The organism is Brachybacterium sp. SYSU DS0246, from assembly GCF_059391765.1.
Map to the genome: position 1 here is coordinate 1 of NZ_JBZXYT010000020.1, position 56,660 is coordinate 56,660.

The following is a 56,660-nucleotide window of genomic DNA, read 5'->3' on the forward strand; positions in this document are numbered from 1 at the left end:
CAGGTCATCGATCGCCTCGGCCAGCTCGCGCGGCGTCATCAGGTGCGCGTCCTTGACGTTGGGCACGATGAGCCCGCGCGGGGTGGCGGCGGCGATCCCCAGGTTCACGAAGTGCTTGTAGACGATCTCCTGGTTCTTCTCGTCCCACGAGACGTTGACCTCGGGATTGCGGCGGATCGCCACAAGCAGGGCTTTCGCGAGCACGCGCCGGGGGGGGGGGGGGGGGGGGGTGGTGCGGGGGGTGCCGCGGGGGGCGGGGGTGGGGCGCGGGGTCCTGGCCGGCCGGCACCTCTGAACCGGCCCGGGTCCCTGCACCGGTCGGTGCACGTCCACCGGGGGCACCGGGCCCCGCACGCCGCCCTACGATGGGGTCCGACCGCGCGGGGAACGACCGAGGGAGCATCGCCATGGACGCCGACATCTCTGCACCGTCCGGCGCTGGAGCGTCCGCTGCTGGAGCGTCCGGCCCTGCATCATCCGGCGCAGGAGCGTCCGGCCCCGCACCGTCGCGCGCGGTCCTCGCCGGGGACATCGGGGCGACCACATCGCGTGTCGTCCTCGCTCGCCTCGATCCCTCCGCGCCGGGGCCCGACGTGCTCGCCGAGGCGGAGGGACCGGGCGCGAACCTGCGCTCGTCCGGGGCGGCAGCCCTGGACCACCTCACCGGCACGATCCGCGAGGTGCTGGAGCGCGGCCATCAGCAGCTCGGCCGCGCGCCGGAGGTCGCCGCCCTCGCGCTGGGGATCTCCGGTGCCGGACCGGCCCGGGCCGAGGACGTGCGCCGCTCCGTCGGCGAGCGCGTGGCTGCCCTCGGCATCGCCTCGGACCGGGTGCTGATCACCGATGACCTGCACACCGCCTTCCTCGCCGGGGACGTGGGCGATGACGGACTGCTCGTGCTCGCCGGCACGGGCGCGGTCGCGGTCCGCTTCCGCGATCGCGAGCCGGTGGCCCGGCGCGACGGGATGGGCTGGCTCCTCGGCGACATCGGTTCCGCCGTCTGGCTGGGCCGGCGAACCCTGCAGGCGGTCGCCGCCGATATCGACGGCCGCGGCCGTCGCACGCTGCTGACGGAGCAGGTCGGCGACATGCTCGAGCTGGATCTGCGGGACGGGCTGATCCCGCCCTCCCCCACCGGTGATCCGCGCCAGGACCTCATCCGGGCCCTGGACGAGCAGCTGCCCGCCGGGGCCCCCGCCGCCCTCGGCCGGTTCGCGCAGCTGCCGGCGACCGTCCCCGAGGACCCGGCTGCCCGCGACATCCTCGACACCGCGATCAGGCACGTCATGGACACCGTGCGCGCCCTGGACGCCGAGGCCGCCCTGCCCGTGGTGCTGGCCGGCTCGGTGCTGGCCACCCCGGGCCCGATCCACGACGAGGTCGTCACGGGCCTGCAGTCCGACGGCCGCCCCTTCTGCGCCGTCACCACGGGCCTGCCCGGGGCCCTGCTGCTGGCTCGGGAGAAAGCCGCCTCCCTCGAACCGTGAGCACGGGCCCACCGGCTCCCACCCGCTCGCTCCGCCGCGGCCGTGCCGCCCGCGGCGGACGACTAGGATGGCCAGCGTCTGCCCGCCGCTGAGACCGGTGGCCGGGTCCGTCCCGGTCGCCGCGCGCCACCCGACTCGGAAGGCTCTTCCCGATGCCCGAGCTCCACGACGAGATCCCCACCCGCGAGAAGGTGCTGGTCATCGGCGCCGGCCCGGCCGGCCTGGCGGCCGCCGCGGCGCTGAAGGCGCTGGATCTCCCCTTCGACCTGGTCGACCGCGCCAAGCACGTCGGCGGGATCTGGAACGAGGAGCGCGAGGACACCCCGATCTGGCCGGCGATGGAGATGATCTCCTCGCGCGAGTTCACGCAGTACGAGGACATGCTGCAGCCGGTCTCCTTCCCCGAGTACCTGCGGCCGGCGCACATGGCGAAGTACCTGCGCGCCTACGCGGCCCGCCACCAGCTGACCGAGCACTTCCGCCCCGGCGTCGAGGTGCGCTACGCCCGCCCCTTCGAGGACAACGTGTGGCAGGTCGAGCTCTCCACCGGCGAGATCATGATCTACCGCGCCGTGGTCTCCGCCCACGGCATCTCCGAGCGCCCGCACCGCCCCGCCTGGGCGGCCGAGGTGCCCTCCTCCATCAGGGTCATCCACTCCAAGGACTGGACCGGGCCCGACGGGCTGGAAGGCCAGCGGGTGCTGGTCGTCGGCTCCGGGCAGTCCGCGGCGGACATCGCGGTCGATGCCGCGCGCCGGGCCCTCGAGGTCGGCTGGTCGGTGCGCACCGGGCACTGGGTCGTCCCTCGCCGCATCGGGGGCGTCCCGGGCGACGTGGCCGCCGCCCGTGAGCCGGCCGTGCTCGGAGCCCTGAACGAGAAGATCGCCGAAGCCGTGATCGGCCGCCGCGTGGGCAACCCGGCCGACGTCGGCCTCCCGCGCCCGGCCGCGCCGCTGCTGGAGGACACCGTGATCGTCTCCGACGAGGTGCTCGATCGCGTGCGCGAGGGCCGCATCACTCCCGTCGGCGAGATCGCCGGGATCGCCCACAACGGCACCCTCACCCTCGCCGGTCATGGCGGTCCCGCCGCCCACGGCGACTTCGCCCCGGACCTGATCGTGCTCGCGACCGGCTACGAATCCGGCGCGGGCCACCTGCCCGAGGACGTCGTGCCGCGCACCGCCGGCGGTGACCTCGATCTGTTCCTCGGTGCGTTCCCCCGTGGCCGCGACGACCTGGTGGTCCTCGGCCAGCAGCGCGGCCCCGGCGGGATGCTGCCGGTCCTGGTCCAGCAGGCCGATATCGCCGCCTACCTGCTGCATGCCGCCCGCGAGGGCTCGCCCGCGCTCCAGGACTTCCAGCGCCTGCGCGCCGGCTCGGAGAACGCGGTGGCCACCGCCCGCGCCACCGGCGACGCCGGTCTGCTCGGGCGGATCGGCGGCGTGCTCGGCGCGAACCGCGTGCGTGCCCGCTCGGCCGGGATCTCCTCGGGCGGGGAGGGTGAGAAGCTGGTGCCGGCGGCGGACCGCGAGACCCTGCTGGCCCGCCTGCGCACGGTGCGTGACCTGTTCGAGTGACCCTCGCGGGTCAGCGTGATCGCTGCGACGCAGGACGGCGCACGGCGAGCGCCGCGACGGCAGCGGCCGCGAGGGACACGACCGCGACGGCGATCCCGCCGCGCTGCTGATCGGCCAGGGCGTCGGGCCACCACCGGCGCCCGGTGGCCCCGAACCAGCTCGCCGCGATCAGCGTGTCGGTGCTGAGCAGCACCACTGCCCCGGCGACCGCGAGCGCCAGCGGAACGGCGATCACGAGGATCCTTGCCCGGACCCCCGCGAGGCTGCGCACCGCGAAGGTCACCACCGCACCGCCGGTCAGTGCCAGAACCTGCAGCACCAGGTGCCCGGCGTGTCCTTCCAGGGCGATCCGCAGCTGCGGCCCGGCATAGACGCCCGCGAGCAGGGCCACCGGCGCGCCCGCCACCAACGCGGCGAGCCAATGTCGGCCGCTGAGTGCCCTCCGCATCCGGGCAGGAACCGCCAGCGCGGTGCCCAGCAGCACGCCAGCGACCGCCAGCAGCAGCACGTGCTGCAGCAGGTGCGCGGAGACCAGCACCTTGCTGTACACGTTCAGCGGGCCGCTGGTCAGCACTACCAGCACGACCGCTCCCAGCACCAGACGGATGCTCGCGCTCCGCGTCCGCTGCGGGCCGCGCGGCCGCCACCACACCAGCAGCAGCACGCAGGCGAGCATCATGCCGAACGGCGCGGGGCGCCACGCGGTGAGGACCGTGCCCAGGTCCGGGGCCGGAGGCAGGGGGTAGCCGGTGAGGATCCCGGCCGGGCCCGCCGGCGGGATGCCCTCGGCGGCCGGCGGCGGCGAGGAGCTCATGGCCGCGGCGATCGCCACGGCCAGACCCATCAGCGCGAGCTCGAGAACGGCCAGCCGACGATAGATGCCGGCCGCACGGTGCCCCGGGCCCTCGGCCGCGAAACCCGTGGCGAGCTGGCGGCGCTGGATCACGCCGAGCCCGCCGAGGGCCACCAGCAGGACGGCCTTGGCCAGCCCCAGCTGCACATACGCGCTGGTGAGAACCTCCGAGGGAGCGTTCATGCGCACCGACAGCGCCCACACCCCGCTGACCGCCAGAGCGATCCAGCAGATCAGCGCCAGATGGGAGAAGCCGCGCACCACGGTCGCATCGTCCCGGGCGGTGGACGGCAGCAGCTGCAGCACCGCCAGTCCGCCCAGCCAGATCCCGACGGCCAGCAGATGGATGAGCATCGTGGAGGTGGCCACCTCATGGTTCTGCCCGCCCCCGGCGTGGCCGGTCATCGCGCTGGCGAAGGCGACCAGCCCGGCCGCGACGGCAACTGTCCGGGCGATGCCGCGAGAGGTGCCGGCGACCGCGATCGTCGTGGCGGCCGCGGCGATCACCAGGGCGCTGACCAGCCAGACGCCGAGGTCGGTGGCCAGGAACACCTCGAGGTCGGAGCCGAAGCGCACCGACCCGACGGCCTGCCCCGTGGCCACGGCGTAGGAGAAGGCGAGGGAGGTGCCTCGGGCGAGCGTGGTGATACCGGCCGCGACGGCGACCGCGGTCATGACTCGGGCGCGGTCGGCCTCCGCGTGCAGCAGCCAGCCGGCGACGACGGCACCACCCAGGGTCACGGCCGCCGCGAGGTCCGCGAGCATCGCGGAGACCGGCGCTCCGGCGCGTGCCATCGCCCCGGCGCCGCGCAGCACGAGGTTGCCGCCGCCGGCGGCACCGGCCGCGAGGACCGAGATCACGGCCAGCACGGCGAGCGCACCGAGGAGGATCGCGACGACCAGCGCAGACGGTCGCCGTGCGGAGAGCGTGCTCACGAGGCGATCACCAGGCCCGACCACAGGGCGGCCATACCGGCGCCGATGCTCAGCAGGAAGTAGGCGACGCTCATGGCGATGCGGCCCCGGCGGATCAGATCGACCACGTCGACCGCGGCGGTCGAGAGTGTGGAGAGGCCGGCGCAGACCCCGGCCGCGAGCAGCAGGTACGCGAGTTCGGCGGGACCGGTGGCGGCGCCGAGCCGGGCGACGATGAGGCCGAGCAGGAAGCAGGCCACGACGTTGACGGCGAAGGTGAGCCAGGGCCGGACGCGTTCCTCGGCTCCGCTGCTGCGACCGGCCGCCCAGCGCAGTCCGTACTCCCGCACGCCCCATCGCAGCACGGAGCCTGCCGCACCGCCGAGGCTGACCAGCAGCATGCCCAGCAAGAAGGTGCCGGCGTTCATGTGGCGCTCCCCTCGTCCGTGGACGCGGTCCCGTCGGCCCCTGCCTCATCCCGCTGAGCGCGCGAGCGCCGCTGGCCTCGCTGGCGCCTCGAGCCCCGCTGGACCCTCGAGCCCTCCTGATCTCTCGTGCCCCGCTGGCCCCTCGCGTCCCGCTGGTCTCTCGAACGCTCAGCCGTCCGCTGCGCGATGCGGCGCCCGGCGAGCATGCCGATCACCACCGCGCCGAGGCACACGACCACGGTGAGCAGGGCGTAGCCGAAGGCCTTGAGGGGGAAGTCGGCGCCGATCATGGCAGAGCCCTCGAGGACCACGGTGGACATGGTGGTGAATCCGCCGCACAGTCCGGTGCCCAGCAGCGGCTGGACCCACGGACCGGCCCGGCGCACTTCCAGCACCCCCGTCAGCGCCCCCAGGGCGAGGCAGCCGATCGCGTTGACCCAGAACGTCGCCCAGGGCACCTCGACCAGGGTGGGGGTGGTGACGGTCGGCGCCAGGATCGTGATGACGAAGCGCAGCATCGACCCCAGCGCACCGCCTGCGGCGACCATCAGCGCGATCTTCCACCACGCCCAGGGCACGTCCACCGGGCCCGACCCGATGGTCTCGGACTCGGTCTCCCACTCGTCCGCGCCCTCGAAACCCAGCGCGGCCATCTCCGCCGTCTGCATCCGCGGGTCATCGCGCCGCGACGCGGGCGGCTGCGGATCAGGGCTCGAAGTCACCGGATCAGGGTACCGACGCGCGGGGCGCCCCGGTCCCAGGGTGCGGGCTCGACGCTCGACGCTCCGCTCTCTCGGCTGATCTCCTCCCGCTCACCCGGTGCCGCCGACTCGCAAGCTCGCCGACGACCCCGGGCTCGCCGGTCGTCGATCAACCCTCCGCCCCATCGGTTGATCTCCTCCCGCTCACCCGGTGCCGCCGACTCGCAAGCTCGCCGACGACCCCGGGCTCGCCGGTCGTCGATCAACCCCATACCAGGCCCAGGGCGGGGTCCTCCAGCACGGCGGAGATGTCGCGCAGCAGCTCGGCGCCGAGGGCGCCGTCGATCAGGCGGTGGTCGAAGCTCAGGGCGAGCTGGGCGATCTTGCGCGGCACGATCTGCCCGTCGACCATCCAGGGCTTCTCCTTGATGGCGCCGACGCCGAGGATCACCGACTCCCCCGGGTTCAGGATCGGGGTGCCGGAATCGATCCCGAACACACCGAAGTTGGTGATGGTGATGGTGCCCTCACGAGTGTCCGACAGGGAGGTGCGCCCGGCCCTCGCGGTCTTGGCCAGGTCATCGATCGCCTCGGCCAGCTCGCGCAGCGTCATCAGGTGCGCGTCCTTGACGTTGGGCACGATGAGCCCGCGCGGGGTGGCGGCGGCGATCCCCAGGTTCACGAAGTGCTTGTAGACGATCTCCTGGTTCTTCTCGTCCCACGAGGCGTTGACCTCGGGATTGCGGCGGATCGCCACAAGCAGGGCTTTCGCGACCACGACCAAGGGGCTGACCTTGACGTCGGCCCACTCCCTCGAGCTCTTGAGGTCCGCGATGATCTGCGCGGTCCGGGTCATGTCGATCTCGTTGAACACGGTCACGTGCGGGGCGGTGAAGGCGGAGGCCACCATCGCCTCGGCGGTGCGCTTGCGCACCGAGCGGATCGGCACCCGGGTGGTGCGCTCGTCACTGCTGACCTGGGTGAACGACTGATCGCGGGTGGACTTCATGGCGCCGCCGAGCCCCTCGGGCACCTGCGGGGACTCCTCGGGGAAGTAGTGCCCGTCGTGCCCGGAGGGGCCCTCGCCGGACATGGCGCGCTGCTGGGCGGCGAGCACGTCGGCGCGGGTGACCGTCCCGTCGGGCCCGGTGGCGAACACGTCGGCCAGGGCGATGCCGAGATCCCGGGCGAGCTTGCGCACGGGCGGCTTGGCGAGGATGCGGTCGATGGGCACCTGCGCCTCGTCCTGCTGGGCGGCGCGGCGGCGGCGACGGCGCTGCGGGGAGGCGGAGGCACCGTAGCCGACCAGGTTCTTGGGTTCCTCCTCGGCGGGCGTCGCCGGAGCGCCCTCGGCAGCCCCGGCGCCTCCGGCCGCGTCGGCAGGCTCCTGCTGGGGTGCCACCTCGGCCGCGGTCTGCACGCTCTCGGCGGCCGCCTCGGCAGCAGGGGCATCGGCGGCCGCCTCGGGCGCATCGGCCGGGGCGGGCTGCCCGGCAGCCTGATCCGCGCCCGGTGCCGACGGGGCCGGCCCGCCGGCGGTGTCGACCTCGATCAGGTCGGTGCCGACGGGGACCTCGTCGCCGACCGAGACCAGGATCGCGGTGACGGTGCCGGAGACATGGCTGGGCAGCTCGACCGCGCTCTTGGCGGTCTCCACCTCGGCCACGGGATCGTTGATGGCGATGGTGTCGCCGACGGCGACCTTGATGTCGATGATCTCGCCCTCGGTCAGGCCCTCGCCGGGGTCGGTGAGGGGGATCCGGACGATCGAGGACGAGGCCGCGGACGACCCGGAGGACGAGGACTGCGAGGACGAGCTCATGGCAGGAATCCTTTCACGCGGGCGACGGGCGCTGCCGTCAGTGCTCGAGCAGACGGTCCACGCCGTCGAGCACCCGGTCGAGGTCGGGCAGGAAGGCGTGCTCCATGCGCGCCGGCGGATAGGGCAGGTGGTAGCCGCCCACGCGCAGCACGGGCGCCTCGAGGTGGTAGAAGCACTCCTCGCTGATGCGGGCGGCGATCTCGCCGCCGAGGCCGCCGAGCACGGGGGCCTCGTGCACGATCAGCAGTCGCCCGGTGCGCTTGACCGAGGCGGCGATGGTGGGGACGTCGATCGGGGACAGCGACCGGGCGTCGATCACCTCGAGCTCGATCCCGTCCTCGGCCGCGGCCTGGGCGCTCTCGAGGGCCAGCGGCATGCTCGGTCCCCAGGCGAGCAGGGTGGCGTCGGTCCCGGGGCGGACCACCGCGGCCTGCCACGGGGTCAGCTCGGGGCGATGGTCGGGGTCGACGTCGCCCTTGACCCAGTAGCGCCGCTTGGGCTCGAGCATGATCACCGGGTCCTCGCACTCGATCGCCTGGCGGGTCATCCAGTACGCGTCCTGCGCGTTCGCCGGTGCCAGAATCCGCAGCCCGGCAGTGGGGGCGAACAGCGCCTCGGGGCTCTCGGAGTGGTGCTCGACCGCGCCGATCCCGCCGCCGTGGGGGATGCGGATGACGATCGGCATCTTCACCCGGCCCAGGGTGCGGTTGTGCATCTTCGCGACCTGCGTGGTGATCTGGTTGAACGCCGGGTAGACGAACCCGTCGAACTGGATCTCGAGCACCGGTCGGTAGCCGCGCACGGCGAGGCCGACGGCGGTGCCGACGATGCCGGCCTCGGCCAACGGGGTGTCCACCACGCGCTGGGAGCCGAATTCGGCGTGCAGTCCGTCGGTGACGCGGAAGACGCCGCCGAGGATGCCGATGTCCTCGCCCATCATCATCACCCGCTCGTCGGCGCGCATGGCGTCGCGCAGCCCGGCGGTGATGGCCTTCGCGATCGGAAGGTTCGTGCTGCTCATCGGTGCGCCCCTCCGGTCTGATCCGCGCCCTCGCCTGCTGGACCCCCCTCCTCGCCCTCGTCCTCGAACTGGGAGATGTACTCGAGGTAGGCCTCGCGCTCGGCGTCGACGATCGGGTGGGGCTCGGCGTAGGCGTGGTCGAACATGCCCACCGGGTCCGGGTCCTCCATCCCGTGGATGTGGTGGTGCAGCTGCATGGCGAGGTCGTGCGCCTCCTGGTCGCAGCGGGCGATGAAGTCCTCGTCGATCTCGCCGAGCTGTTCGAGGTGACGGCGCAGCCGCAGGATCGGGTCCTTCGCTGCCCACTCCTCCTCCTCGGAGGCGGGGCGGTACCGGGAGGCATCGTCGCTGGTGGTGTGGGCTGCCATGCGGTAGGTGACAGCCTCGATGAAGCGCGGCCCCTCCCCTGCCCGGGCGGCGTCCATCGCGGAGCGGACGGTGGCGAGCACGGCGAGCACGTCATTGCCGTCGACCCGCACCGAGGGGATACCCCAGCCGCGGGAGCGCTGGGCCAGCGGCACTCGGGACTGCACCGCGGCGGGCACGGAGATGGCCCACTGGTTGTTCTGGGTGTAGAAGACGACCGGGGCCTGGAACGAGGCGGCGAAGGTGAAGGACTCGGCGACCTCGCCCTCGCTGGAGGCGCCGTCACCGAACAGGGCGAGCACCGAAGTGTCGGTCGCGGTGTCCCCGGTGCCGACGACGCCATCGCGCTGCAGGCCCATGGCGTAGCCGACCGCGTGGGGGGCCTGCGCGCCGAGGACGATCATGTACGGGTGGGTGCGCAGCTCGTTGGGGTCCCAGCCGCCGTGGCTGATGCCGCGGTAGAGCTCCAGCAGGCGCCACGGCTCGATGCCGCGGGCCCAGGCGATGCCGTGCTCGCGGTAGGTCGGCACCAGGTAGTCCTGCTCGCGGGAGGCGTGGCCGGCGCCGATCTGGGCGGCCTCCTGGCCCAGGGCGCTGGCCCAGAGCCCGAGCTGGCCCTGGCGCTGGAGGCTGGTGGCCTCGAGGTCGGCGGCGCGGATCATCACCATGTCGCGGTAGTAGCCGCGCAGGCGCTCCGGGGTGGCCAGGTCGTCCCCGTCGCCGGATGCGGCACCGCCTGACGCCGAGCCGCCGTGGCCGGCGAGCACGGCGTCCATCTCGTCGTGGGGGGTGCGGGTGCCGTCGGGCGCGAGGAGCTGGATCATCGGCTCCTGCTCCGCGACGGAGGGGATGGTCGTTGCGAACACACTCACGCCGGGGAGCGTAACCTACGGTGCCGTAGGGAATAAAGATCCGCTGGTCACAGCGGATGTCGCGGCCCCAGGGGTGAGTTGAGGTCGCGTGCTCACCGCCCGCGCAGCAGGAGGTCGACGGCGGCGCGCATCATGGTGCGGCCGGCGCCGTGGGCGAGGACCAGGCGGCGATGGTCCGGGGCGGCGTCGGGCACACCGGTGTGGACCACGATCGCGTCGGGCCGGCGCGCCAGCAGTGCGCTGAGGCGCGCCCCCTCGTCGGGGTCGCTGCGGGGCAGCCGGGTCAGTGCGAGGACCTGCGGAGCCGAGGTCAGCTGGTGGCTCTGGGCATCCTGGCCCGGATAGTCCGGCACGGTGGCCTGCACTCCCTGCTCGGCGAGTGCCTGGATCAATTGCGGAGCCCGGGCCCCGGAGGCGTGATCGGCGCGGGCACGGAGGTCCGCCACCAGCACTGGGCGCAGGTCCAGGTGGGCGTGGCGGCCGCGGACGGCGCGGGCGGCGGCGTCGGAGCCCAGTGCGTCGGCGTGAGCGAGCGCAGCGGGCAGTTCGGGAGCGGGGACGAATCGGCGGCGGGTGCGCAGACGGCGGCACTGCGCCCGGGTGCCCTCGGCCCGCGCATGCAGGCTCTCGCGGCTCAGCCGCCCGTCGGCGACGGCCGCCACCAGGGCGTCGTGCGCCTCGCGCAGCATGTGCCGGTCGTCGCGCCGGATGGAGGTGCCCAGGCACAGCAGGTCGGCCCCGGCCTCGGCGGCGCGCACCGCGGCCTCGCCGTAGCCGACGGTGCCGGCCACCGCGGCCATGTCGAGGGCATCGGTGATCACGAGGCCGTGGAAGGTGCCGCTGACGGCGCGGTCCAGCTCGGGGCGCGACCAGGACGAGATCGAGGCGGGCCCTTCCCCGAGGGAGGGGACCAGCACGTGCGCGGTCATCACGGCATCCAGCCACGGCGCGATGGACCACGGCGCGAGATGATCGCGCGTGAACTCCTCGCGGTCCAGGTCGATCAGGGGCAGGGCGGTGTGGGAGTCCGTGGCGGTGGCGCCGTGACCGGGGAAGTGCTTGGCGCAGGTGCCGAGCCCGGACTCGATCAGGCCTGCGGCGAACGCCTGGGCGTGGGCGGCGACCCGGTCCGGGTCGTCGCTGAAGGCTCGGGTGCCGATGACGGGGTTGGCCGGGTCGGTGGAGACGTCCAGGACCGGCGCCAGATCGAGGTCGATGTCGCAGGCGGCCAGGATGTCGCCCAGGGCGCTGCCGGCGTGGCGGGTCAGCTCCGGATCGTCGACCTCGCCGAGCGCCCAGGCCGTCGGCAGCGAGGAGCCGGTGGCCGCCTGGAGGCGGGTGACGCCCCCGCCCTCCTCGTCGATCGCCACCACGCAGTCCGCCGAGCGGGCGTGGACGGACCGGGACAGGGCGGCCGCGGTCTCGGGGTCCGGGGTGTTGTGCCCGAACAGGATCACCGAGGCCAGGCCCGCCTCGAGCACCTCGCCCATCCACTCCGGCAGCTGGGTGCCGGTCAACGGCGCCATCAGCACGCCGAGAGCGTCGCTGTCCCAGTGCCCGGCCGCCGGAGTGCTCGTCATGGAGCCATTGTGCGCGCTCAGCTCTCGATCAGCCGCTCCAGGGCGGCGACATCCAGAGGCTCCTGGTCGGCGTCGAGATCCTGCACGGGCAGCGGGCAGTCCCCGAGGTCGGCGATCGGCAGCCGCTCGCCGCCGTTGTTCATCGACTGGTGAGCGATGACGCCGGGCAGGGTGTACCGGGCGGCCTGCCAGGCGTTGACGGCGGGCTGCATGCCGTCGACCACGGCGCGCGCGAAGTCGTCGACCAGGAAGTGGTGGGCGCCCTCGTGCCCGTTGGGCATGCCGTGGAACTGCTCGGGCAGCCGCGACTGGTGGTGGGCCGGGGAGGATCCGGCGACGAAGGCATCGCGCAGGGCCGGGGAGACGTCGGCCAGGCGGGGATCGTCCAGGCTCATGGTCGCCGCGGTGCGGATCGCGTCGCTCACGTCCAGCACGCGTTCCTTGTCGTGCCAGTAGGTGACGTCGATCGTCTCCTCGAACGAGGAGGCCTCGCCGAAGAAGCGGAAGCGCGACTCGCGCAGGTGCGAGGGGTAGCCCACGCGCCGCAGCTCGTTGGTGCGGAAGGCGCCGCCGTTGTCCATCTCGAACAGCGCGAAGGCGTTGGAGACGTCGTTGTCGAACATCGAGACGTCCTTGTCGAAGACGCCGTCGCCGCGGGTGTCGGGCCGGCCGATCGCCGAGACCGAGACCGCGTGGTTCTCGAGCACGCCGAGGATGCCGCCGATGGAGTGGGTGGGGTACAGCAGGGGCGGGTAGGAGGCGGTGGCCTTCCAGCCCTCGCCGCCGGAGTACTTGTAGGCGTCGTAGAAGCCCAGGTCCATGTCGTGGACGTAGTCGCCCTCGGCGTAGAACACCTCGCCGAAGACTCCGCTGCGATGCAGCCGCCGGGCGAGGACCACTGCCGAGTTGTACTGGCTGGTCTCCCCCATCATGTAGACCAGGCCCGTGCGCCGGACCTCCTCGGTGATCTGGCGGATCTCGTCCTCCGCGATCGCCATCGGCACCGCCGAGTAGACATGCTTGCCGGCGCGCAGCGCGGCCAGGGCGTGCTCGCCATGGGTCCAGCGCTGGGTGAAGATCGCGACCGCGTCGACGTCGGAGGCCAGCAGGTCCTCGAAGGTCTCGAAGCGTCCGGCGAAGTGCACGCCGCGGGCTTCGACGGCGTCGATCCGCTCCGGGATCGCGTCGACGGCGTACAGCTCGTCGATCTCGGGATGGGCCGCGAACAGTTCCGCGAAGTGCTTGCCGAACTGTCCGATCCCGACGATGCCGAGACTGAAAGACATACTTCCTCCTTGAAATTAAGTGTCGGAGGGAACGCTACGGCACGGCGCTCAGCCGCGGCAAGCGGTCACAGCCGGCGCCAGCGGCCGTTGCGCCACACTTCCCGCCATGGCGGCACCACCTCGCCGCGGGCAGCCATCCGGCGCCGGAGATTGCGCCGGGTGATGAGCATGCCCGCGGTACCCACCAGGAGCATCGGGATCTGGACGGCGAAGGCGATGCGGAACGCCGCCAGGTCGTAGTTCCCGTCGGGCCGCAGCAGGTCGAGGATCATGCCGATCAGCAGGATGGCGATCAGACCGCCGGAGAAGCCGCCCATGATCACCATCCCGGTGGCGGTGCCGAGGCGGTGACGGGCCAGATCGGTGCGGGGGAAGTCGAAGCCGACGGAGCTGGCGGGCCCGCCGATGGAGAAGCCGGCCACCAGCACCAGCAGCAGCCAGATCGGGGCGGGACCGGGCCACAGCACCAGGGCCGTCAGCGGTACCGCGATCGTGCCCAGGATCAGCAGCACCAGGGAGGAGCGGCGCAGCGGGTGGCGCTGGGTCAGGGCTCCGATCACCGGTCCCCCGATGATGGAGACCACCACCAGCACCGTCATCACCGCGGACGCCGCCGGCCGGCTGAGGCCCTCGCCGGCGGTGAGGTACGGATAGCCCCACATCATCGAGAAGGCGATGCCGGTGAACCCGGCGGTGAAGTGCGTGCAGAAGCCGAGCTGCGTGGCGGGGTGGCGGATGATGCGGCCGATGACCAGCGGGATCCGCGCGAGGTTCTGCTTCTGGCGGGGGCGCGGGATGCCCGGCGGGCTCGCACGCACCACGAGCAGGGCGAGCAGGGCCGCGCAGCCGCTGACACCGGCCGCGGCGCTGAAGGCCGTGCTCCAGCTGGCGACGGTCAGCACCGCCACGAAGGGGACCGCGGAGGCGATCTGCCCGACCTGGCCGAGGATGCCGGTGAGCTGGGTGAGGATCGGGACGCGGCCCGCGGGGAACCAGGCGGGCACCAGGCGCACGGCGCTGGAGAAGGTCAGCGCGTCGCCGGCCCCCACCACCACGCGGGCGAGGATCGCGAGGGCGACGGTGTCGGTCTGGGCGATCACGAGCTGCCCGGTGGCCATCAGCACCGCTCCGGCGGTGAGGGTGACGCGGGAGCCGTAGCGGTCCAGCAGCAGCCCGGCCGGGACCTGGGCGAGGGCGTAGACCAGCAGCTGGAGGACGACGAAGGTGGAGACGATGGTGGCGGAGGTGCCGAAGCGCTCGGTCGCCTCCAGCCCGGAGACACCCATCGTGGTGCGCTGCAGGACCGCGATCGCGTAGGCGACCAGGGCCGCGCCCCAGACGATGTAGGCGCGGGGGCCGCCGAGTGTGCTGCTGTCGACGGCGCGGGCGCCCATGATCACCGTTCTTTCCTGCTCGCGAGGCTCGTGCTTCCTCGGCTCCGACATTACCCGTGGCCGGACTGCACGCCTGAGCCGTGGCCTCCGCTTGCCACGGCTCAGGCGATGCGATCATGCTCGCCGCGCTCACCTATGCCGTCATCGGTGTCTTCGCCGTGATGAGCCTGCGCGGCAGCGGCCGGGGGCCGCACGATCTGGCGGCCGGGACCGTCGTGGTCCTCAGCGCTGCGGCCACTGCCCGGCGACCTCGATGAGCAGGTCGTTGGCCTCCTGCTCGGAGATCGTGGCGCGCACCCCGTCGGTGCCGTAGCCGCGCAGCACCAGCCCACGCTCCTCGGCGAAGGCGGCGAATGCGGGGCTGTCCTCCCCCAGCGGGAAGTAGACGAAGTTGCCCTGCGACCTCGGCAGCTGCCAGCCCTGCCCGACGAGCGCCGCGACGAGGCGGGAGCGCTCCTCGCGGATCCAGGCCGCGCGCTGGTCCAGCTCCGCCTGCACGCCCGGCTGCAGGCTCGCCAGGGCCGCCACCTGCGCCGGGGCGCTCGCGCCGAACGGGACGGTGACCTGGCCCAGCGCACGGGCCAGGCGCGGGTGGGCCACGGCATAGCCGATGCGCAGCCCCGCCAGGCCCTGCATCTTGGAGAAGGTGCGCAGCAGCACCACGTTGCCGTGGCGGCGGAAGATCCCGGCCGTTCCCGCCACGGTCGCCGGGTCGTGGAACTCGCGGTAAGCCTCGTCGATCGCGACGACGACGTGGTCTGGCACGCGGGCGAGGAAGCCTTCGATCTGTTCGGTCGACAGCGAGGGGCCGGTGGGGTTGTTCGGGGTGCACAGGATCACCAGGCGGGTGCGGTCGGTGACGGCGGCGGCCATCGACTCGAGGTCGTGCTCGTGGTCGGTCGTCAGCGGCACCTGGACGGGGGTGCCGCCGTGGGAGCCGACCAGGATCGGGTAGGCCTCGAAGGAGCGCCAGGCGTAGACGACCTCGTCGCCCTCGCCCACGAGGGCGCGCACCAGGTCGCCGCTGACGGCCACCGAGCCGGTCGACAGCGCGATCTGGGACGGGTCCACGCCGTGCTTGGCGCCGAGCGCCTCGCGCAGTGCATAGGCGGCCATGTCCGGGTACCGGTTGGCCTCGTCCATCGCGGCGAGGACCGCGTCCCGCACGGCCGGCAGCGGCGGGAAGGGCGACTCGTTCGAGGACGCCTTGAAGCGGCGTCGGCCGTCGTCACCGGCCGGTCTGCCTGCGACGTAGGCGGGCAGGGCCTCGAGCGCGGGGCGCAGACGGATGTTCTCGACGGGCTGGACGGACATGGTGCCAGGGTAAGCCTCAGGGCAGCAGTGCGAGGGCCTGCTCCGCGACCAGCTCGGGCTCGGTGAGAGGGATCAGGTGACCGGACCGGTGCGCCGGGACGAATCGACCCGCAGGGTGTGCACGGACCGTCGCGGCATGGGCGTTCGAGAGGTCATCGCGCATCGACCTCTCGAACCAGCCGGCGCGGCGACCCGAGAGCAGTGTCAGCGGCGCCGTGACGGGAGTGCTCGGATGCAGTCGCAGGAACCGCAGGCCCCGCACCACGTGGGCGTTCTCCGCGCGCATGGTGTCCGCCGCTGCAGGGGTGGAGACCGCATCGACCGCCGCCGCGCGGTACGGCTCGGGCAGCGCGGCGAGCTGCTGCCTCATGAGAGGACGCAGCAGGCCGAGCCGGGCCAGTGCGCTCAGCGTCGGTCCCTGGACGGCGACCTGCATCCGCACCGCGCGGGAGAAGTACGGCTCGGCGTGCTCATCGGAGGGATCGACCAGCACCAGTCCCGCGAGCGCCCCTTCCCGGGCGCCGGTCTCGGTGCCGCTGGGAGCGCGTCCGTGCTCGGCCCGCTCCGCCGCGCGCGCGATCAGGCGCATGGCCGCCAGGCGCGCCACCGGCCCGCCCCAGCTGTGCCCGACGAGGACCAGCCGCTCGTGCGGGAAGCTCTCGCACAGCATGACGAGGTCTTCGGCCAGCCGCGCGAGGTCGCGCGGCCGGGAATCGGGATCGGAGGTGCCGTACCCGGCCCGGTCGTAGGCGACGGTCCGGGCGTGCGGGGACAGCAGTTCCATCACCGGACCCCAGCTGAGCGCCCCGGCACCCAGGCCCGCCTCCAGCACCACCAGATCAGTGCCGCCGCCGCATGAGACGGTTCGGAGACGGCGCCCATCGGCCGCACTCACCGTGTGTTCGCTCCAGTGCCCCGTGCGCGCCGACGGCCGTCGTGAGGACAGCTGGGATGCGATGCTCATCACCGCATCCTGGCACGACGCAGCAGGTCGGGGCCGTTGTGTCCGCAGAGGTGGGGATACCCCTGATGCGCCTCCCAGCCCCGACACGGACAATGGGCCCATGCGATTCATCGGACACATCATCGTCACCGGCCTCGCGCTGTGGGTCACGGCGCTGATCCTGCCCGGCATGCATCTGGGCGACGACAGCGCCACGGTGCTGACCCAGGTCCTCACCATCGGCGCGATCGCGCTGATCGTGGCGCTGCTGAACCTCATCGTGCGCCCGATCCTCTCGTTCCTGGCCTTCCCCATCACCTGCGTGACCCTGGGTCTGTTCCAGCTGGTCATCAACACGCTGATGCTGCTGCTGGCGAGCTGGGTCTCAGGACTGCTCGGGCTCACCCTCACGTTCGACACCTTCTGGTGGGCCCTGCTGGCCGGCGTGATCATCGGGATCCTCTCCGCCATCGTCGAGGGGGTCACCGGACTCGGCGAGCGGGACGACCGCCGCTACGAGGTGCGCGACTGACCACCGGGGCCGCCCCGCCGGCGCCCGTTCGCCGAGGCGCTCCCATGGCCCAGACGTTCCGCAGCCGTGCGCGCGGATTCTGGGAGAATGACCCCATGGCTCACTCTTTCGCGGACATCACGCCGCCGATCGCCCTGACCCCCCTCGACGGCCGCTACCGCGCCCAGGCCGCGCCCCTGGTCGACCACCTCTCCGAGGCCGCACTGAACCGTGCCCGCCTGGTGGTCGAGACCGAGTGGATGATCCACCTGCTGGACGACGGGGTCATCCCCGGCCTGCGCTCCCTCGACGAGGACGAGCGCGCCCTGCTGCGTGCCATCCCCGAGGACTTCGGCGCCGAGGGCATCGCCGAGCACGCCGAGATCGAGCGCGAGACCGTCCACGACGTCAAGGCGATCGAGTACTACATCAAGCGCCGCCTGACCGGCACCAGCCTCGAGCCGCTCGCCGAGGTGGTGCACATCTACTGCACCAGCGAGGACGTCAACAACCTCTCCTACGCGCTGATGATCCAGGGCGCCGTGCGCGAGGTGTGGCTGCCGGCGCTGCGCGGGGTCATCGGCGATCTCGCCGAGCTGGCGCGGTCCACCGCCGAGGTGGCGATGCTCTCGCGCACCCACGGCCAGCCCGCGACCCCCACCACGCTGGGCAAGGAGATCGCGGTGTTCGCCCACCGGCTGGAACGCCAGGCCCGCCGGATCGAGGCCGACGAGATCCTGGGCAAGATCAACGGCGCCACCGGCACCTATGCCGCCCACGCCACCGCCGTGCCGTCGGCCGACTGGGAGCAGGTCTCCCGCAGCTTCGTCGAGCACCTGGGGCTGACGTGGAACCCGCTGACCACGCAGATCGAATCCCACGACTGGCAGGCCGAGCTGTACGCGGACATCGCCCGCGCCGGACGGATCCTGCACAACCTCGCCACCGACATCTGGACCTACATCTCGCTGGGCTACTTCCGCCAGCGGCTCTCGGCCCAGGGCGGGACCGGCTCCTCCACGATGCCGCACAAGGTCAACCCGATCCGGTTCGAGAACGCCGAGGCGAACCTCGAGATCTCCGGCGCGCTGCTGGACTCGCTGTCCCAGACGCTGGTGACCTCGCGCCTGCAGCGCGACCTCACCGACTCCACCACCCAGCGCAACGTGGGCCCGGCGCTGGGGCACTCCTTGCTGGCGATCTCGAACCTGCGCCGCGGCCTGGCCGGCCTGGATGTCGACGCCGACGCGATGGCCGCCGACCTCGAGGACAACTGGGAGGTGCTCGGCGAGGCCGTCCAGTCGGTGATGCGCACCCTCGGCGTCCAGGGCGCCACCGGCATGGACAACCCCTACGAGCGGCTGAAGGATCTCACCCGCGGCCACCGCGTGGACGGCGCGGGGATGCGCGAGTTCATCGGCACCCTGGGCCTGCCCGAGGCCGAGCGCGACCGCCTGCTGGCACTGTCCCCGCACACCTACACCGGCTACGCCGCCTCGCTGGTGGACCACCTCGAGGACCATGGCGGCACCGGCACCGAGCCCGAGAGGCAGCCGCGATGACACCCGACGACACCCCGATGGAGACGACAGGCGCCGACGAAGCTGACGCCACCGACGTCGACGCCGCTGAGGTCCCCTCCCCCGAGCCCGGCGACCACGGCACCCACGGCGACCCCGGGTACCACGGCAACAAGGCGCCCTACCTGCGCCGGCTCAAGCTCATCGAGGGTCAGGTGCGCGGACTGCACCGCATGGTCGAGGACGACACCTACTGCATCGACGTGCTGACCCAGGTCTCCGCGGTGACCAAGGCCCTGCAGTCGGTCGCCCTCGGCCTGGTCGATGACCACATCCACCACTGCGTCCACGACGCGGCCGACTCCGGCGACACCGAGGAGCTGGATCGCAAGATGGACGAGATCATGGGCGCCGTCAAACGGCTCATGAAGTGACCGCCACGCGTCCGCCGGCGCCTCTGCCCCGCTCCTTCTTCGACCGGCCGGTGCTGGAGCTGGCGCCGCTGCTGCTGGGCTGCGTCCTCGTCGGCCGCGGGACCGCCCTGCGCATCACCGAGGTCGAGGCCTACGTCGGCGCGGAGGATCCCGGCTCCCATGCCTTCCGCGGCCGGACCGCACGCAATGCCACCATGTTCGGCCCGCCCGGGCACCTGTACGTGTACCGGCACATGGGGCTGCACTCGTGCATGAACGTGGTCGCCGACGCCGAGGGCACCGGGACCGGGTGCCTGATCCGCGCCGGCCAGGTGGTCGACGGCGCCGAGGAGGCCTATCGCCGCCGTCGTGCCACCGGCGTGTGCCGCAGCGACCGGGACCTCGCCCGCGGGCCGGGCCGCGCCACCGTGGCCTGCGGGATCACCTTCGCCGACGACGGGCTGGATCTGTGCGATCCCGGCAGCGGCGTGCACCTGTTGGGGCGGGTGGATCCGGCGGACCGGGCCGACGGCGAGCACCCGGGCGAGGAACCTTTCATGCCCCATCCCCGGCTCGCGGCGGGACCGCGGATCGGGCTGCGCGAGGAGGCCTCGGATCCGGGCCTGTATCCGTGGCGCTACCGCATCGCCGGTGACCCGACCGTGTCCGGGCCGGGCCGGCTGAACGCCTGAGCGGTTCGGCGTCCGGACCGGCACCGCACGATCCTTCCGCGATCGAGCGAGCGGCAACTGCTGTCCTCAGCGGGGGCGCACGGAGAGCTCGTCGATGTTGGCGTCGGCCGGCAGCCGCAGCGCCAGGGCGACGGTGGCCGCGACGGTCTCGGGCCGCATGTAGTCGTCCTCGCGGTACTCGCCGCCCTCGTCGCTGCGCAGCTGACGCTGCATGTCCGTAGCGGTGCGCCCGGGGTGGACGGAGCTGACCCGGACGCCGTGCTCGCGCTCCTCGGCGCGCAGGGCGTCAGTGACCGCACGCAGCGCGAACTTCGAGGCCGCGTACGCGCTGCCGCCCGGGCCGGAGTTGTACCCCGATCCGGAATTGATCGCGACCACCGTGCCCCGGGCGGTGCGCAGCGCGGGCAGCAGCAGGCGCGTGAGGTCGGCGACCGCGGTGACATTGGCCGTGAAGGAGCGGGTCCAGTCCTCGGCCGTGAGCTCCTCGATGCGACCCCGGACCAGGATCCCGGCCGAATGGACGAGACCCGCCAGGCCGTGGGGCAGGTCGAGGGCCTCGGCGGCGCGGGCAGCGGCGGCGGAGTCGGTGAGGTCGGCGGCGAAGGGCTCGGCGGACGGGAAGGTCGCGGCGAGCTCCTCGAGGTCGCGGAGGGAGCGGCCTCCCAGGACCAGGTGGTGATCGGCAGCGAGCTCCTCGGCGACGGCCCGGCCGATGCCGCGGGAGGCGCCCGTGATCAGGACGGTGGGGCGGGACGCGCTGGTGGAGTCGGGATTCGCAGTAGTCGACGTCATGATTCCGAGTCTGCCACGGCGGCGTTCCCGTCGATCGTGCGCTGTGTCCGCGCCACGCGCCCCGCGCCCCGCGCCCCGCGCCGCGCGGTGAGAGCATGTGCCCTGTGCACACCATGGTCGGAAACACCCGCTGGCTGCGGGCAGAGGTGCTGATCGTCCTCGCCCTCTCCCTCGGCCAGAGCGCGGTGTACTCGCTGCTCGCCCTCGCCCAGGCACTCGCGGCCGGTCCCCTGGCCGATCAGTCCACCGCGCTGAATCCCTCGTTGCGGGAGAACCCATGGGTCGATCTGCTCTACCAGCTGCTCTCGATCCTCTTCGATCTGATGCCGGTCGCACTGGTGGTGCTGCTGCTGACCCTGAGCGCCGGGACCTTCTCCCGGGCGCTGCGGGAGCTGGGCATGGACCTGGGCCGATGGAGCCGGAACCTGGCATGGGGCGTGGCGCTGACCGCAGGCATCGGCCTGCCGGGTTTGGTCATCTACTACGTGGGCAGAGCCCTCGGGGCGACCGTCGAGGTCATCCCCGCCGCCTTGGACACCCACTGGTGGACAGTGCCCGTGCTGGTGCTGCACGCGGTCAAGAACGCCGTGCTCGAAGAGGTGATCATGGTCGGCTATCTCTTCGATCGCCTCGAGCGACTGGGCTGGTCATCGAGGCGGACCATCGTGGTCTCGGCCCTGGTGCGCGGTGCGTACCACACCTACCAGGGCATCGGCCCGGGGCTCGCGAACCTCGCGATGGGCCTGGTCTTCGGGGAGTTCTACCGGCGCACACGGCGCACCATGCCCCTGGTGATCGCACACACCCTGCTCGACGTCTTCGCCTTCGTGGGCTACGCCCTGCTCCAGAGCGTCATCCCCACCTGAGCGGGTGACCCTTCCTGAGCGGGGCGCTCAGAGGACGTAGGGCTCACCGTCGCCCTCGGACTCCATGGGCAGGCCGGATTCGAACCACATGTCCATGCCGCCGGCGACGTTGATCGCCTCGAAGCCGTTGGTGTTCAGCCACTGCGTGACCTGAGCGCTGCGGCCGCCGCTGCGGCAGACGATGTACAGCTCGGAGTCGTCCTCCGGGATCTTGTCGAGGTTCTCCAGCAGGGAACTGGCGGGCAGGTGCTGCGCGTTCGGGGCATGGCCCGCATCCCATTCGGACTGCTCGCGCACGTCGATCAGGTGCGCGTTCTCGGGGACGGCGGCGGGGGCGACGGAGTCGGAGTTCATGACCTCCAGCGTAGTAGCCGCTCCCCCGCCGCGGTGGGGCGGCCGCCCCGGCCCTCAGACCGCCCGCAGCGCGTAGCGCCTGACCAGCGGCGAGGCGACGAGCACGGCGGCGATGACCAGCGCATAGGCTCCCAGCACGCACAGCACGTACTGGACCGCGCCCATCGGGTTGTTCGGGGCGCCGCCGAAGACGGCCGAGACGACCATCAGCGCGGTGCCGGTGGCGAGGATCGAGCTCAGCGCCACAGGCACCGAGATCTCCGCGATCCGGGCCCGGTGCAGCTGGCCGACCTCGGCGCCGGCGATGTGCTGGGCGCGCAGCGTGGGCGCCTGGTCGATGACCCGAGCGGTCTGGGTCACTCCCGTGCTCACGGCTGCGAGCACCGCGGCGATGCCGAGGGTGAGGATCCCGCCGGTGAACATGGCCATCATCAGCATCTGCTCCTCCGGGCTCGCGGTCTGCGACAGCAGCGAGAGCACGGTCAGGAACCCGGCGATGACCAGAGCGAAGGTGATGCCTGAGACGGCGCGCCAGCCGGCCCTGGGATCTGCAGCCAGGCGGCGAGCACCCACCAGCAGCGACGGTGTGGGGGCTAGCCTTGCCAGTGCCAGCGCGGCGATCCAGACGATGAACGGGCCCACCACGTTCACACCGGCGACGATCGCTCCGATGAACAGGACCATGATCGCCAGCGCGGCCCCGATGTTGCCGGACTGGCCCAGGAGGGCCGGACCGATCTGCATGAAGGCGAAGAAGCCCACGATCAGAGCCGCCCAGAGGATCACGCGGATCACGGACATGCGCACCACGCGCGAATCCCGGGCGACGCCCAGCGGGCTGAGCACCACGCCCGTCAGGGACACGGCGGCCGAACCGACGGCGAGCAGGACGAGGCCGAGCACCAGCAGCGGGTAGGCCCACCACGGCATCAGCAGGTCCGCCGTCGTGAACGGGGTGATCCCGAAGTCCAGCCGGGTCAGCGCCGGGGTGACGGCGACGTGGACGCCGATGCCGAGAACGCCGCCGAGCAGTGCCTGAGCGGCGACGTCGAGCACCGCCACGGAGCCCACCTGGCCACTGGTCCCGCCGACCAGGCGCATGGTGGCCAGGTCACGCTCGCGCCGGGCGAGGGAGAGCTGGGCGGCGGATCCGCCCAGGCCAATGGCACTGGGCACCAGGAGCACGGAAGCGATCATCGCGCAGATCACGAGCGTGCCCATGATCTCCGCCTCGCCGCCGGTTCCCGGCCCGGCTCCGGAGGGCATACGGCCGACGAAGGCCGCTGCGCCCCCGATGACGGTCGCCGTGATGGCGGTGGAGGCGGTGAACGCGATGACCGGCAGGATGTCCGCGAGGGCGCCGCGCCGGCGCAGCAGGAGCGGGGCGGTCGCGAGCAGCGCCCTCATAGGGACACCGCCTGACCGAGGCCCGAGGCTGCGTACTGGCCGGCACCGTGGTCAGTGGACGGCTCGGCGGTCTCCGGGCGGAAGAACTCCTGGGCGATGCGCCCGTCTCGCATGGTCACGGTGCGGCGGCAGGCGGCGGCGACCGAGGAGTCGTGGGTGACCATCACCAGGCTGGCGCCGGAATCGCGGCAGGACTCCACCAGGATGTTCAGCACCGCCTGGCCGGTGGCCTGGTCGAGGGCGCCGGTGGGCTCGTCGGCGAAGACGACCGAGGGACGCCCGGCCAGGGCGCGGGCGATCGCGACGCGCTGGGCCTGGCCGCCGGAGAGCTGGGTGGGACGACGGTCGTGCATGCCCTGCAGCCCGAGGCGGTCCAGCCAGGAGGCGGCCTCGGCGGTCGCGGCGCGGCGGGAGGTGCCCGCCAGCATGCGCGGCAGGATCACGTTCTCCAGCGCGGTCAGCTCCGGCAGCAGCTGGCCGTCCTGGAAGACGAAGCCGAAGTCGTCGCGGCGCAGACGGGTCCGCTTGCGGTCACCGAGGGCGGCGAGATCGGTGCCGTCGTGCTCGACGCTGCCGGACGTCGGCCGCAGGATCCCCGCCAGGATGTGCAGCAGCGTGGTCTTGCCGCAGCCCGAAGGGCCCATCACGGCCAGCGAGTCGGCGCGACCGATATCGAGGTCCACTCCGTCCAGAGCATGGGTCGCGGCCCCGGCGGCACCGTAGGTCATGATCAGGCCCCGGGCGGAGAGCACCGGGGCCGGGCGCATCGGGGCGACCTGAACGGGAGTCGCGTTCTGAGCGGCGGCATGAGGCGGGCCCGCATGCTGGGCCGGTGCCGGGTAGCGGGCCGGAGCCGCCGCGGGGAGAGGGTTCGGTGCGGTGTTCATGCGCCCAGGATCGTCGGCCCACCCGTGGACGCGCATCGGCCCCGGGATCGATCTCCCGGGGCCGACGTCAGACTGTGGGTGGAGGACGGCTCTCAGCCGAAGCGGCCGGAGATGTAGTCCTCCGTCTCCTTGTTCGAGGGGTTGGTGAACATCTTCTCGGTGTCGTCGACCTCGATCAGGTGGCCGGGCTTGCCGGTGCCCGCGATGTTGAAGAAGCCAGTGCGATCGGAGACGCGCGAGGCCTGCTGCATGTTGTGCGTCACGATCACGATCGTGTACTCCTGCTTCAGCTCGTGGATCAGATCCTCGATCGCGAGCGTCGAGATCGGGTCCAGGGCCGAGCAGGGCTCGTCCATGAGGACGACCTCGGGGCGGACGGCGATGGTGCGGGCGATGCACAAGCGCTGCTGCTGGCCGCCGGAGAGACCCATGCCGGGCCGGTCCAGACGGTCCTTGACCTCTTCCCAGAGGTTCGCGCCCCGCAGTGCCTGCTCGGCCAGCTCGTCAGCGGCGTTCTTCGACATGCGACGGTTGTTGAGCTTCACGCCCGCCAGCACGTTGTCACGGATCGACATGGTCGGGAAGGGGTTCGCCTTCTGGAACACCATGCCGACGCGGCGCCGCACGTTGACCGGGTCGATCCTCGGGTCGTAGATGTCCTCGCCGTCGATCTCGACCTTGCCCTTGGCGTAGGCACCCGGGATGACCTCGTGCATACGGTTCAGGGTGCGCAGGAACGTCGACTTGCCGCAGCCGGAGGGGCCGATCAGGGCCGTCACCGAGCGGGGCCGGATCTGGACGTCCACGCCTTCCACGGCCAGGAAGTCGCCGTAATAGATGTCGAGATCCTCGACGTTGATGGGCTGAGGGGCTGCCATCAGGGTCCTTTCGCGTGGGGCTTCGGCTCAGCGGCTGAGCTTCGGGGAGAAGTAGTAGCTGACCAGGCGGGCGACGATGTTGAGCACCATCACGATGAGGATGAGGGTGAAGGCCGCCGCCCACGCACGATCGATGTTCGTCGTGATCGAGCAGTTGTAGACCTCATCGGTGATCGGATTCCTCACCGTATCGTTCATGCAGTTCGCACTGCCCGCGCGGTACTGCTGGTTGATGAACGTCGGCAGGGTCGCCATGCGTCCGTCGAACATGTTCCAGTTCACGCCCGTCACCATGCCGACCGTCAGCAGCAGGGGCGCGGTCTCGCCGATGACGCGGGCGATGGCGAGGGTGACGCCGGTGGTCAGGCCCGCGATGGCCGTACGCAGGACGACCTTGACGATGGTCAGCCACTTCGGCACGCCCAGGGCGTAGGAGGCCTCGCGCAGGTCCATCGGGACCAGCCGCAGCATCTCTTCGCTCGAGCGCACCACGGTGGGGATCATCAGCAGCGACAGTGCCACGGCGCCCATGATGCCCATGCGCACGCTGTCGTCCGGCATGAAGGCGATGAACAGCGCCAAGCCGAACAGACCGGCGACGATCGAGGGGATACCGGTCATCACGTCGACGAGGAACGTCACCCCCTGCCCCAGGACCCTGCGCCAGCCCACGTCCGCGTACTCGACCAGGAAGATGGCCGTGAACAGGCCGATCGGGATGGAGATGATCGAGGCCCACAGGGTGATCAGCAGTGTGCCGACCGCCGCATGGAGCACACCGCCTGCGTCGGCGCCGCCGATCACGCCGGACATGGAATCGGTCCAGAAGGAGAAGGGAGTGGGTGCGGCTTCGACCGCACGGACCAGGCCGCGGCCGACCACCTCCCACAGCAGCGAGAGCAGGGGGAACATCGAGACCGCGAAGGCGCCGATCACGGTCAGCATCATCAGCCGGTCCATCGCCCAGCGGCGGCCTTCCCGGATACGGGAGTAGGTGTAGCCGAAGACGAGATGGAGGAGGAAGCCCAGCACGATCGCCGAGGCGATGGAGAGGCCGTCGAAGATCGCCAGGACGGCGATGGCCACCAGCAGGCCGGCCAGGCCGGTCAGGAGCAGGTGGTACCAGGGCAGCCGGCGCTCGTCGTGGCGACGTCGGACGGAGGTGTTCTCGGTGGTGGTTGTGGAGCTCATGAGGACCTCAGCTCTGCACGCCGCTGCGCGCGACGATCCAGCGGGCGAGGGCGTTGATGATGAACGTCAGCACGAACAGCACCAGGCCCACGAAGATCAGCAGGGACATGTCGACGCCGGACGCCTCGGCCTGCCGGGAGGCGATGTTCGCGGCGATGGTCTGGTGCCTGCCCACCTCGAGGATGTGGAAGGAGAAGGTGGCCCCGGGCGCCAGGATCATCAGCACGGCCATGGTCTCTCCCAGCGCGCGGCCGAGGCCGAGCATGGAGGCGGCGACCACGCCGCTGCGACCGAAGGGCAGCACCACGGTGCGCACGGTCTCCCAGCGGGTCGCCCCGAGCGCCAGAGCCGCCTCCTCCTGGAGGCGCGGCGTCTGCAGGAACACCTCGCGGGCGACTGCGGTGATGATCGGCAGCACCATCACGGCCAGCACCACCGAGGCGGAGGCGAGGTTGTTCATGGGGGCCGTCGGATCCCCGGCGAACAGAGCGATCACCGGGTCCCCTCCGACCCAGGGGATGAACTCGGGCCAGACGGGCCAGCTGCCCAGCGTGCTGTTGAGGAGCTTGTACAGCGGCTCGAGCTTGGGGACCAGCCAGATACCGCCCCAGAGTCCGTAGACCACGGAGGGCACGGCGGCCAGCAGATCGATCATGTAGCCGAGACCGGAGGCCATCTTGCGCGGCGCGTAGTGCGAGATGAACAGCGCGATGCCCATGGCGACGGGGATCGCCATGGCCAGAGCCATGGCCGCGGCCAGCACGGTGCCGAAGATGTACGGCAGCGTGTAGGAGACCAGCGAGAACTCCCCCTCGGCCTCGCCGACGACCTCGGTGCTGACGCGGATGGCCGGCACCGATTCGCTGCCGAGGAAGATGGCCACCGCGGCGAGGGTCAGGAAGATGAGGACGCCCGAGCCGATGCTCAGATAGGAGAAGAGGGAGTCCCCGAAGCGGCGATTGCTGCTCCTGAGGGAGGCCGGAGGGGCCTCCGGCGTGTCTGGCTCGACGTCGGTGGTGCTCAACAGGTGCCTTCCTCAGAGCTCACGGGACAGGGACAGGGGCGGTGACGCGCCGATGCCGCCGGGTCACGAAGGACCCGGCGGCACGGCAGTGTGCATCTGGCAGGATTCTCAGCCCGCGGTGATGCCGTCGATGGAAGCCTGCGCATCCTCGGAGAGGGCGGGGGTCAGCGGAGCGGAGCCGGCGTTCTCGGCAGCCGTCTGCTGGCCGTCCTCGGAGACGATGTAGGAAGCGTAGGCCTTGACCGCGTCGGCCGTCGCCTGATCCCCGTAGGAACCGCACAGCGCCAGGTAGGAGACCAGGACGATCGGGTAGACGCCCTCCTCGGTGGTGGTGCGGTCCAGCTCCATGACGATGTCGTTCTCCTCGCGGCCCTCGGCGCGCGGGGAGACCTCGACGGCCTTGGCGGCGGCCTCGGGAGTGTAGTCCACGAACTCCTCGCCGACCTGGATGCTGGCCACGCCGAGGTTGCCGGCCTGCGAGGCATCGGCGTACCCGATGGTGCCGTTGCCGCCCTCGACGGTGGAGATCAGACCCGAGGTGCCGTCACCGGACTGGCCGCCTTCGATGGGCCAGGTCTCGATCGGGCCATGCGTCCACGCGTCGGGCGCGACCTGGGAGAGGTAGTCGGTGAAGTTCTCGGTGGTACCGGAATCGTCCGAACGGTGGACCGGCACGATGTCCTGGTCGGGCAGGTCGGCATCCGGGTTCTCGTCGGCGATGGCCGGGTCGTTCCACTTGGTGATGTCGCCCGCGAAGATGCCGGCGAGGGCCTCCGGGGTGAGGTTGAGGTTGTCGACACCCTCGAGGTTGAACACCACGGCGATCGGGGAGATGTAGACCGGGAGGTCGAAGGCCTGCTCACCGTTGCACACCTCGGTGGAGGAGGCGAGCTCCTCCTCGTCCAGGGCGGCGTCGGTGCCGGCGAACTTCACCTGGCCGGAGAGGAACTGCTCGCGACCGGTTCCCGAGCCGGTGGCGTCGTAGGTGACCTGGATGTCGCCACCCTCGGCCTGGACCATGCCCATGAAGGACTCGGTCCACGCGGTCTGGGCGGCCTGGGCCGAAGAGGCACCCGAGCCGGCGAGGTTCCCGGTGAGGCTGGCGTAGTCGCCGGCGCCGCCGCCGTCGGACGCCGAACCGCCGCCGTTGCCGCCGTCGCCACCGTCGGTCTCCCCGCTGCCCCCACCGCAGGCGGAGAGCGCGAGCCCGCCGGCCAGGCCGAGCGCGGCGAGTGAGACGAGCTTGTTCTTGCGAACGTTCACTTCGAGTCCTTTCGGGGCCGAGGGCCCGGGGTGATTACTGCGGAGACGTCTTTCGCCGGTGACGCTAGGGAGCGCAGATGACACGGCACCCGCTCTCGTGTGAACAGCGGGTGAACAACCCTCCGGGATGCATGAACGCGCAGGTCAGTTCGTAGATACGATCGGGTCACAGTTCTGGTTACGAAGTTATCACGGGGCTGCGCGCGAGGCTCGTGAGCGCTTTCGCTGCGACGACGCTCACGTTGCCTCCACGATGGCGAAGACGATGATGGCCCCGATGTAGAGGACCATGAGCAGGAACGGGATCATGCCGATCAGGGAGGTCACGAGCCCGGCGATCGCAAGGCCCCGGCCGCTGCGCGGCGGGTCCGCCTCCGGTGACGTGGCGCGCATGCCCAGGGCCGAGAAGACGATGCCCACCGGGGCGGTGAGACCTGCACACATGACCAGACCCGCCAGTCCCAGGATGAAGCCCGTGATGGCGTGGCTCGAGCTCGGGGGCAGCTGCACGTACGGACCGGGCGGCCCGGGCACGGGAACTCCGGCGGAGTACGAGGCGTGCCCTGCCGGCGCTCCGGAACCCTGAGCCGGGAACGACGATCCGAACCCCTCGCCGGCCGGCGGGTCCGTGGCATACGGGTCGCCCGCTGACGGCGAGCCCGCATACGGCGTGCCCGCATACGGGTCGCCCGCGGATGGCGAGCCCCAGGAATACCCGGAGTGCCCCGGTCCCTGATCCATGCTCATGCCCTTCTCCTTCTCCTCGTCCTCGCAGCGTCGCCGCGAGGACCTCCGGGTGGCGTCCGCCCGCGCCCGGGCTCAGCCGATGTTGGGAAGATGCCGCTCGATCGCGACCACGGAACCCTGCGGTGTCGTATGCAGCATCAGGGCCTCGCCGGCGGCCAGGAACGGATTCTCGCGCGGCAGCTCGAGAGCGGCGCCGGGCCGGGCGACGTCCCGCACGCTCTGGATCACCGTCGGCAGGACGGGTCGGTGCGTGCACACCACCGTGCCGCGCGCCTCGTGCAGCACCCTGGCCATCACCGCGGCGGTCCGAGAGGGATGAGCCTCGTGGCCGGCCTCGGTCAGCTCATCCTTGGTACGGATCGTCAGCCCCTCGATGCGGGCCACGGGCTCGACGGTGCGCAGACATCGCTGCCACGGGCTGCTCAGCACGCTGTCGGGGTCGAATGCGTCGATCAGCGGCGGCAGGGCCTGCGCCTGCTTGCGTCCCTTGGAGTTCAGCGGCCGGGACTTCTCGCCCTTGCGCCACTTCGCCCGGGACACGGCGGCCCCGTGGCGCTGGACGATGATCGGCACGGTGAGCAGCTCCTCGGCATCGAGATAGCGACGCAGCGCCACCAGGGAGACCTGGTCGCCCTGGCGGGTGACCAGGGACTCCGCCTCGTCGAGCCCTACCCACCGCACCTCGTCGATCTCACCGGGGTCCAGCGGCCCGGGCGCGGTCTTCGCCCGCACCGTCCCCGTCCAGTACTGCACGATCTTGGTGCGGCCGTCGGGCAGCAGGTACACCGATGCGGGCAGCGGCCGGTGCAGACGCACGCGGTACCCCGTCTCCTCGGCCACCTCGCGCACGGCGGCCGCCGGAAAGGTCTCGCCCTTGTCGAGCTTCCCCTTGGGCACGGACCAGTCGTCGTAGCGCGGGCGGTGGACGAGCATCACCTCGATACCCTCGGTGCCCTCCCGCCAGGCGAGAGCACCGGCAGCGAGCACGGGCGGCGGCTTGCCGGGGGCGACGCGCACGGGTCAGGCCTTCGCCGCCGCGCGCATCTGCACGTCCCGGCCCGAGACGGTGAAGCCCCACGCCTCGTACAGGCGCAGTGCCGCGGTGTTGTCTGCCTCGACGTAGAGCTCGACGCCGGGCACGCCCGCGGCCTGCAGCCGCCGCAGCGCCGCAGCCAGCAGGTACCCCGCCACACCGTGGCCCTGGACGGACGGCGCGGTGGCGACGACGTAGATCTCGGCGTCGGCCTCGGGGCCCTCCGCCGCGTCCCGCTTGATCCACACGAATCCGACCAGCTCCTCGTGCTGGAGGGCGACCAGCAGGTCGCCGGCGTCGAACCAGGGCTCGGCCAGCCGTCGGTCCAGATCGGCCCGCCCCAGCGAGCCCTGCTCGGGGTGGTCGGCGAACGCCAGCGCATTGACCTCGACCCAGCGGTCCGCATCGCGCTCGAGGTCGAAGGAGTCCAGCCGGAAGTCCTCGAGCGTCGGGACGGCGACGTCCCGCACCGGATCCCCGGCGGCGAGCTCTCGATGCAGCGTGAGCAGTCGGCGGGTCTCGTGCATGCCCGCAGCGGTGAGGAAGGCGAGCGACCCGTCGAGGGCGCCGTGGGCCCAGACGCCCGCGTCGGGACGCAGCTCGAGGGCGGCTCGCAGCAGCGCCGTGCCGTGCCCGCGCCGGCGATGGCCGGGATGGACCATGCCCTGGACGGTGCCGTCGGGCAGCACGCTCGCGTAGCCGAGCAGCGTCTCCGCCGCGGCCGGATCGGCTCCGGGGTCCGTGCTGTGCTCGGGTCCGGCGGGCAGGAGCAGGTGCTGTGCGGATTCTCCCGTCAGGGCGAGCCGCGCCGCCTCGTCCAGCGGGGAGACTCCGTCGTGCGCGGTGACTGCATCGAGCAGCTCACGGGCCGCGTCGCGCTGGGTCTGCGACAGGGCAGCCGTCGTGATCATGGGGTCCTTCCGGGGCTCGGACGGTTCGCTGTGGATGCCGCCGCCTGCGGGCGCTCGTAGACTGACACTGTAGCGCCCGCCTGACCACGCTCGTCGGCGACGGCGAAGTGACCGGAACCGAGTGCGAGGGAGGCCTCATGACCGCTCCCGAGCGCGCCCCGCTCGGTGCCGCACTGGCGCTGCTGCTGACTCTGATCTCGCTGACCGGCCCGCTGTCGCCGGTGGTGATGGCGACGTTCGTGGCCCTGCTCACCGTGCTGCTGGGTATCGCCTGGCCGGGCCTGCTCGAGCTCCGTTCCGCGGTCGGGACGGCGGTGGTGATGGCGGGCACCGGTATCGCCGGCGCCGTGATCGTCTCCGCCCCGTCGGACCGCATCGCCCCGATGACCGGGATCGTGATGGCGTGCGCCGTCGGGGTGTTCGCCTCCTTCGTCCACCAGATGCTGCGCCGGGACCGGCGGGACCTGACGGCCTCTCTCACCGGCACGGTGGCAGGGGTGTTCGCGGCCGGGGTCGCGGCGTGCTGGGTGCTGGCGCAGGCCCAGGCCGCCGCCGAGGGCCGGGCCGCTCTGGTCTCGGCCATCGCGGCGGGTCTCGCCGCGACTCTCCTGATCAACGCCACGGCGCTGCCGGCCGGCCTGCGTTTCGTGCTCTCCGCGGGCGCGGGCGCCGGGGTGACGGCGGCGCTGGCCTCTGCGCTCCTGGCGGTGTCGCTGCCCCTGGCGATCGGGCTCGGCCTCGTGGTCGCGATCGGGGGCAGCTGTGCGCATCTGCTGGCAGGGTCCTCCCTGGTGGCGCGGGAGCCGGTCCCCTCGCTCGCGGTGGCGGTGGTGCCCGTGGCCACCATCGGTGTGGTCGCCCACCTCGCGGTGATGCTGCTGCCCTGAGCGCTCCCGGCCGCTCCCCGGACCGCTCCGTCGCGCACTGCTCGCCGCAGCTCGTGGACGATAGACTCTGCGGCATGTCCGCGCTCTCCCTGATCTTCATCTCGCTCGTGGTCCTGGTGGGTCTCGGCACCCTGGCATTCGCCGTCCTGGTGCTGCTGCGCCTGTTCGACCGCTGAGCGGCTGATCGGCTCCCATGCCCATCACACTCGACCCCTCCCTCCCGGAGCCGCTGTACCCGCTCGCCTGGCTGATCGGCAGCTGGCAGGGCTCCGGAGCCCTCCATCGCCCCGGGGATCCCGACGCCGGCGAACGCCGCGTCCAGCAGCACCTGGTGTGCACCGCCCGCGAGGACGGCACCATGGGCTGGCGCTCGACGATCCACGAGATCGACGCGCCCGCCCCGCTCCCTCCCACCAGCGCCTTCGCCCGGGCGGACGCGCCCCCTGCCGCGGGCACGGGCGAGCGCACCCTGCTGATGCGTGAGGACGGCATCTGGACCGTCGGCGACGTGCTGCCCGGCCAGGATGTCGCCGCGGCCCGCGCGGCCAAGCCGGGCGATCCCGCCAGCTTCCTGTCCTACGGGCTGCGGGCGCGTTTCGAGCGCCGGGACCGGGCCGGAGAGCACGCGGCCGGTGAGGACTCGGCCCGTGACGACCCGGCCGGCCCGGAATGGGCCGGTGAGGTCCGCGGACCCCGCATCCAGCTCGCCCTGGGCGAGCCCGCGGCGGATGGCAGCCCCGAGGTCACGGCGACCCGCATGTTCGGGTACGTCGGCGGCAACCTGATGTGGCTGTGGGAGCAGCGGGTCCCCGGCGCCGCGAGCGAGACCGGCGAGACCGACATGACCCCCTACATCTCCGTGGAGCTCCACCGTGCCTGAGACCGACCGTCACATCCGCCCGCTGCTGAGCGCAGGAGCCGTCCTCGGCGACGGCCCGGATGCAGCGGTGCCCGCCCACTACGGCGCACCGCTGCGCGAACAGCGCCGGCTGCTGGATGGCCGCGCCGTCGTCGACCTCGGCCACTTCGAGGTGCTCGAGGTCACCGGCCCCGACGCCCGCAGCTGGATGACCACCGTGACCACCCAGGTCCTCGAGGGCATCCCCGTCGGCTCCTCGGCCAGCCTCGCCGTGCTCTCGCCGCAGGGCCGGGTCGAGCACCTCGCCTCCGCCGTGGTCACCGCGGAGGAGACCCTGCTGCTGGTGCTCGATGCCGGAGCCCGTGCAGGCCTTCGCCGCTACCTGGAGATGATGCGCTTCGCGGCGCGCGTCGAGCTGACCGATCGTGATGACCTGCGCGTTCTCGGCGGCACCGCGCCGGCCGCCGACGTCCTGCCCGAGCTCGACCTGCCCGCTCCCGCCGCCGTCTGGTCCGAGCCCTGGCCGCAGGTCGCCCCCGGCGGGGTGGCCTACGGGCCGGATCCCGACGACCCGGTGGGCGCCGTGCTCACCGTCGCCGATGCCGACGCTCTCGCTCAGGTGCCCTGGCGCTCCGACCACCTCGCCGGGATGTCCTCGTGGGAAGCGCTGCGGATCGCCGACCACCGCGCCCGGGCGGCCCGGGAGGTGGACGAGCGCAGCATCCCCCACGAGCTCGATCTGCTGCGCACCACCGTGCACACCACCAAGGGCTGCTACCGCGGCCAGGAGACCGTCGCGAAGGTCCTCAACCTCGGCCAGCCCCCGCGCCGCCTGGTCATGCTCCACCTGGACGGCTCGCAGGACGTGCCCGCCGCCCCCGGCGGCGAGGTGCGTCTCGGCGGGTCCGACGGGAAGGTCATCGGCGCCGTCACCTCCGCGGCCCTGCACGCCGATCTCGGGCCGATCGCGCTGGCCGTGGTCCGTCGAGCGGTCCCGCTCGACGCCGCTCTGGCCGTGGAGGTCCCTGTCTCCGCCGCCGACGGGGAGACGAGCTCGGTGTGGATCGATGCGTCGCAGGAGCCGGTCGTGGTGCCCCGCGACCACGGCGACCGACCGGCGACCGCCAAGCTCTGAGGCGCGCACAGCACGTCAGGTGCCGGCCGCAGGTGCGCCCCTGGCCGGTGCCGGCGCCCGAGCCGGTCGTCCCGTCCCGGCACCCGTACCGTTCGGCCCGCCCGAACGTCCACGCAGCCTGCACACCATTCGCACCGCTCTCCTACCGTGCTCGTCCTGCGGCGCCCGGACGGGCCTGGAACAATGGGAACCATGAGTGCACAGGGCGAGCAGCAGGAGTGGAGCCGGCGGCGACGACAGGTGCTCGAGGCCAAGGAGCAGGCGCTGCACGCCGCCCGCGAGGACGAGCACGTCAGGGCCACCGCCACCATCCGTGACGCGGTCGCACGATTCCGGGAGGCCGGGATCGATCCGATCCCGCTGCGCGCCCGGCCGTACACCGGCGGCGGGACGATCCGCACCTCACTCCGGGGCTGGTACCTCAAGCGCGACCGGTCCCTCGCGGTCGACGCCGAGGGCCGTTACTACGTGATGCGGGTCGACGGCGGCCTGCGGTCCCGGCTGCGCGGCGCGACCCCTGCCCCGTCGCCGGCACCGCTGGTGGTGGGCCGTGGAGCCCGCGACGGCGACACGTTCCGGCTCGAGGAGCTGTTGGAGATGCGGCTCGAGGACCCGGTGCGCCCATGAGCCAGGCCTCTCCTCCGCCCGGGGGGACTCCGCAGCGGGCTCCCCTGCTCGATCGCGTCCGCGGGGCCGTCGGCAGCTGGCTGGCCCAGGGGGCCTCCCGCGGCCGCTCCGACGCCGTGACCGTCACCCGCGCGGCGGTGGCGGCCGCCCTCGCCTACCTGCTCAGCGGCCTGATCTGGGATCACCAGTACCCGTTCTTCGCCTCGATCGCCGCGTTCGTCATCATCGGATTCGGCATCGAGAAGAAGGTCCGCAAGATCTTCGAGATGGCCGCCGGAGTGATGCTCGGCGTGGTCATCGGCGAGATCGCCCGGTCCCTGATCGGCTCCGGCACCTGGCAGATCCTGGTCGTCGTGTTCGTCGCCGGGATGCTCGCGCGCTTCATCGACTCCAGCAACCTCTTCGGGATCCAGACCGCGATCCAGTCCCTGCTGGTGACCATCATGCCGCTCACCCCGAACATGACCCCGGGCGGGCGCGTGCTGGATGCGCTGACGGGCGTGGTCGTCGCGATCGTGATCCATCTGCTGTTCTCGGGGGATCCTCGGCGCCCCCAGCGCCGGGCTGCATGCTCGTTCTTCCAGGAGTTGGAGGACACGCTGGTCTCCCTCGCCCTGGCCGCACGCAGCGGTGATCGCGGCGTCGCTCAGGCAGCGCTGGTGAGCATCCGCAACAACTCCCAGAAGTACACCGATGAGTGGCAGCTGGCCAATGACGCTGCCAACGAGATGGCCACCTTCTCCCCCGCGGGGCTGCGTCACGCGGGGGACGTCGGCCGCCTGCAGCACCTGCTGGTGGGCTCTGACCGCGCGATGCGCAACATGCGGGTGATCGCCCGGCACGAGGTGGAGTTCCTCGACGCCGTGCGCGGGGATGCGCATTCGACCCTGGCCGACGCGCTGCTGGCCGCGCGCGACGCCGTGACGGAGCTGGGGACGGCCGTCCGGCACGACGAGGTCGACTTCACCGAGGCCCGGCGCAAGCTGCGCCTGTTCGCCTCCTACCTGACCCCCGAGATGCTGCTGCGCAACGACGAGGGCGTGCGGCCGGGCCGTGCCGGCCACTTCGAGGGAGTCACCCTCGCGATCCAGCTGCGCTCCCTGGCCATCGACCTGCTCCAGGCCACCGGGCTGACCTCCCAGGAGGCCAAGCAGTTCCTGCCCAGCCTGCTCGTCGCCGCCGACGGGGACGCGATCGGCCCGCGCCTGATGACGCAGGAGATGAAGGCGGTCGAACCGCCGGCCACCACGGAGGCGCTCGAACTGCTGATCACCGACCGCTCCGACCCCGATCGGCGCAGCTGAGGCCGAGCCGCCTGCCAGCGGGCGTTCGGCGGGCGCGGTTATCCTGACCGGATGATCGGACTCATCCAGACGTGGATCTTCGCCGTCCTCGCGCTCGCCCTGTTCGCCATCGAGATCTGGGCGTTCGTGAACGCGATCCGCTTCCGTCCCGACGCCTACACGGCGGCCGGCAAGCGCAGCAAGCTGTTCTGGGGGATCCTCACGGGCGTGGCGCTGCTGCTGGGCTTTCTCTCCCTGCCCTATCCGATCGGCAGCGGCGGCTCCTCGATGCTGTTCATGCTGGCCGGCGTCGTGATCGCCGGGATCTTCCTGGCCGACGTGCTGCCCGCGCTGAAGCGGGTCATGGGGCGCGCTCGCGGCAACCGCTGGTAAGCGCCGCTCACGCTGGACCGCCGATCCATGACCCGTCGGCCCGGTCCCCTCGACCGCGCCCATGCCGCCCGTCGACATAGAACGAACTTTGGCCACTGACGTCGCATAATCCGCTGGAAATGCGTCGTCAGTGGCCAAAGTTCGGGTGTCGTCCCGGGTCGAGCCCGGGGACGGTGGCAGTCGATCGGGTCGATCGGCCTCTAACGACCTGCCCGACCTCCTACCGCTCGCAAGCTCGCAGTACGTCGATCAGGCCGTTCCGCACTGCCTGACCTCCTACCGCTCGCAAGCTCGCAGTACGTCGATCAGGCCGTTCCGCACTGCCTGATCTCCTACCGCTCGCAAGCTCGCAGTACGTCGATCAAGCGGTTCCGCACTGCCCGATCTCCTACCGCTCGCAAGCTCGCAGTACGTCGATCAGGCCTTGTGGGAGCCGGCGCTGCGGAGGTTCTCGCAGGCCTCGACCAGGCGCGTGGCCAGGCCGGCCTCGGCCTTCTTGCCCCAGGCGCGGGGGTCGTAGGCCTTCTTGTTGCCGACCTCGCCGTCGATCTTCAGCACGCCGTCGTAGTTCTCGAACATGTGAGCGGCGACGGGGCGGGTGAAGGCGTACTGGGTGTCGGTGTCGATGTTCATCTTGATGACGCCGTTGTCCACCGCTTCCTGGATCTCCTCCAGGGTGGAGCCGGAGCCGCCGTGCATCACCAGGTCGAAGGGCAGGTCCTTGCCGTACTCGGCACCGACGGCCTTCTGGATCTCCCCCAGGATCTCGGGACGCAGCTTCACGTTGCCCGGCTTGTACACGCCGTGCACGTTGCCGAAGGTGAGTGCGGTGAGGTAGCGGCCCCGCTCGCCCAGGCCCAGCTTGGCGGCCGTCTTGAGGCCGTCCTCGGGGGTGGAGAAGAGCTTGTCGTTGGAGACGTCGGCCTGGATGCCGTCCTCCTCGCCGCCGACGACGCCGATCTCGATCTCGAGGATCTTCTTGGCGGCGGCGGACTTCTCCAGCAGCTTCTCGGCGATCTCGAGGTTCTCGTCGACCGGCACGGCGGAGCCGTCCCACATGTGCGACTGGAACAGCGGGTCCAGGCCCTTGTTCACGCGGTTCTCGAGGTCCCAGGCGATGAGGGGCTCGACCCAGTTGTCGAGGGCCTCCTTGGGGCAGTGGTCGGTGTGCAGCGCGACGTTGATCGGGTAGTTCTTCGCCACGGCGTGCACGAACTCGGCCAGTGCGATGGAGCCCGCGACACGGTCCTTGACCGTGGAGCCCGAGAGGTACTCGGCGCCGCCGAAGGACACCTGGATGATGCCGTCGGAGTTCGCCTCGCTGAAGCCGCGCAGGGCGGCGATAGCGGTCTGCGAGCTCGAGACGTTGACCGCCGGGTAGGCGAACTTCCCGCGCTTTGCGTGGTCGATCATCTCTGCGTACTGATCCGGGGTTGCGACTGCCATGAGGCATGCTCCTTCGCTGAAGAGAGTCCGTGACGATGACCGGCGGCGCGGAGTGCGTCTCGCACGATCGTCCTATCCGGCTCATTGTCCCATAGGGCCCTTCCGAGCCGACCGGGCTCTCATCCCCCGAGAGCGGCCACCGCCGCAGCGGCTCGTGGTCGGCGCATACGTCAGCGCAGCGGCCCCTCGGGGAGATCGGCGTGCTGGATGATCCAGGTGTGCATCGCGATCGCGGCCGCGGCGGCGACGTTGATCGAGCGGGTGGATCCGAACTGGGTGATGCCGACGACGAGGTCCGCGGCGGCGAGGATCTCCGGGCTCACGCCGGGACCCTCCTGGCCCACGACCAGCACCGCGTCGCGCGGCAGCGGTGTGCGCTCGATCGGCAGGGCCCCGGGCACCAGGTCGATCGCGACCAGCGGGCGGCCGTGCGCCCGGGCCCAGGAGATGAGCTCGGCGGCGTCGGGATGGTGGATCTCGTGCTGGTAGCGGTCGGTGACCATCGCCCCGCGGCGATTCCAGCGGCGCCGGCCGACGATGTGGAAGGCGCCGACGGCGAAGGCGTTCGCGGTGCGCACCACGGAGCCGATGTTCGCGTCGTGCTCGAGGTTCTCGATGGCCACGTGCAGGTCGTGCCGGTGGGTGTCGAGGTCGGCGATGATCGCCTCGCGCCGCCAGTACCGGTAGCGGTCCTCGACGTTGCGGCGGTCCCCGTGCGCGAGCAGCTCAGGATCCAGGCGCGGATCCTCCGGCCAGGGCTCGGGATGGGGGCCGACACCGACCTCGCGGCCGGGTTCGGGCTCGCTCATGGACGGTGCTCAGATCTCCAGCTCGGAGATGTCGTAGGCCGCGAGGTAGCGGTACCCGGCGGCCTCGACGGCCTCGCGGGACGCCTCGGAGCGGTGCACGATCACGGCGACGGCGGCGATGTCGGCGCCGGCCTCGGTGAGTGCCTCGCAGGCGGTCAGCACGCTGCCCCCGGTGGTGGAGGTGTCCTCGACGGCGACGACACGGCGCCCGGTGACGTCGGGCCCCTCGATGCGTCGCTGCAGACCGTGGGCCTTGTTGGCCTTGCGCACGACGAACGCGTCCAGCGCTCTGCGCTCATCGCCCGCGGCGCCGGGAGCGTGAGCGGCCGCGTGCAGGATCGACGTCGCGACCGGGTCCGCCCCGAGGGTGAGTCCGCCGACGGCCTCGACGCCGGGGACCAGACCCTCGCGGTGCAGGAGGTCCAGCATGACTCGACCGACCAGCGGCGCCGCCTCGTGGTGGAGGGTGACGCGACGCAGGTCGACGTAGTGATCCGCCTCGGCACCCGAGGAGAGGACGACGTGTCCGCGGACGACGGCGAGGTCCCGGATCAGGACGCGCAGACGCTCACGGGCGACCTCGATCGGAGCGGACACGGGGGAATCGGGGCTGGTCTCCGGCATGATGCCAGCGTAATGGACTCTCCCTCGTCGTCCCGTCGGAAGTCCAGCCCGTCGGCCCCGCCGGCCGTGCAGTCCGTCGGCCGCATCGCGCCGCCGTTCCGTCGGCCCGTCTAACCCTCCTCGCGCTGCCAGGGGGCGTGCAGGTTGCGGCGCGAGGCCTTCCGGCGCGAGCGCAGCACGGCCCGCTGCTGCATCCTGCGGTACCAGGTCGGTGAGGTCAGTGCGCGCACGAGGGGGCGCGGGGCGATCCGGGAGAACTCGCCGGCGGTGCGGTACTTGACCGATGGGATCGACATGACGTTGCCCTTGGCGGCGTCCTTGAGCGCCTGCTCGACCACGAAGGGGGCCTTCAGCCAGGTGACGCGCGGCAGGCCGTCCATCGTCATCGCGGCCCGCTCGTGGAACTCCGTCTGCACGAACCCCGGCAGCAGGACGGTCGCGGTCACGCCGGTCTCCTTGAGCTCCATCGCCAGCGACTCGGTGAAGACCGTGACCCAGCTCTTGGAGGCGGCGTAGGGGCCGGCGGTGGTGTACCCGGCGAGCGAGCTGACGTTGATGATCGCTCCGCGGCAGCGCTGGACCATCGCGCGCGCCGCCGCGTGGGAGAGGACCAGGACCGCCTTCATGAGGGTGTCCATCTGCTTCTCGTGGTCGCCCACGCCGATCTCCAGGAACCCGCCGCGGAGCCCGTAGCCGGCATTGTTGACCAGCAGATCGATCCGGTCGACGGGATCGGTGAGACGGACCGCGACCCGCTCGAGGTGCTGTCGGTCCGAGAGGTCTGCGGGAAGGATCTCCACGCTGACGTCGTGGACGTCGCGGATCTGCTCGGAGACCGCACGCAGGCGGTCCTCGTCGCGCGAGACCAGCACGAGGTCGTGCCCGGTCCCGGCCAGCTGCCAGGCGAACTCCAGACCGAGTCCGGACGTCGAACCGGTGACGAGTGCGCGCGCCATGTCCTGAGTTTACGACTGCGCGGGCCGCACGACGGCGGCGACGGGCCGTGGGCCTGCGTCGATCTGACGCCGCCCGTAGGATCGGGGCCATGCGGATCGCGACCTGGAACATCAACTCGCTGCGGGCACGGATGGATCGGGTGCTGGCCTTCCTGGAGCGGCACGACGTCGACGTGCTGGCTCTGCAGGAGACCAAGGCCAAGCCCGAACAGCTGGATCTCACGGCCCTGGAGGCGGCGGGCTACGAGGTCCGCGCGCACGGGCTGAATCAGTGGAACGGGGTGGCGCTGATCTCCCGCGTCGGCCTCACCGACGTGCGCACCGAGCTGCCGGCGGTGCCGGCCTGGCCGGAGGACGGCACCGGCGTGGTCGAGGCCCGCGCGATCGGCGGCGTGGTCGGTGACGGCCTGCGGATCTGGTCGCTGTACGTGCCCAACGGGCGCGAGCTCGGCCACCCGCACTACGCCTACAAGCTGCGCTGGCTGGACGCGCTGCGCGCCGAGGGCGAGCGCGAGCTGGCCGCGAACCCGCAGTCGCGCACGGTGTTCGTCGGGGATTTCAACGTCGCCCCGCAGGACGAGGACGTGTGGGACATGGAGTTCTTCGAGGGGAAGACGCACGTCACCGAGCCGGAGCGGGCGGCGTTCCGGGCGGTGGTCGAGGCCGGCTACGCCGACGTGGTGCGCCCCGACCATCCGGGCCCCGGTGTGTACACCTACTGGGACTATCAGGCCCTGCGCTTCCCGAAGAAGGAGGGCATGCGCATCGACTTCGTGCTCGGGTCCCCGGCCGTGCAGTCCGCGGTGCGCGGCTCGCTCATCGATCGCGAGGAGCGCAAGGGCAAGGGCGCCTCGGACCACGCCCCGGTGATCGTGGACCTCGAGTTCTGAGGTGGTCCTCCCCCGCCGGTTCCCGCGCCACGACCACGGCCGGCGGACCAGGGCGGGCTGCGGTCCACGAGGATGCGCCGCCGGAAGGCGAGGATGCGCCGCCGCACGGAGGCTCGCCGCGAGGAGATAAGACGCGAGATAGGACGCAAGGAGGAGCGGCGTCGCGATCAGTCGCGGCGCCGCTCCGGACGAGCCATCTGCATCGGGATCAGGCGTGCACGATAAGTGGTTGCGGTGGCGCTTTCGACGCCTCGCAGCCGGTCCGTTGCGGGGACCAGTCGCACGTGGGTTCCGGTGCCGGTATTCGTCGTTGTCCACATCACACTACGCCCGCCGCGAGGTCCCTGCAAGCCCTCGGTGAGAGCGATCTTTCCTCCACATAGCGGCCTCGTCCACCGCCCGGGCCACTGCCGGGCGAGCGCCCCACCGCAGCAGTCACGCTGGCCGCATGACCAGCACCACCATCCCTCAGCTCCCGGCTGCATCGCGGCCGCCGGATCCCCACGATCCCACCCTGCGGACCGAGCCGGATGTCCATCCGGGCTCCGGCCCGAGGCGACGGCGCTCCCGGTTCCCCGGTCGGGCGGCCGCACGCAGCGCCGGGCCCGACGGACCGGTGGCGGGAGCCGCGGACAGCCCTGCCCAGGTGCGCTGGAGCGGTCAGGACGAGAGCCTGCGCGAGCTCGTCCGGGACCACGCCACCGCCGCGGGGATGGCGCTCGCCGACACCTCCGCGGGTCCCTGCGCATGCGTCGTGGTCGAGGGAGCATCGCTCGTGCGCGGCGACTCGGACGGTGCCGGAAGCCGCTCCCCGCTGATCGTGGTCACCGCCGAGGTCGACATCCCGGCATCGCTGTGGCAGCACGCCCTCGCCGCCGGTGCCCTGGCCGTGATCCCGCTGCCGGATGGATCCGAGCAGCTCCTCTCCCAGTTCTCCGAGCTGGCGCGGCCCCGCGGTGCCTCCACGGTGCTCGCCGTGGCCGGCGGCTGCGGAGGGGCGGGTGCCTCCAGTTTCGCTGCACGTCTCGCCGGAGCCGCGCGCACCCACGGTCCGGTGGTCCTGGTCGACGCCGATCCCCTCGGCGGCGGCCTGGATCTCCTGGTCGAGACCTCGCCCACCAGCGGCATCGGGTGGCAGGAGGCGACCGGACTGGGTGCCGACGACGGAGAGGCACTGCGCGAGGGCCTGCCCCGGGTCGACGACGTGCACCTGCTGATCTCCGGGGACCATGCCGGCCCCGATCCGCAGACCCTCTCCCGCGTCCTCTCGGCGCTGTCCCCGCTGGGCGGAACGGTGGTGGTGGACCTCGGTGCCGGTCTCGTACCCGTCGCCGCCGAGCACGCTGATCACCTGTTCATGGTGGTCCCCTCCACGGATCATGCAGTCCGGGCGAGTGCTCGCCGTCTGCGCGCGTGGCGCCCACCCGAGATGCTGGCGCAGGCCGTGGTGCGCCGGCGCGGGCCCCTGACGCCGGCGGAGGTCGCCCACGATCTCGACCTGCCGCTGGCCGCATCGTTCCGCGACAGCCCCCGCTCGACGGTGCCCCTGCTGGATGCGCGGCGCCGCGGCGCCGACCGCGCAGCACGCCGGCTGCTCACCGGGCTGGCTGCGGGCAGGGCGTCATGAGCACCGTGCACCCGCCCACCTCCGACGCGGAGCTCTCTCCTCTGCTGGAGCTGGTGCGGGAAGACCTCGTGCGATCACCCGGCGCGGTGGACGTGCCCCGCATCGCCCGGGTGCTGCGCCGGCAGGGCAGGGTGCTCGGCGCCGCGGCCACCCTCGAGCTGACCACGCGCATCCGCGACCACATCGACGGGCTCGGCCCTCTGCAGCCACTGACCGGGCCCGGCGTGACGGACCTCCTGGTCAACGACGACGGCTCGGTGTGGCTCGACGACGCAGACGGGCTGCGCCCCGCCGCGATCCATCTCGCTCCCGCACAGGCCCGGGACCTCGCAGTACGGCTGGCGACCGCCGGCGGACGACGTCTGGACGACGCGGTCCCCTGGGCCGATGCGCACCTGCCCTCGGGCATCAGGTTCCACGCGGTGCTGCCCCCGCTGTCGCCGGGCGGAGCGATCCTCTCGCTGCGTCTCCCCGGCCAGGAGCGCCTCGATCTCGATGACCTCCAGCGGCTGGGCGCATTCGGCCGGGAGGCCCGCGAGGTGCTCATGGCCGTCATCACGGCCCGGGTCCCGTTCCTGGTCACCGGTGGCACCGGCACCGGGAAGTCGACACTGCTGGCGGCGATGCTGCGCGAGGTCCCGGCCGATGAGCGGATCGTGGTGGTCGAGGACGTGCTCGAACTCGCCGTCGACCACCCGCACGTGGTCCACCTGCAGTCCCGCCACGCCAACAGTGAGGGCGCGGGCGCCGTGGACCTCACCGCCCTGGTGCGCCAGAGCCTGCGGATGCGCCCTGACAGGATCGTGCTCGGTGAGTGCCGGGGCGCGGAGATCCGGGAGCTGCTGCAAGCCCTGAACACGGGCCACGAGGGCGGCTGCGGCACCGTCCACGCCAACACCGCGAGGGACGTGCCGGCACGCCTGGAGGCCCTGGGCGCGCTCGGCGGCCTGGACCGGGGCGCTCTCGCGGCCCAGGTCGGCAGCGCCCTCGAGGTGGTCGTCCACCTCGGGCGGCACGACGGGGTCCGCGCCCTCGACGAGATCGCCCTGCTGCACCGGGACCGGGAGGGGACGCTGGGAGCGACCACAGCGCTGAGGGTGGACGGGGGAAAGCTGCGGGAGGGCCCGGCGGCCGGGGAACTGGCGGCACGGCTGCACCCGCCCGGCCGTGCGGCCTCGCCCGCGGCCGAGACCGGCTGCGGCGCCTCCTCGCCCGCCCCGGCCGGGACCGGCCCCTCCTCCTCGTCCCCGGAGACCCGGGCGCGACGGAGGGCGGCATGATCGTCACTGCGCTTCTCACTCTGACCGCCGCGGCCACGCTCGCCTGGGTGCTCACTCCCCCACCGGTCCTGGCCGGCCCCCGCCCGGTGAGAGCCCGGGTCCCACGCGCTGGTGCGGGCACCCTCGAGGTGGCGCGCATGATCGAGCAGCTCGCCACCGTGATCAGCTCCGGCTCCAGCATCCGTCAGGCCTGGGGCGCCATCGCCCGGTCCCTGCCCGAGGGTGAGCTCACCGAGCTGGCCCGCGCCGCCGCGGCCGGGGCCGATCCGAGACGCGGAGCCCCGGGGCGACTGCGGCAGACGGAGGTGATCGGTTCCCTCGGCGCCGCACTGACCGTCTGCGAGCGCACCGGGGCGCCGACGGCAGGAATGCTGCAGAGCCTGGCCGATGCGCTCCGGGACCTCCACGACGCCGCCCAGGCCCGCCGCAGTGCCTTCGCCGGGCCCCGCTCCACCGCCCGGATCCTGCTGGTGCTTCCCCTGGCCGGGCTCGGACTGGGGATCCTCCTCGGCGGGGATCCGCTCCGGCTGCTGCTGGCCTCGCCCGCCGGGAACCTGATGGGCGCGCTCGGCATCGCGCTGACCGGGCTGGGCTGGTGGTGGATGCGGCGCCTGATCCGCCGGGCCGATCCGCCCAGCGGGCAGCGCGTGGATCCCTCGGTCGTGCTCGAGCTGATCGCCGGCGCCCTCGAATCCGGGCTGCCGCTGTCCCGGTCCGTCTCCGCGGTGGCCGGCGCCCTCACGGCCGGACCGGACGCCCACGCTCTCGAGCGGCTCGCGACATCTCTGGAGGCCGGAGTCCCTGCAGCTGTGGCCACCCGGGAGCTGCCGGCGGAGTTCACAGCGCTCGGGGAGTCCGCGGTCCTCGCGGAGACGGCCGGTGCGGATCTCGCCCACGTCCTGCGCTCTGCGGCCCGCGACGCCCGGCGCGGCCGGGCTCGGCACGCCGAGGTACGGGCCGCTCAGCTCGCGGTGCGCCTGGTGCTGCCCACCGGTCTCGCGCTTCTGCCCGCGTTCGTGGTCCTGGGCATCATCCCCACCGTCATGTCGCTGCTCGGCGGCACGTTCTCGCTCACCACGGCGGGCGCCGTGCCATGAGCTCCCGCCCAGGGAGCCCTCGACCCGGTCGCGCGGCACCTCCCCGCGACCCCTCCGACCACCGGGAGCCTCCCGGTGCGTGGGCCCTGGCCCACGTCGGCAGCTGCGGCTGCCCTCCCGGAACGGCGCCCGCCGTTCCGGACCGAGCGGCCACGGCCGCTCATCCACGGGCGGTGCGCCGCCCACGACGAGAAGGAGAACACCATGTCCGTGACCAAGATCCGGATGCGCCGCGCCCTCGACCGTGTGATGCGGGACGAGGCCGGCGCATCGACCGCCGAGTATGCCATCACGGTGCTCGCTGCCTGCGGGTTCGCCGCTGTCCTGGTCGCCCTGCTGGCGTCCGGGGAGGTGCGCGAGATCCTGCTGGGCATCATCACCTCGGCCCTGTCGATGGGCTCGTGATGACGCGGTCCGCCCGGTCGTCCCGCTGGCGGGACGACCGGGGGTCCGCCACGGCGGAGACGGCGATCGTGCTGCCCGTCGTGGTCGCGATGGTGGTCGTCATCCTGTTGACCGGAGCGGGGCTGGGCACCCAGATCCGCTTGGAGAGCGCAGCCCGCGGCGCTGCCCGCGAGCTCGCGCGCGGGGAGGATGCCGGTGCGGCGGTCGCGACCGCTCAGCGCATCGGCGGCGAGGGCACTCAGGTCCATGTCTCCGGTACCGGCGTGTGGGTGCACGTCGAAACGACTCGGACCCTGCAGGCTCCCTCGGGACCGCTGGCCGGGGCGAACTGGGAGCTGAGCGCCGATGCGGAAGCGCGGCGGGAGCCGCACCTGATCGACGGCGGCGTCTCGTGAGCACGGGTGCCGCCGGAGTCCTGGCCTGGACGGGAGCGACGACCGCGGCCCTGGCCGGGCTGTCCCTGCTGGGCACCGGGCTGCTTGCGCAGTCGCGCGCGGCGACCGCCGCGGACCTAGCGTCCCTCGCGGGGGCCGACGCCCTGGCGGCGGCCAGCGGCGAACCCTGCGCGGTGGCGGCGGAAGCCGCCTCCCGCAACGGTGCGCAGCTGACCAGCTGCGAGCAGCGGGAGTGGGACGTGCTCGTGCAGGTCCAGGTCGATGCCTCTCCCCTGCCCGCGGCAACGGCCCGCGCGCGGGCGGGCCCCGGCCCCGCGGACCTGCCGTGAACTCGCGGTCGACGATCACCCGATTCCCGGGGGTCGAGAGGCTGGGAACGTCGGCGGCGGCCGACCTCGAGTGGCCGGGCGAGGAGCCTCTGCGGAGGTCAGGGGTGGAGGATCTCCAGCAGGCGTTCGGCCTGAGCCTTGGACAGCGGCTCGTTGCCGTTGCCGCACTTCGGGGAGACCACGCAGGCGGGGCACCCCGCCTCGCACGGGCACTCCGCGATCATGTCCGCGGTGGCTCTGAGCCAGGCGTGTGCGTCCTCGGCGCCGCGCTCGGCGAAGCCGGCACCGCCGGGCGCTCCGTCGTAGACGAAGATGGTCGGCTCGCCGGTGTCCTCGTGCTGGGCGGCCGAGACCCCTCCGATGTCCCACCGGTCGCAGGTGGCCAGCAGCGGCAGCATGGAGATCGCGGCATGCTCGGCGGCGTGCAGGGCCCCGGGCAGCTCCTCCCCGGGAATCTCGGCGGCGTCGGTGCGCTCCTGCGGGATCACCCACCACACGGCTTTGGTGGTCAGGGTGCGCGGGGGCAGATCCAGCGGATGCTGGGCCAGGACCGTCTGCGTGAACACGTCCCGCACCTGGTAGCCGGTGACCTGGTCGGTGACGTCCACCGTGCCGAAGCACAGCTGGACCCCACCGGACCACGCCACCTCGCGGTCCACCTGCCGGATGCGGATGGTCGAGGTGGTCTGGGGATGGGTCGAGTGCAGCGGATCCTCGCGATGGACGAACGCGACCGCCCGCTCCACGTCCAGATGATTCACCACATAGCTCATGCCCTGGTGGAGGTACACGGCGCCGTCGTGGACCTGGGTGTGCGCGCTGGCGGCGTCGACCGTGCCCAGCAGTGTGCCGCTGGCCTCCTCGACGATCCGCACCGGTTCCCCGCCGCTGCCGCGCAGATCGGTCAGCTCGTGCGCGGACTCCGTCATGGTCCAGTACCAGCCGGTGGGGCGCGAGCGCAGCACGCCGCGAGCGGCGAGCGTGGTCAGCAGGTCGCGAGCGGTGGGTCCGAAGATGCTCTCCTCACCGTCGCGGATTGCCAGCTCCGAGGCCGCTGCGCACAGGTGAGGGGTCATGACGTACGGGTTCGCGGGATCGAACACCGCGGCCTCGACCTCAGCCCCGAACACGGTCTCGGGGTGGTGGACGACGTAGGTGTCCAGCGGGTCCTCCCGTGCGACGAACAGGGCGAGCGCGCCGCCGTCGCGGTCCTGACGGCGCCCGGCCCGGCCGAACTGCTGCCACAGGGACGCGCGGGTGCCCGGCCAGCCGGCGACCACGACGGCGTCCAGCCCGGCGATGTCGATGCCGAGCTCGAGGGCGTTGGTGGAGGCGAGCGCCTTGAGCTCGCCCGAGCGCAGAGAGTCCTCGAGAGCCCGGCGTTCCCGGGCGAGGTACCCGCCGCGGTAGGCGGCCACGCGCTTCGCCCTGTCCGCGAGCTCCGGAGCGAAGGCGTGCTCTGCCTTCTGCTCGAGCAGCCGCCGGGCACTGCCCGAGACCAGTTCAGCGCCGCGCCGGGAGCGGGCGAAGACCAGTGTCTGGACGTCGCGCTCGACGAGGTCGGCCAGGATCGCTCCGGCTTCGCTGGTGGGCGAGCGACGCAGCGGCTCCTCGCTCGTGGCGCCGCTGCCACTCGTGGCCCCGCCTTCGCCATCTCCGGCATCTACCCCGGCCGGGGCGCCGTCGTCCGTGGCCTTCGCGGCGTCCGGGCCGGACCCGGCTCCCGCGCCGGCGGGATCCGCCTCGCCCTCGGGGCCGGCGTCATCGCCCCGTCCCGGACCGCGTCCGTCGACGCGCGTGCGCGTGCCCGGTTCCCACAGCCCGATGGTCAGCCCGGCCCGCGGGGAGCCGTCCTCGACGACCGGGGTGACGTCCTGCCCGATGAGCCGGGAGGCGGACAGCTCCGGGTTCGCCGTGGTGGCCGAGGCCAGGATGAAGGTCGGGTCGGCGCGGTAGTGGGCGGCGATCCGGCGCAGGCGACGCATCACCATCGCCACGTGGCTGCCGAAGACGCCGCGGTAGCTGTGGCACTCGTCGATGACCACGTAGCGCAGAGCGCGGAAGAAGCTCGCCCACTGCTCATGGCCGGGCAGGATCCCGAAGTGCAGCATGTCCGGGTTGGTCAGCACCACGGTTCCGTGGCGGCGCACCCACCGCCGCTGCTCGGTGGGGGTGTCCCCGTCATAGACCGCGATCCGGGCATCACGCAGTCCGGCCCCGTCGGCCATGGTGGTGATGTTGGTCAGCTGATCCGCGGCGAGCGCCTTGGTCGGCGAGAGATACAGCGCGGTGGCACGGCGCGCCTCCGGCTCGAGCTCACGGGCGCCGATCGCGGTGAGCACGGGCAGCAGGTACCCCAGCGACTTGCCCGAGGCAGTCGCTGTGGCCAGCACCACGTGCGTGCCGCCATGGGCGAGTTCCGCGGCTTCCTGCTGATGGATCCACGGCGCAGTGATTCCGCGCTCAGCCAGGTGCGCGACCAGGCGCGGGTCCGCCCACTCGGGGAAGAAGCCGCGGCGGCCCTCCCGGGCCGGACGCTCCTCGACGTGGGTCAGGCACGTTCGGCGGGTCGGCGGTTGCGTGAGATCGGCCAGGAGATCGGCCGCTCTGCCTGCCCGCATCCGCTCCTCATTCCCTGCGCATCGTCCACACCTGGCCTCCGTTCCGGCTCCAGGTGGCTGGGGCACAATCGTAGCCATGCCACCCGACTCGCCAGCGGCGCCCTCACGGACCCCGACGCCCGCCCCGCCGCGGGTCGTGCCGGAGCAGATCGCTGCGCTGCGCGCGGACCTCACTGCCGCCTCCTACACGGTCGAGACCACCGAGGCCCTGCTGGGACCGGTCGCCGTCGCCGCCCTGCGCCGCGAGAATCCCGTGCCGGCCCGCCGTGCCCTGGAGGGCCGCACCGACGCCGCCGCCGTCCTCTTCCGCCTGTTCACCCTGGGAGCCGTGGTGCCCCGCTCCGTGATCCAGCGCGCACTGCCCACGCTGGGCGCCGACGGGGCGAGCGCGCTGGGCCTGCTGATCCCGGCCGCGTCACGGGAGACTCCCGGAGCTGCGGAGACCGCCGAGCCGCTGCTGCGCGCCGCCGTCGACCTCGCCCCGTATGCAGCCAGCGACGACGCCGGTCAGATCGCCTGGTGGATCGCCTCGGATCTCTCCGAGCTGGCCACCGGGCAGGCGCTGGGCCCCGACCATGTCCTCGGTATCGGCGGGGCCTCGCTCACCCTGGCGCGGATCACGCCGCGCACCCGGGTCGCCACCGTGCTCGATCTGGGCTGCGGCGGCGGGATCCAGGCGCTGCACGCCGCCCGGCATGCCGATCACGTCGTGGCCACCGATCTCTCACGGCGGGCGCTGGCCTTCGCCGCCTTCAACGCGGCGCTCAACGACGTCGAGATCGAGCTGCGACAGGGATCGCTCCTGGACCCGGTGGCCGGGGAGAGCTTCGACCTGATCGTCTCCAACCCTCCCTTCGTGATCACTCCGCGCGAGGCAGCGCAGGAGGAGGCTCGCTGGACCTACCGCGACGGCGGCCGCGCCGGGGATTCGCTGCTCGCCGAGCTGCTGGAGGCGGTCCCGGCACACCTGGCACCGGGCGGCAGCGCCGTGTTGCTCGGGAACTGGGAGATCTCCCGCGATCAGCCGTGGGACGCGCATCCGCGAGCCTGGCTCGATCCCGCGAGAGCCGACGGCGTGGACGCCTGGGTGATCCAGCGCGAGCAGGAGGATCCCGCCCAGTACGCGGAGACCTGGGCCCGTGACGGTGGCATCACCGAGCGCGACGCCCGCTGGTCCCCGCTGTTGGAGGCGTGGCTGGACGATTTCGCCGCGCGCGATGTGGAGGGCATCGGCTTCGGCTATCTGCTGCTGCGACGCCCGGACCACGGCGCCCGGCCGGTCCCTGCCCTGCCTCGCCCCGCAGTGCTGCGCACCGAACAGGCCGCGGGCACCGGGACCGGGTCCCTGGCCGCCCATCTCGCCGACGGCCTGGACGCGATCGACGAACTCGCGGCCCTGGATGACGACGCCCTGGCCGCCCTCCGCCCGGTGCGCGCAGCCGACGTCATCGAGCGGCGCCACCTCACGCCGGGCGCATGGGACCCCACGCTCATCGAACTGGCCCAGGGCGCCGGGTTCGCCCGCGTGGTCCGGGCCGACCAGATACTCGCGGCGACCGTCGGCGCACTGGATGGGACCCTTACCCTCGGTCAGGTCCTCGCCGCCGTATGCGCCCTGACCGACGCCGACGAGCACGAGTCCCGCGCGCGGGTCCTGCCGGCGGTGCGTGAACTCGTGATCAGCAGGATGGTGACTCTATGACCGCCGGACGCACCGCGACCGACCCCACCGGGGACCACAGCGCCGGGTCCCGCCGCCGCGTCGGCGGCCTCGCCCGGCCCCTGCTGTCGCTGCTGTCGGCAGCCGTCTGCGTCGCGGCGGTCACGCTGCTGGCGCGGACGGCCGTGGGCACCGCGAGCGGGCAGCGGCTGGACGAGCTGGCGCTGTCCGGTGCGCTCGACCACGAGGGCCGCCTGGCGCAGTACGCGGAACTGGCCGTGGGGACGGTCAGCCTGCCCGTGATCGCGGTGCTGCTGGCCCTCTCCCTGGTGCTGGTGCTGGTCCGCGGCCGGTGGCGCCTGCTGCTGCCGCTGGCGGTGCTGGTGGCGGGCGCGAATCTCACCACCCAGGTGGTCAAGCACTTCCTGGTCTCGCGCGAGCCGCTGGGGCTGGGCATCGAGATCACCCCGAACTCGTTCCCCTCCGGCCACACCACGCTCGCCGCGACGGCGGTGATCGCGCTGGTGCTGGCTTCCGGCGGCGCCCGGGCCGTGCTCGCCCCGCTGGGGACGGCGTGGACGGCGAGCGCAGGCATCGGGACGGTGGTACTGGGCTGGCACCGGCCCAGCGACGTCCTCGGCGCGCTCGTGCTGGTGGCGGCGTGGACGTTCCTGGTCCTCGCCCTCGACGGGCTGGGCACCAGGCGCCGCCTGGCTCGCAGTGCCCGGCGCACCGGGCACGGGCGCCGGCGCAGGGGCGCCCCGGGAGCGGACGTCGCCGGGCCGGACGGCTCCACGGGCCCCCTGTTGCGGCTGCGCACGAGCGCCGTCGATTCCGTGGTGGCGCTCCTGCTGGCTCTGGCCGGCCTGGCCGGGCTCGGCGTCGGGGGTTACGAACTCGTCTCATTGCAGCTGCCGCTGGACCTCCAGGACGGGGCCCAGCAGGCCACCGCGTTCTCCGCGATGGCCGCCGTCATCGGCGGGTGCACCGCTGCCTGGATGGCTCTGGTGCTGCTTCTGCGCACGCCGATCTCACACAGGACCCGCCCCGGCGAACGTGTACCGTGAACAATCGCCGAGCGCGCAGTACGTGCTCGGACAACCCTGACCTCGGCACCTTGCCACGGCGGACGGGCCGCGACGTCTCGCGGCGAGGAAGGACACAGCAACGTGACTGGCGGACGACATCTGGTGATCGTCGAGTCCCCGGCGAAGGCGCGGACGATCGGCCGCTACCTCGGGGACGACTTCATCGTCCAGGCATCGGTGGGACACATCCGTGACATCCCGGTGCCCCGCGACCTGCCCGCCGAGATGAAGAAGGGGCCCTACGGGAAGTTCGGGGTCGACGTCGAGGGCGGCTTCGAGCCCTACTACATCGTCAGCCCGGACAAGAAGAAGACCGTCGCGGACCTCAAGAAGGCCCTCAAGGACGCCGACACCCTCTACCTCGCCACCGATGAGGACCGCGAGGGCGAGGCGATCGCCTGGCATCTGCTGGAGACCCTCAAACCCAAGAAGTCCCTGCCGGTCAAGCGGATGGTGTTCCACGAGATCACGCGCGACGCGATCCTGGGGGCGCTGGAGAACACCCGCGAGATCGACTCCCACCTGGTCGACGCGCAGGAGACCCGCCGCATCCTGGACCGTCTGGTCGGTTTCGAGCTCTCCCCGGTGCTGTGGCGCAAGATCAAGCCCTCCCTGTCGGCCGGACGCGTGCAGTCCGTCGCGACCCGCCTCGTGGTCGAGCGCGAGCGCGAGCGGATGGCGTTCGTCCCCGCCGACTACTGGGACGTGACCGGCACCTTCGGCGCCGAGGCCGAGCAGTTCACCGCCAAGATCGCCACCGTCGACGGCTCGCGCGTCGCCACCGGCAGCGACTTCGCCGACGACGGCACCCTGAAGTCGCGGGCGCAGAACGCGACCGTTCTCACCGAGGCCTCCACCCGGGAGCTCGTCGAGACCCTGACCGACGCCCCCGCCACGGTCACCTCGCTGGATTCGAAGCCGTACACCCGCCGCCCCGCGGCGCCGTTCACCACCTCCTCGCTGCAGCAGGAGGCCTCCCGCAAGCTGCGCCTCGGTGCCCGGCAGGCGATGCGGATCGCGCAGTCGCTGTACGAGAACGGCTACATCACCTACATGCGTACCGACTCGGTGGCGCTGTCGGGAGAGGCCGTCAAGGCCTCCCGCGGCCAGGCCGCGGAGCTGTACGGCTCCCAGTACGTGCCGGACAAGCCGCGCTATTACCAGACCAAGTCCCAGAACGCGCAGGAGGCGCACGAGGCGATCCGCCCCGCCGGGGATCGTTTCCGCACTCCGGCCGAGGTCTCCGGATCCCTCTCGGGCGATGAGTTCCGCCTCTACGAACTGATCTGGAAGCGCACCGTCGCCTCGCAGATGGCCGACGCCAAGGGCACCACCTCCACCGTCGAGCTGCTGGTCGAAAGCGGGGAGCGCGCCGCGACCTTCCGTGCCTCCGGCACCGTGATCACCTTCCGCGGCTTCCTGGCCGCCTACGAGGAGGGCCGGGACGCCACGCGGTACAAGGAGGACTCCGACAGCGGCAGCGACAAGCGCCTGCCGCTGATGGAGGAGGGCCAGACGCTCGATACCCGCGAGCTGGTCCCGGACGGGCACAGCACCACCCCTCCCCCGCGCTACACCGAGGCCTCGCTGGTGCGAGCGCTCGAGGAGCGCGGGATCGGCCGCCCCTCGACCTTCGCCTCCACCGTGGCGACCGTCCAGGATCGCGGCTACGTGCTGCGCCGCGGCACCGCCCTGGTGCCCAGCTGGACCGCGTTCGCCGTCGTCCGTCTGCTCGAGGAGCATTTCGGAGCGTTCATCGACTACGACTTCACCGCTCAGATGGAGGAGCAGCTGGACCGCATGGCCCGCGGTGAGCTGGGCCGGGCGCAGTACCTGGAGGACTTCTACCTCTCGGACGGGTCCGAGGGGCCCATCGGGCTGAAGCCCATGGTCGACGATCTCGGCGACATCGACGCCCGCGCCATCAACAGCATCGAGATCGGCGAGGGCATCACTCTGCGCGTGGGCCGCTACGGCGCCTACGTCGAACGCCAGCCCCGCGACGAGAACGGCGAGCCGATCGAGGGCGGCGAGCCACAGCGCGCGTCCGTCTCCGATGACATCGCGCCGGACGAACTGACCGTCGAGGTCGCCTCCGAGCTGCTCGAACGCGCCAAGGACGACGGCCGTGTGCTGGGAGTGGACCCCGAGACCGGGCACGAGCTCGTCGCCAAGGACGGTCGCTTCGGCCCCTACATCACCGAGATCCTGCCGGAGGCCGACGAGGGCGCGGAGGGGACGGCGAAGAAGTCGACGGCCAAGAGCAAGAAGCCCAAGCCGCGCACGGCCTCGCTGCTGAAGTCCATGGATCTGGCGACCGTGACCCTCGAGGACGCGCTGAAGTTGCTGAGCCTGCCCCGCGTCGTCGGCACCACGGAGGACGGCACGGAGATCACGGCGCAGAACGGTCGCTACGGCCCCTACCTGAAGAAGGGCTCGGACTCGCGCTCCCTCGAGAGCGAGGAGCAGCTGTTCACGATCACCATGGAGGAGGCGGAGAAGCTCTACGCCCAGCCCAAGACGCGCGGCCGGGCGGCCGCGAAGCCCCCTCTGAAGGAGCTGGGCACCGATCCCACCAGCGAGAAGCCGATCGTGATCAAGGACGGGCGCTTCGGCCCGTACATCACCGACGGCTCCACCAACGTCTCGCTGCGCTCGAGCGAATCGGTCGAGGAGATCACGGAGAAGGTGGCCGTGGAGAAGCTCGCGGAGAAGCGGGCGAAGGGTCCGGCCAAGAAGCCGGCCGCCCGCCGCTCCACCTCCAAGAGCTCGACGACCAAGGGCTCGACGTCCAAGGGTTCGACGACCCGGAAGAAGAGCACCACGACGAAGAAGTGAGTCCCTCGGGGCCGGCACGCGGCATTCCGCGCGCCGGTCCCGGGCCTCCGGATACCGGGCCCCGGGCTCCAGACCCCGGGATCCCATGATTCCGGGCGGACGAGGACCGAACGGTCGGCACCGAGGTGCAGGTTTCCCGGTTCCTTCCTCATTACCCCTCTTCGCGCCATGACCTGGGCGTAGTATGAACGCAGCAACATCCCCATCACCGTTGATGAAGGAGTTCTGTCATGCGTTCACATCTTTCCCGCCGCACCGTCATGGGCGGCGCGGCGACGGCCACCGCGCTCGGACTCGCCGGGTGCCTGCAGAATCCTGAGAACTCCGGCGGCAGCGGCGGCTCCGATGGCGGCGGGGGCGGGGGCGGTTCCGCCGGAGGCAGCCCGGGCGACGGTGTGGTCGCGATCCTGGGAAACTTCGGCGGCGTCGAGGCCGAAGGGTTCAACGCCGCGCTCAAGAGCTTCACCGACGAGAGCGGCATCAGCGTCGAGTACACCTCCGACCAGGACTTCGCGAACTCCATCCGCACCCGGGCGAGTGCGGGCGATGCGCCGGACATCGCTCTGTTCCCGCAGCCCGGTGGGCTGCTCGAACTCGCCGCCGACGGCCACATCGCCCCGATCGGCGACGTGCTGGATGTGGACTCGCTGGAGTCCTCGCTGATCCCCGGCTTCCTGGAGGCCGCCACGGCGGAGGACACGATCTACGGCGCACCGATCCGCCTGGCCGTGAAATCCCTGGTCTGGTATCCCGCGGCGGCCTACGCCGACGGCGGCTGGAGCACCGAGCCGGCCACTCTGCAGGAGCTGCAGGGCATCGCCGACGAGATCAAGGCCTCCGGAACGGCCCCGTGGGCGGATGCCTGGAACGCCGATCAGGCGACCGGCTGGGTGGGCACCGACTGGCTCGAGGAGTTCATCCTGCGCATGCACGGGCCGGAGTTCTACGACCAGTGGACCTCTCATGAGGTGCCCTTCAACGACCCCAAGGTGGTCGAGGCCCTCGACGCGCTCGGGGAAGTGCTCAAGACCGAGGGCAACGTGCTGGGCGGCTCCGAGACCATCCTGAACACCGACTTCTCCGAGGCCTCCCTGCCCCTGTTCGAGGACCCGCCGCGAGCAATGCTCCACCGCCAGGGCAACTTCGTGACCGGGTTCTTCCCCGAGGACGTGCAGGCAGACCTCGACAACGCCGTCGGCGTCTTCGCGCTGCCGCCCTGGGAGGGCGGCTTCGATGGCCAGCCCATCCTCGGCGGCGGGGATCTGGCCGCGCTGTTCGCCACCGAGGACGACGAGGCGAAGCAGGTCATGGAGTTCATCACCTCGAGCGACTTCGGCGGCGAGTGGGCCCAGGCCGGCGGCTGGCTGAGCCCGCACCAGAGCTTCGACAACTCCCACTACGCCGACGAGACCACCCGCCGGGTCGCGGACATCGCCTCGAATGCGGAGGTCTTCCGCTTCGACGGCTCGGATCTGATGCCCGGCCCCGTCGGCAGCGGCAGCTTCTGGACCGCGATGAACCAGTGGGTCGGCGGGGACAAGACGTCCCAGGAGGTCCTGGACGACGTCGAGGCATCATGGCCCCAGTGAGCAGCGCTGCTGCCCGCCCCCAGGAGCCCGATCCGGCTCCGGGAGCGGGCTCCGGCGCTGCGAGTTCAGCGGGGGGACCGGGCTCTTCGGGCTCGGCAGATCCGTCGGCTCCGTCGGCTCCGTCGTACTCGACGGCGAAGCCGCTGCGGATCCTGATCGGCGCCGTCGGCCTCGCGGTCACCGCGTGGGCGGTGTGCACCCTGTTCCTGGCGTTCGCGTACTACCCCGCCTGGTTCGGCGGCAGCGACGTGATCATCGGGCTGACCGGCCTGGTCGTCGGCATCGGCGGCGCGGTGCTGTTCTTCCTGTTCCTGAACATGGCGATCGAGGGATTGCCGGGCCGGTTCTCGCGGGGCCTGATCCCCTACGCGTTCCTGCTGCCCGGCTTCTCCCTGATCGCGGTGATGCTGGTGTACCCGACGGTCCAGACCGTCGTGTACTCCTTCGCCAACAACGACTCCACGCAGTGGACGGGGCTGGAGAACTATGCCGCGATCTTCTCCTCGAACGGCTTCTGGCAGGCGCTGATCAACAACCTCCTGTGGGTCGTCGTGGTGCCCGTGGTGACCGTCGCGTTCGGTCTGATGGTCGCCGTGCTCGCGGACAAGCTCTCCCCGACCGGGGAGAAGACCGCGAAGTCGTTCATCTTCCTGCCGATGGCGATCAGCTTCGTCGGGGCCTCGACGATCTGGGGTCTCATCTACGCCTATGACTCCCCCGGCTCGCAGCAGACGGGCGTGCTGAACGCGATCGTCGTCGGCCTCGGCGGAGAGC

General features: G+C 72.0%; 52 protein-coding genes and 1 pseudogene (1 of these 53 running past the window's edge). 25 read left to right on the plus strand and 28 right to left on the minus strand.

The genetic code is table 11. The features are described from left to right. A pseudogene (locus tag AC5020_RS11105) lies at positions 1-213 on the minus strand (2-oxo acid dehydrogenase subunit E2); the annotation flags it as partial. Between the two features lie 194 nt (positions 214-407). On the opposite strand from AC5020_RS11105, the gene AC5020_RS11110 reads away from it, so the two are divergent. After that, positions 408-1,487 carry an N-acetylglucosamine kinase gene (locus AC5020_RS11110; protein ID WP_464988328.1) on the plus strand — a complete coding sequence of 360 codons (1,080 nt, stop codon included), beginning with the start codon at positions 408-410 and terminating at the stop codon, positions 1,485-1,487. Between the two features lie 152 nt (positions 1,488-1,639). Continuing rightward, positions 1,640-3,064 (plus strand): flavin-containing monooxygenase, encoded by a 1,425-nt coding sequence (locus AC5020_RS11115; RefSeq protein ID WP_464988329.1) that lies wholly within the window; start codon positions 1,640-1,642, stop codon positions 3,062-3,064. Between the two features lie 10 nt (positions 3,065-3,074). Here the strand turns inward: AC5020_RS11115 and AC5020_RS11120 are convergent, their stop codons facing one another. From AC5020_RS11120 to AC5020_RS11170, 11 genes are all read right to left on the minus strand, one after another. Then, on the minus strand, positions 3,075-4,853 hold the full coding sequence (locus AC5020_RS11120) for a cytochrome c oxidase assembly protein (RefSeq protein WP_464988330.1): 1,779 nt from the start codon (positions 4,851-4,853) through the stop codon (positions 3,075-3,077). Beyond that, positions 4,850-5,260, minus strand: a complete 411-nt coding sequence (locus AC5020_RS11125) for a fluoride efflux transporter FluC (RefSeq protein WP_377018269.1) — start codon at positions 5,258-5,260, stop codon at positions 4,850-4,852. The genes AC5020_RS11120 and AC5020_RS11125 overlap by 4 nt, the downstream gene beginning before the upstream one ends. Then, positions 5,257-5,982 carry a fluoride efflux transporter FluC gene (locus tag AC5020_RS11130; protein ID WP_464988331.1) on the minus strand — a complete coding sequence of 242 codons (726 nt, stop codon included), beginning with the start codon at positions 5,980-5,982 and terminating at the stop codon, positions 5,257-5,259. The genes AC5020_RS11125 and AC5020_RS11130 overlap by 4 nt, the downstream gene beginning before the upstream one ends. A 241-nt stretch (positions 5,983-6,223) precedes the next feature. Further along, positions 6,224-7,783: a dihydrolipoamide acetyltransferase family protein gene (locus AC5020_RS11135; RefSeq protein WP_464988332.1), complete on the minus strand. Its 1,560-nt coding sequence runs from the start codon at positions 7,781-7,783 to the stop codon at positions 6,224-6,226. Positions 7,784-7,820: 37 nt separating this feature from the next. Continuing rightward, positions 7,821-8,804, minus strand: coding sequence for an alpha-ketoacid dehydrogenase subunit beta (locus AC5020_RS11140; RefSeq protein ID WP_464988333.1), 984 nt, complete (start codon positions 8,802-8,804; stop codon positions 7,821-7,823). Continuing rightward, the gene (locus AC5020_RS11145) at positions 8,801-10,042 is read right to left on the minus strand and encodes a thiamine pyrophosphate-dependent enzyme (RefSeq protein WP_464988334.1); all 1,242 of its coding nucleotides are present in this window, start codon (positions 10,040-10,042) and stop codon (positions 8,801-8,803) included. Before AC5020_RS11145 ends, AC5020_RS11140 begins: the two co-directional genes overlap by 4 nt. 92 nt (positions 10,043-10,134) lie before the next feature. Continuing rightward, positions 10,135-11,622, minus strand: coding sequence for a glycoside hydrolase family 3 N-terminal domain-containing protein (locus AC5020_RS11150; protein ID WP_464988335.1), 1,488 nt, complete (start codon positions 11,620-11,622; stop codon positions 10,135-10,137). Positions 11,623-11,639: 17 nt separating this feature from the next. Next, positions 11,640-12,908 (minus strand): Gfo/Idh/MocA family protein, encoded by a 1,269-nt coding sequence (locus tag AC5020_RS11155; RefSeq protein ID WP_377792965.1) that lies wholly within the window; start codon positions 12,906-12,908, stop codon positions 11,640-11,642. A 65-nt stretch (positions 12,909-12,973) separates the two neighbouring features. Beyond that, the gene (locus AC5020_RS11160; protein WP_464988336.1) at positions 12,974-14,302 is read right to left on the minus strand and encodes an MFS transporter; all 1,329 of its coding nucleotides are present in this window, start codon (positions 14,300-14,302) and stop codon (positions 12,974-12,976) included. Between the two features lie 222 nt (positions 14,303-14,524). Beyond that, on the minus strand, positions 14,525-15,616 hold the full coding sequence (locus AC5020_RS11165; RefSeq protein WP_464988337.1) for a histidinol-phosphate transaminase: 1,092 nt from the start codon (positions 15,614-15,616) through the stop codon (positions 14,525-14,527). Between the two features lie 16 nt (positions 15,617-15,632). Beyond that, positions 15,633-16,580, minus strand: coding sequence for an alpha/beta fold hydrolase (locus AC5020_RS11170; protein ID WP_464988338.1), 948 nt, complete (start codon positions 16,578-16,580; stop codon positions 15,633-15,635). 100 nt (positions 16,581-16,680) lie between these two features. Between AC5020_RS11170 and AC5020_RS11175 the strand changes: the two genes are divergently transcribed. From AC5020_RS11175 to AC5020_RS11190, 4 genes are all read left to right on the plus strand, one after another. Then, complete coding sequence (locus AC5020_RS11175; protein ID WP_464988339.1) at positions 16,681-17,091, plus strand: phage holin family protein; 411 nt, start codon at positions 16,681-16,683, stop codon at positions 17,089-17,091. A 95-nt stretch (positions 17,092-17,186) separates the two neighbouring features. Then, positions 17,187-18,632 (plus strand): adenylosuccinate lyase, encoded by a 1,446-nt coding sequence (gene purB / locus AC5020_RS11180; RefSeq protein WP_464988340.1) that lies wholly within the window; start codon positions 17,187-17,189, stop codon positions 18,630-18,632. Next, the gene (locus AC5020_RS11185) at positions 18,629-19,024 is read left to right on the plus strand and encodes a metal-sensitive transcriptional regulator (protein WP_464988341.1); all 396 of its coding nucleotides are present in this window, start codon (positions 18,629-18,631) and stop codon (positions 19,022-19,024) included. Before purB ends, AC5020_RS11185 begins: the two co-directional genes overlap by 4 nt. Continuing rightward, the gene (locus AC5020_RS11190) at positions 19,021-19,695 is read left to right on the plus strand and encodes a DNA-3-methyladenine glycosylase (protein WP_464988342.1); all 675 of its coding nucleotides are present in this window, start codon (positions 19,021-19,023) and stop codon (positions 19,693-19,695) included. Before AC5020_RS11185 ends, AC5020_RS11190 begins: the two co-directional genes overlap by 4 nt. Before the next feature lie 66 nt (positions 19,696-19,761). Here AC5020_RS11190 and AC5020_RS11195 read toward each other — a convergent pair whose 3' ends face one another. Further along, complete coding sequence (locus AC5020_RS11195; protein WP_464988343.1) at positions 19,762-20,487, minus strand: SDR family oxidoreductase; 726 nt, start codon at positions 20,485-20,487, stop codon at positions 19,762-19,764. 113 nt (positions 20,488-20,600) lie between these two features. Here AC5020_RS11195 and AC5020_RS11200 point away from each other — a divergent pair, with 113 nt between their 5' ends. Beyond that, positions 20,601-21,353: a CPBP family intramembrane glutamic endopeptidase gene (locus AC5020_RS11200; RefSeq protein ID WP_464988379.1), complete on the plus strand. Its 753-nt coding sequence runs from the start codon at positions 20,601-20,603 to the stop codon at positions 21,351-21,353. Between the two features lie 27 nt (positions 21,354-21,380). Here AC5020_RS11200 and AC5020_RS11205 read toward each other — a convergent pair whose 3' ends face one another. The 10 genes from AC5020_RS11205 to mshD all read right to left on the minus strand — a co-directional run bounded on the left by AC5020_RS11205 (position 21,381) and on the right by mshD (position 31,048). After that, positions 21,381-21,707: a rhodanese-like domain-containing protein gene (locus AC5020_RS11205; RefSeq protein WP_377792956.1), complete on the minus strand. Its 327-nt coding sequence runs from the start codon at positions 21,705-21,707 to the stop codon at positions 21,381-21,383. A 54-nt stretch (positions 21,708-21,761) separates the two neighbouring features. After that, the gene (locus AC5020_RS11210) at positions 21,762-23,114 is read right to left on the minus strand and encodes an FtsX-like permease family protein (protein WP_464988344.1); all 1,353 of its coding nucleotides are present in this window, start codon (positions 23,112-23,114) and stop codon (positions 21,762-21,764) included. After that, positions 23,111-23,881 carry an ABC transporter ATP-binding protein gene (locus AC5020_RS11215; RefSeq protein WP_464988380.1) on the minus strand — a complete coding sequence of 257 codons (771 nt, stop codon included), beginning with the start codon at positions 23,879-23,881 and terminating at the stop codon, positions 23,111-23,113. The genes AC5020_RS11210 and AC5020_RS11215 overlap by 4 nt, the downstream gene beginning before the upstream one ends. A 212-nt stretch (positions 23,882-24,093) precedes the next feature. Beyond that, positions 24,094-24,879 (minus strand): phosphate ABC transporter ATP-binding protein PstB, encoded by a 786-nt coding sequence (gene pstB / locus AC5020_RS11220; RefSeq protein ID WP_464988345.1) that lies wholly within the window; start codon positions 24,877-24,879, stop codon positions 24,094-24,096. Between the two features lie 27 nt (positions 24,880-24,906). Then, positions 24,907-26,070: a phosphate ABC transporter permease PstA gene (gene pstA, locus AC5020_RS11225; protein ID WP_377803729.1), complete on the minus strand. Its 1,164-nt coding sequence runs from the start codon at positions 26,068-26,070 to the stop codon at positions 24,907-24,909. A 7-nt stretch (positions 26,071-26,077) separates the two neighbouring features. After that, positions 26,078-27,094 carry a phosphate ABC transporter permease subunit PstC gene (gene pstC, locus AC5020_RS11230; RefSeq protein WP_377792952.1) on the minus strand — a complete coding sequence of 339 codons (1,017 nt, stop codon included), beginning with the start codon at positions 27,092-27,094 and terminating at the stop codon, positions 26,078-26,080. Between the two features lie 108 nt (positions 27,095-27,202). Next, complete coding sequence (pstS, locus tag AC5020_RS11235) at positions 27,203-28,357, minus strand: phosphate ABC transporter substrate-binding protein PstS (protein ID WP_464988346.1); 1,155 nt, start codon at positions 28,355-28,357, stop codon at positions 27,203-27,205. Between the two features lie 237 nt (positions 28,358-28,594). Beyond that, positions 28,595-29,104, minus strand: a complete 510-nt coding sequence (locus AC5020_RS11240; protein ID WP_464988347.1) for a DUF4190 domain-containing protein — start codon at positions 29,102-29,104, stop codon at positions 28,595-28,597. A 72-nt stretch (positions 29,105-29,176) separates the two neighbouring features. Then, complete coding sequence (locus tag AC5020_RS11245) at positions 29,177-30,121, minus strand: NUDIX hydrolase (RefSeq protein WP_464988348.1); 945 nt, start codon at positions 30,119-30,121, stop codon at positions 29,177-29,179. A gap of 3 nt (positions 30,122-30,124) precedes the next feature. Further along, on the minus strand, positions 30,125-31,048 hold the full coding sequence (mshD, locus tag AC5020_RS11250; RefSeq protein WP_464988349.1) for a mycothiol synthase: 924 nt from the start codon (positions 31,046-31,048) through the stop codon (positions 30,125-30,127). Between the two features lie 137 nt (positions 31,049-31,185). Between mshD and AC5020_RS11255 the strand changes: the two genes are divergently transcribed. The 6 genes from AC5020_RS11255 (at position 31,186) to AC5020_RS11280 (ending at position 36,232) form a co-directional block, all read left to right on the plus strand. Beyond that, positions 31,186-31,935, plus strand: a complete 750-nt coding sequence (locus tag AC5020_RS11255; RefSeq protein ID WP_377018294.1) for a hypothetical protein — start codon at positions 31,186-31,188, stop codon at positions 31,933-31,935. 193 nt (positions 31,936-32,128) lie between these two features. Next, complete coding sequence (locus AC5020_RS11260) at positions 32,129-32,815, plus strand: heme-binding beta-barrel domain-containing protein (RefSeq protein WP_464988350.1); 687 nt, start codon at positions 32,129-32,131, stop codon at positions 32,813-32,815. Then, a complete protein-coding gene (gene ygfZ / locus AC5020_RS11265; RefSeq protein WP_464988351.1) occupies positions 32,808-33,929 on the plus strand; it encodes a CAF17-like 4Fe-4S cluster assembly/insertion protein YgfZ in 1,122 nt (373 codons plus the stop codon). The genes AC5020_RS11260 and ygfZ overlap by 8 nt, the downstream gene beginning before the upstream one ends. Before the next feature lie 192 nt (positions 33,930-34,121). Continuing rightward, the gene (locus AC5020_RS11270; protein WP_464988352.1) at positions 34,122-34,556 is read left to right on the plus strand and encodes a hypothetical protein; all 435 of its coding nucleotides are present in this window, start codon (positions 34,122-34,124) and stop codon (positions 34,554-34,556) included. Next, entirely contained in the window at positions 34,553-35,860 is a 1,308-nt protein-coding gene (locus AC5020_RS11275) for an FUSC family protein (protein WP_464988353.1), read from the plus strand. The genes AC5020_RS11270 and AC5020_RS11275 overlap by 4 nt, the downstream gene beginning before the upstream one ends. Before the next feature lie 51 nt (positions 35,861-35,911). After that, the gene (locus AC5020_RS11280) at positions 35,912-36,232 is read left to right on the plus strand and encodes a DUF2516 family protein (RefSeq protein ID WP_377792943.1); all 321 of its coding nucleotides are present in this window, start codon (positions 35,912-35,914) and stop codon (positions 36,230-36,232) included. 417 nt (positions 36,233-36,649) lie between these two features. Here AC5020_RS11280 and fbaA read toward each other — a convergent pair whose 3' ends face one another. From fbaA to AC5020_RS11300, 4 genes are all read right to left on the minus strand, one after another. Continuing rightward, entirely contained in the window at positions 36,650-37,678 is a 1,029-nt protein-coding gene (fbaA, locus tag AC5020_RS11285; protein WP_377018300.1) for a class II fructose-bisphosphate aldolase, read from the minus strand. A gap of 170 nt (positions 37,679-37,848) precedes the next feature. Continuing rightward, positions 37,849-38,487, minus strand: a complete 639-nt coding sequence (locus tag AC5020_RS11290; protein WP_464988354.1) for a TrmH family RNA methyltransferase — start codon at positions 38,485-38,487, stop codon at positions 37,849-37,851. Between the two features lie 9 nt (positions 38,488-38,496). Next, on the minus strand, positions 38,497-39,111 hold the full coding sequence (locus tag AC5020_RS11295) for an orotate phosphoribosyltransferase (protein ID WP_464988355.1): 615 nt from the start codon (positions 39,109-39,111) through the stop codon (positions 38,497-38,499). Positions 39,112-39,221: 110 nt separating this feature from the next. Further along, positions 39,222-40,067: an SDR family NAD(P)-dependent oxidoreductase gene (locus tag AC5020_RS11300; RefSeq protein WP_464988356.1), complete on the minus strand. Its 846-nt coding sequence runs from the start codon at positions 40,065-40,067 to the stop codon at positions 39,222-39,224. An 89-nt stretch (positions 40,068-40,156) separates the two neighbouring features. Here AC5020_RS11300 and AC5020_RS11305 point away from each other — a divergent pair, with 89 nt between their 5' ends. From AC5020_RS11305 to AC5020_RS11335, 7 genes are all read left to right on the plus strand, one after another. Continuing rightward, positions 40,157-40,957, plus strand: coding sequence for an exodeoxyribonuclease III (locus tag AC5020_RS11305; protein ID WP_377018304.1), 801 nt, complete (start codon positions 40,157-40,159; stop codon positions 40,955-40,957). 448 nt (positions 40,958-41,405) lie between these two features. Continuing rightward, on the plus strand, positions 41,406-42,584 hold the full coding sequence (locus AC5020_RS11310) for a CpaE-like family protein (protein WP_464988357.1): 1,179 nt from the start codon (positions 41,406-41,408) through the stop codon (positions 42,582-42,584). Then, positions 42,581-43,864 carry a TadA family conjugal transfer-associated ATPase gene (locus AC5020_RS11315; protein WP_464988358.1) on the plus strand — a complete coding sequence of 428 codons (1,284 nt, stop codon included), beginning with the start codon at positions 42,581-42,583 and terminating at the stop codon, positions 43,862-43,864. Before AC5020_RS11310 ends, AC5020_RS11315 begins: the two co-directional genes overlap by 4 nt. Beyond that, positions 43,861-44,961 (plus strand): type II secretion system F family protein, encoded by a 1,101-nt coding sequence (locus tag AC5020_RS11320; RefSeq protein ID WP_377792942.1) that lies wholly within the window; start codon positions 43,861-43,863, stop codon positions 44,959-44,961. Before AC5020_RS11315 ends, AC5020_RS11320 begins: the two co-directional genes overlap by 4 nt. Positions 44,962-45,165: 204 nt before the next feature. Then, complete coding sequence (locus AC5020_RS11325; protein ID WP_464988359.1) at positions 45,166-45,366, plus strand: DUF4244 domain-containing protein; 201 nt, start codon at positions 45,166-45,168, stop codon at positions 45,364-45,366. After that, positions 45,366-45,761, plus strand: a complete 396-nt coding sequence (locus AC5020_RS11330; protein WP_464988360.1) for a TadE family type IV pilus minor pilin — start codon at positions 45,366-45,368, stop codon at positions 45,759-45,761. Before AC5020_RS11325 ends, AC5020_RS11330 begins: the two co-directional genes overlap by 1 nt. Further along, a complete protein-coding gene (locus tag AC5020_RS11335; RefSeq protein ID WP_464988361.1) occupies positions 45,758-46,090 on the plus strand; it encodes an Rv3654c family TadE-like protein in 333 nt (110 codons plus the stop codon). The genes AC5020_RS11330 and AC5020_RS11335 overlap by 4 nt, the downstream gene beginning before the upstream one ends. Before the next feature lie 98 nt (positions 46,091-46,188). Here the strand turns inward: AC5020_RS11335 and AC5020_RS11340 are convergent, their stop codons facing one another. Then, on the minus strand, positions 46,189-48,711 hold the full coding sequence (locus AC5020_RS11340; RefSeq protein WP_464988362.1) for a DEAD/DEAH box helicase: 2,523 nt from the start codon (positions 48,709-48,711) through the stop codon (positions 46,189-46,191). 76 nt (positions 48,712-48,787) lie between these two features. On the opposite strand from AC5020_RS11340, the gene AC5020_RS11345 reads away from it, so the two are divergent. From AC5020_RS11345 to AC5020_RS11365, 5 genes are all read left to right on the plus strand, one after another. Continuing rightward, entirely contained in the window at positions 48,788-50,413 is a 1,626-nt protein-coding gene (locus AC5020_RS11345) for a DUF7059 domain-containing protein (RefSeq protein WP_464988363.1), read from the plus strand. Next, a complete protein-coding gene (locus tag AC5020_RS11350; protein WP_464988364.1) occupies positions 50,410-51,438 on the plus strand; it encodes a phosphatase PAP2 family protein in 1,029 nt (342 codons plus the stop codon). The genes AC5020_RS11345 and AC5020_RS11350 overlap by 4 nt, the downstream gene beginning before the upstream one ends. 102 nt (positions 51,439-51,540) lie before the next feature. Then, positions 51,541-54,297 carry a type I DNA topoisomerase gene (gene topA / locus AC5020_RS11355; protein ID WP_464988365.1) on the plus strand — a complete coding sequence of 919 codons (2,757 nt, stop codon included), beginning with the start codon at positions 51,541-51,543 and terminating at the stop codon, positions 54,295-54,297. A 230-nt stretch (positions 54,298-54,527) separates the two neighbouring features. Further along, positions 54,528-55,886: an ABC transporter substrate-binding protein gene (locus tag AC5020_RS11360; protein ID WP_464988366.1), complete on the plus strand. Its 1,359-nt coding sequence runs from the start codon at positions 54,528-54,530 to the stop codon at positions 55,884-55,886. After that, positions 55,883-56,660, plus strand: the 5' portion of a protein-coding gene (locus AC5020_RS11365; protein WP_464988367.1) for a carbohydrate ABC transporter permease. The gene runs 446 nt beyond the window's last position; the window shows 778 of its 1,224 coding nt (coding positions 1-778); its start codon is at positions 55,883-55,885; its stop codon lies beyond the right edge, outside the window. Before AC5020_RS11360 ends, AC5020_RS11365 begins: the two co-directional genes overlap by 4 nt.

Bases quoted from the DNA above. Each gene is read 5' to 3' on its own strand.
- AC5020_RS11110 (WP_464988328.1), top strand. From the start codon at position 408: ATGGACGCCGACATCTCTGCACCGTCCGGCGCTGGAGCGTCCGCTGCT.
- AC5020_RS11115 (WP_464988329.1), top strand. From the start codon at position 1,640: ATGCCCGAGCTCCACGACGAGATCCCCACCCGCGAGAAGGTGCTGGTC.
- AC5020_RS11125 (WP_377018269.1), bottom strand. From the start codon at position 5,260: ATGAACGCCGGCACCTTCTTGCTGGGCATGCTGCTGGTCAGCCTCGGC.
- AC5020_RS11135 (WP_464988332.1), bottom strand. From the start codon at position 7,783: ATGAGCTCGTCCTCGCAGTCCTCGTCCTCCGGGTCGTCCGCGGCCTCG.
- AC5020_RS11140 (WP_464988333.1), bottom strand. From the start codon at position 8,804: ATGAGCAGCACGAACCTTCCGATCGCGAAGGCCATCACCGCCGGGCTG.
- AC5020_RS11150 (WP_464988335.1), bottom strand. From the start codon at position 11,622: ATGACGAGCACTCCGGCGGCCGGGCACTGGGACAGCGACGCTCTCGGC.
- AC5020_RS11155 (WP_377792965.1), bottom strand. From the start codon at position 12,908: ATGTCTTTCAGTCTCGGCATCGTCGGGATCGGACAGTTCGGCAAGCAC.
- AC5020_RS11160 (WP_464988336.1), bottom strand. From the start codon at position 14,302: ATGGGCGCCCGCGCCGTCGACAGCAGCACACTCGGCGGCCCCCGCGCC.
- AC5020_RS11165 (WP_464988337.1), bottom strand. From the start codon at position 15,616: ATGTCCGTCCAGCCCGTCGAGAACATCCGTCTGCGCCCCGCGCTCGAG.
- AC5020_RS11170 (WP_464988338.1), bottom strand. From the start codon at position 16,580: ATGAGCATCGCATCCCAGCTGTCCTCACGACGGCCGTCGGCGCGCACG.
- AC5020_RS11175 (WP_464988339.1), top strand. From the start codon at position 16,681: ATGCGATTCATCGGACACATCATCGTCACCGGCCTCGCGCTGTGGGTC.
- purB (WP_464988340.1), top strand. From the start codon at position 17,187: ATGGCTCACTCTTTCGCGGACATCACGCCGCCGATCGCCCTGACCCCC.
- AC5020_RS11185 (WP_464988341.1), top strand. From the start codon at position 18,629: ATGACACCCGACGACACCCCGATGGAGACGACAGGCGCCGACGAAGCT.
- AC5020_RS11195 (WP_464988343.1), bottom strand. From the start codon at position 20,487: ATGACGTCGACTACTGCGAATCCCGACTCCACCAGCGCGTCCCGCCCC.
- AC5020_RS11200 (WP_464988379.1), top strand. From the start codon at position 20,601: ATGGTCGGAAACACCCGCTGGCTGCGGGCAGAGGTGCTGATCGTCCTC.
- AC5020_RS11205 (WP_377792956.1), bottom strand. From the start codon at position 21,707: ATGAACTCCGACTCCGTCGCCCCCGCCGCCGTCCCCGAGAACGCGCAC.
- AC5020_RS11210 (WP_464988344.1), bottom strand. From the start codon at position 23,114: ATGAGGGCGCTGCTCGCGACCGCCCCGCTCCTGCTGCGCCGGCGCGGC.
- AC5020_RS11215 (WP_464988380.1), bottom strand. From the start codon at position 23,881: ATGCGCCCGGCCCCGGTGCTCTCCGCCCGGGGCCTGATCATGACCTAC.
- pstB (WP_464988345.1), bottom strand. From the start codon at position 24,879: ATGGCAGCCCCTCAGCCCATCAACGTCGAGGATCTCGACATCTATTAC.
- pstA (WP_377803729.1), bottom strand. From the start codon at position 26,070: ATGAGCTCCACAACCACCACCGAGAACACCTCCGTCCGACGTCGCCAC.
- AC5020_RS11240 (WP_464988347.1), bottom strand. From the start codon at position 29,104: ATGAGCATGGATCAGGGACCGGGGCACTCCGGGTATTCCTGGGGCTCG.
- mshD (WP_464988349.1), bottom strand. From the start codon at position 31,048: ATGATCACGACGGCTGCCCTGTCGCAGACCCAGCGCGACGCGGCCCGT.
- AC5020_RS11255 (WP_377018294.1), top strand. From the start codon at position 31,186: ATGACCGCTCCCGAGCGCGCCCCGCTCGGTGCCGCACTGGCGCTGCTG.
- AC5020_RS11260 (WP_464988350.1), top strand. From the start codon at position 32,129: ATGCCCATCACACTCGACCCCTCCCTCCCGGAGCCGCTGTACCCGCTC.
- AC5020_RS11270 (WP_464988352.1), top strand. From the start codon at position 34,122: ATGAGTGCACAGGGCGAGCAGCAGGAGTGGAGCCGGCGGCGACGACAG.
- AC5020_RS11275 (WP_464988353.1), top strand. From the start codon at position 34,553: ATGAGCCAGGCCTCTCCTCCGCCCGGGGGGACTCCGCAGCGGGCTCCC.
- AC5020_RS11280 (WP_377792943.1), top strand. From the start codon at position 35,912: ATGATCGGACTCATCCAGACGTGGATCTTCGCCGTCCTCGCGCTCGCC.
- fbaA (WP_377018300.1), bottom strand. From the start codon at position 37,678: ATGGCAGTCGCAACCCCGGATCAGTACGCAGAGATGATCGACCACGCA.
- AC5020_RS11290 (WP_464988354.1), bottom strand. From the start codon at position 38,487: ATGAGCGAGCCCGAACCCGGCCGCGAGGTCGGTGTCGGCCCCCATCCC.
- AC5020_RS11295 (WP_464988355.1), bottom strand. From the start codon at position 39,111: ATGCCGGAGACCAGCCCCGATTCCCCCGTGTCCGCTCCGATCGAGGTC.
- AC5020_RS11300 (WP_464988356.1), bottom strand. From the start codon at position 40,067: ATGGCGCGCGCACTCGTCACCGGTTCGACGTCCGGACTCGGTCTGGAG.
- AC5020_RS11305 (WP_377018304.1), top strand. From the start codon at position 40,157: ATGCGGATCGCGACCTGGAACATCAACTCGCTGCGGGCACGGATGGAT.
- AC5020_RS11310 (WP_464988357.1), top strand. From the start codon at position 41,406: ATGACCAGCACCACCATCCCTCAGCTCCCGGCTGCATCGCGGCCGCCG.
- AC5020_RS11315 (WP_464988358.1), top strand. From the start codon at position 42,581: ATGAGCACCGTGCACCCGCCCACCTCCGACGCGGAGCTCTCTCCTCTG.
- AC5020_RS11320 (WP_377792942.1), top strand. From the start codon at position 43,861: ATGATCGTCACTGCGCTTCTCACTCTGACCGCCGCGGCCACGCTCGCC.
- AC5020_RS11325 (WP_464988359.1), top strand. From the start codon at position 45,166: ATGTCCGTGACCAAGATCCGGATGCGCCGCGCCCTCGACCGTGTGATG.
- AC5020_RS11330 (WP_464988360.1), top strand. From the start codon at position 45,366: ATGACGCGGTCCGCCCGGTCGTCCCGCTGGCGGGACGACCGGGGGTCC.
- AC5020_RS11340 (WP_464988362.1), bottom strand. From the start codon at position 48,711: ATGCGGGCAGGCAGAGCGGCCGATCTCCTGGCCGATCTCACGCAACCG.
- AC5020_RS11345 (WP_464988363.1), top strand. From the start codon at position 48,788: ATGCCACCCGACTCGCCAGCGGCGCCCTCACGGACCCCGACGCCCGCC.
- AC5020_RS11350 (WP_464988364.1), top strand. From the start codon at position 50,410: ATGACCGCCGGACGCACCGCGACCGACCCCACCGGGGACCACAGCGCC.
- AC5020_RS11360 (WP_464988366.1), top strand. From the start codon at position 54,528: ATGCGTTCACATCTTTCCCGCCGCACCGTCATGGGCGGCGCGGCGACG.